Genomic DNA, 54,560 nt, shown 5'->3' with positions numbered 1-54,560 from the left:
GTCGTTTTTATCAGAGCCATCTGGCTAACGCCACGCCCTCGGCCCGATCAGGTTTTCGCTGGCAGGCTCAGGCGAGCAACCACTTCCACCTGCATCGCGCGAGGGGAAGATCCCGAGCGACGATCAGGCCTTGGCAGGCAGGCTCAGGCGAGCAACCGCTTCCACGTGCATGGAGTGCGGGAACATGTCCACCGGCTGCACCTCGTCCAGCACGAAGCCCTGCTTGACCAGCCAGGCGAGATCCCGGGCCAGGGTCTGGGGGTTGCAGGAGACATAGACCAGACGGCGCGGCGCCATGGCCACCAGGGTCTGCAATACCGCCTTGTCACAGCCCTTGCGGGGCGGATCCATCACCACCACATCGGCGCTCACCCCGTCGGCATGCAGGGCAGGCATCAGCTGCTCCGCCTTGCCCACGTGGAACTCGGTCTGCTCGATGCCGTTGAGGGCCGCATTGCGACGGGCGTCGCTGATGGCACTCTCCACCGACTCAATCCCCACCACCTTGGCGGCCTTGCCTGCCAGGAACAGGGAGATGGTGCCGATGCCGCAATAGATGTCGAACACCGTCTCGCTGCCGGTCAGCTCGCAATACTCCAGCGCCTTGGAGTAGAGCACGTCGGTCTGGCTCGGGTTGTTCTGGAAGAAGGAGAGGGGCGAGATCTCGAATTCGAGCTCGTGGATCTTGTCGCGGATCACACCGCTGCCCAGCAGCACCCGGTTCTTGTCACCCAGGATGCGGTTGGTACGCACCTCGTTGATGTTCTGCACCAGGGTGGTGACCGGCAGATCCGCCAGGGCCGCCAGCAGCTCGGCTTCGAACGGCAGCGCTTCGCCCAGGGTCACCAGCACCACCATCAGCTCGCCGCTCTTGAAGCCCTTGCGGGTCATCAGGTTGCGCACGCAACCGGTGTGGGCCACCTCGTCATAGGCCGCGATGTCGTGCTCGCGCATCCAGTTGCGTACCCGGGCATTGAGCTCCACGTGCAGCGAGTCCTGCACCGCGCAATCATCGGCGGTGATGAGGTCATGGGAGTGCTTGCGGTAGAAGCCGATCTCGGCGCCCGCCTCGCTGCCACGCACCGCGTACTGGGCCTTGTTGCGGTAGGCAAACGGCGTCTCCATGCCGAGGATGGGGTTGACCACGGCCTCACCCAGCCCGACCTGCTCCAGTGCGCTCTGCACCAGGCTCTGCTTGAGGGCAAGCTGGGCCGGATAGGCCAGCGGGCGCACCTGGCAGCCACCGCATTCGGTGTTGGGGCAAAAATCCGGCACCCTGTCGGCGGACGGCTGGGTCAACTCGACCAGCTTGCCGTGCAGGTAGTTCGGTTTGACCTCGGTCAACTCGACCAGCGCCTGCTCACCGGGCAGCAGACCCTCGACAAACAGGGGGCGATCGAACAGGCGACCCTTGCCATCCCCCTTGTCGGTCAGTTCCAGAATATCGATCTGATGTTGGTGTCCCACTAACGGCATGAGCGGCTCCGAAGGCATGAAAGAGAGGGTGACGACGGGGCAGACCCGGCGACCCCGAATAAAGGGTGGCAGAGTTTAGCGGAGATCCGCCCAAAATGCAGGCATAAAAGACCCCGCAGACACAAATAGCGACCCCGGCCACTAGCGGCCCGGTCCGGGCAGCCTGGCCAGCCCGCCCCAATAAAAAAACCGCCAGACGGGGCCGGCGGTATGACATTCATGGCAGCAGGATCAATGGCTGTAGGCTTTCTCGCCGTGGCTGGTCACGTCCAGCCCTTCGCGCTCGGCATCTTCCTTCACCCGCAGACCGATCAGCAGGTCCACCAGCTTGTAGGCCACGGCCGAGACCAGGGCGGTCCAGACCACGGTCACCCCCACGCCGATGACCTGTACCTTGACCTGGGCCAGGATGGAGTACCCCTCGGCCACCTGGTTGGTCACATAGTCCCACACCCCGGTGCCGCCCAGATCCGGGCTGGCGAACACCCCGGTCAGCACGGCACCCAGGATCCCGCACACCCCGTGCAGGCCGAACACGTCCAGGCTGTCATCGGCCCCCAGCAGACGCTTGAGACCGTGCACGCCCCACAGACCGGCCACACCGCTGAGCAGGCCGATGATGAGGGCGCCCCCCACACCGACGAAACCGGCGGCAGGGGTGATGGCGACCAGACCCGCCACCGCACCGGAGACAGCGCCAAGCAGGGAGGGACGGCCCTTCATCGCCCACTCGGCGAAGGTCCAGGAGAGGGCGGCAGCGGCCGGTGCGATCCAGGTGTTGGCGAAGGCCAGGGCCGCCGTGCCGTTGGCTTCGAGGGAGGAGCCGGCGTTGAAGCCGAACCAGCCGAACCACAGCAGGGCGGCACCGATCATGGTCATGGTCAGGCTGTGGGGGGTCATGGGGTCACGGCCATAGCCAACCCGTTTGCCCACCATGAAGGCCCCAACCAGACCGGCCACCGCGGCGTTGATGTGCACCACTGTGCCGCCGGCGAAGTCCAGAGCGCCGTGCTGGAACAGATAGCCTGCGGTGGCACCGGCCGCTTCGGCGGCGGCCGCATCCGTGTAGGCATCCGGACCCGCCCAGTACCACACCATGTGCGCCATCGGGATATAGGCGAAGGTGAACCAGATCACCGCGAACAGCAGCACCGCCGAGAACTTCATCCGCTCGGCAAAGCCGCCGACGATGAGCCCGCAGGTGATGGCGGCAAAGGCGCCCTGGAACACCACGTAGATGAACTCGCTGATTCCGATCCCCTTGCTGAAGGTGGCGGCGATGGAATCCGGCGTCACCCCCATCAGCAGCACCTTGTCGAAGGAACCGTAGAAGGCGCCGCCCTCGGTGAAGGCCAGGGAGTAGCCGTAGACCACCCAGAGGACGGTGATGAGGCAGAACAGGGTGAACACCTGCATCAGCACGCTCAGCATGTTCTTGGCGCGCACCAGGCCGCCGTAGAAGAGGGCGAGGCCCGGCACGGACATCAGGATCACCAGGGCCGCCGCCACCATCAGCCAGGTATTGTCCCCCTTGTTGATGGTCACGGTCGCGGCCGCCTGTACCACATCGGCCTGCGCGGCCACCTCTTCGGCCCAGCCCGGGGCGGCCATGGTGGCGGCCAGCGCCAGCAGGCCAGTCATTACGAGTCTCTTGAACATACAGCCCTCTCCTTGTCGTCCCGGCATCCGGGTCCATTTCCTGATATGCATTTCCAACCTGGCCACCTGCCCACCGCACCTGTGTGGCTCACGGAGACATCATGGCGACATGACATGGGGAAAGCATAAAGCAGGCCAAGAAAAATAATCCTTTTATTTCATGGCGTTATGTTTTTATCACATTCAACACGCACCATCTTGGCGCACGATGCCCGGTTACAGGGGGAAAATCGCACTTTGGCTGTGCATTGCCGGGAAAATGCACCAGGATGACCCAACCACCTCACAATGACGGGGCGAACCCCTGGTGATGTCACCCTGGCAGGCTTATCTATCCCGCTAAGGTATTTATGAAATAAATGAAATGGGCCATACCATGGTGAAATCAAATGAGGCTGACGGCCAATATCCCCCCACCCGAGGGGCACAAGCACTTTAAGAGTGCAAACGCGCGCCATTCGTCTAGCCTGCCCCGAAATGCCCGGTCATACTGGCAAGCCATCTTCCCCTGTTCCCAGCGCCGCGAGGAGCCCATGCCCAATCTCAACGTGACCGAAATCAAGGCCTTCGTGCCTGCCCGGGATTTCACGCTGTCAAAGCAGTTCTATCAGGATCTCGGCTTTACCCTGGCCTCCGATGGCGACGGCGTGGCCTATTTTCATCTCGGCAACGCAAGCTTCCTGCTGCAGGATGGCAACCCCCCGGGGCTGGCCGAGCAGCTCATGATGCACCTCCTGGTGGAGGACGTGGCCGCCTGGCGGGCCCAAGTGGAGGCGAGCCAGATCGCCGCCCGCTACGGCGTCCGGGTCACGGAGCTCGTCACCCAGCCGTGGCGCATGAAGGAGTTCTGTCTGTACGACCCCTCAGGCGTGCTGTGGCGCATCGCGCAGAACATCGACTGAGGGGATGGCAGTCCGAGAGGCTGATGGCCTGACAGCCTGTGGGTCTGAAGGTCTGAAGGTCTGAGGGTCTGAGGGTCTGAGGGTCTGAGGGTCTGAGGGTCTGAGGGTCTGAGGGTCTGAGGGTCTGAGGGTCTGAGGGTCTGAGGGTCTGAGGGTCTGTGGGTACACCTCTTCGCACCGCCCGGAAAAACAAAAGGCCATCCGCGAGGATGGCCTTTTGTCATGGAATCTGATGGTGCCCGGGGTCGGACTCGAACCGACACGTATTGCTACGGCGGATTTTGAATCCGCTGCGTCTACCGATTTCGCCACCCGGGCAGCTGCGAGGGATTATACGAATGGCGCTTGGCCATGCAAGGTGTTTTTCTTGCCCCCACCGTTGTTTGCTCATTTATTCAACGCCTTGCCGATGCCAGGCCAGTTACATAGAATGCCCGCATCATATTAATGGAATAATCATCATGGCCAAGCGCAAGACCCCCTCCCCTCTCCAGCCTGCTCCCCGGCATCCGTCCGCCGGTCTGCTGCGCCGTCTCGGCGCCCTGCTCTATGACTATCTGGTGGTGATTGCCCTGCTGATCATCGCCGGCTTCATCGGCATGGGGGTGGCCCACCTGCTGCTGGCCACCGGCATGGCGCACGTTCCCGAGGGCAAGGATGCCGCCTGGCTGCTCACCAGCCCCCTCTATAGCGCCTGGCTGGCCTTCGTCATCTGCGGTTTCTACACCTGGTTCTGGGTCCGCGCCGGCCAGACCATCGGCATGCGGGCCTGGCGCCTGCGCATCCAGAACCTGGACGGCAGCAACATTCGCGTCACCCAGGCCCTGATCCGGCTCGCTACCTCGGCCTTTGGCCTGGGCAACCTGCTGTGTGTGTTCAATCGCGCCCGCCCCCGCGCCTTCCAGGACATCTGGGCCGAGTGCGAGGTGGTGGTGCTTGGCAAGACGGAAAACCTGGAGCAGCTCAATCGCTGATCCCAAGACGGCAACGAAAAAGGGCACCCCGAGGTGCCCTTTTTGTTGACCAGAACTGACTGCTTGCAGCCCAGAACCTTGACGGAAACGGTGCATCGAGAGCAATGGCCGCCTTTTGTCAGCAGCCCGCCGTCCTTCAGGCCGCTACTGCTTGCGGCTCAGGATATAGAAGGAGATGCCGCCAAACAGCAGGCTGGGTGCGATGGCCGCGAGGATGGGCGGGACCGCATAGACCAGGCTGACCGGGCCGAACACCCTGTCGCTCACATAGACCGCGAAGCCGGTCATGATCCCCATCAGCATCCGCGCCCCCATGCTCACCGAGCGCAGCGGACCGAAGATGAAGGAGGAGGCGAGCAGTATCATGGCCACCACTGAGAGCGGTGAGAGCAGCTTACGCCACATCTCCAGCTTGTAGCGTCCGGCATCCTGCTTGTTAGCATCCAGATAACCGATGTAGTCCCGCAGCCCCGAGATGGGCAGGTTCTCGGGATCGATGCTGACCACCCCGAGCTGCTTGGGGGTCAGCTCGGATTGCCAGGCCATCTGGGCATGCTCTTCGTCCTGGATCCGGGTGGGATCGTCAAACCGGGTGATGTGCACCTGTTTCAGCAGCCAGTGGTGATCCTCGAACACCCCCTCCTTCGCCTGCACCACGTCGATCAGGTTGCGGGACGGAGTGAAGCGGTAGAGGGTGATGCCGGTCAGGGCGCCATCGTTGCGCACCCCGTTGATGTTGACGAAGTTGTTGCCATCCCGTGCCCAGACCCCGTAGGCCGAGACCGTAAGCCGCCCTTCCGACATGGCCCCCGCCTTGATGTCATCCGCCATCCGCTTGGCGGCCGGTGCGACGTACTCTCCCATCAGCCCCACCAGCAGCATCAGGGGAATGGCGGTCTTGAGCGCCGCCATGACGATGCTGATCTTGGAGCGTCCCGCCGCCTGCATCACCACCAGCTCGGAGCTGGTCGCGAGCTGGCCCAGACCGATGAGGCCACCGAGCAGGGCAGCCAGGGGGAAGAAGAGCACCGCCTCCTTGGGCATGGAGAGCAGCACGTAGTAGAGGGCGTTGAGCATGTCGTAGTTGCCTTCCCCGACCGCCTTCAACTGCTCCACGTACTTGATGAGCGCGGCGAGCCCGACCAGGGTCAGCTCGCACAGCAGGATCGACATGAAGATGACCCTGCCTATGTATCTATCGAGAATGCCGAACATCAGCAGAGACTCCCAGGTTGCAGCATCACGCTGACTTTCTCTTGAACAATTGCCCTTTGACCCCGTTCCACCAGCTGGTGCCCTGCAGGTTGAGAGGCAACCCTATCAGCAGCAGATAGACCAGGGGCACCAGGAACATCCCGGGCCAGTGGGGCAGACGCCCGCTGTCGATGGCCGACCGGGCGGCACTGAGCAGCAGGAAATAGGAGAGATAGAGCAGGATGGCCGGCAGCAGCTTGGCGTAACGCCCCTGACGGGGATTGACCCGCGCCATCGGCACCACCAGGAAGGTGAGCACCAGGATGGAGAGGGGCAGCGACAGGCGCCACTGCAATTCGGCCATCAGCTGATTGTCCTGGGTGCCGAGCAATGCCAGGGTCGGCTTGGCCGCCGCCTTGCGGTTGGATCGCTCCATCTCCTGCTGGCGGATCACCAGGCTGTATTCACGGAACTCCGAGACCTGGAACTGCTTGCCGGTGAAATGCCCCTCGTAGCGCGAGCCATCGGTCAGGGTCAGCCACTGCAAGCCGTTGCTGTCGGCGGTCACCTGCCCCTCGTTGGCCACCACCACTGACGGGGGTGAGCCACCCTCGGCCCGTTGCAGCACGAAGATTTTCTGCAACTCCGACCCCTTGTCGTTCAGATCCTGGATGTAGGCCACCAGGCGCCCCTTGTCGAGCTCCATGAAGCGGCCGGCCTGCAGGAAAGAGATACCGGGATCGGCCTTGAACTCGTCGATCACCTGGTACTCCCGCTCCTTGGCCTGGGGGGCGACCCAGCCGGTGTTGAACGCCGCGACGGCGGCGGTCAGCAAGGCCAGCACCAGGGCGCTGCCCATGATGAAACGGTGACTGAAACCCACCGCGTGCATCACCGTCATCTCGCTTTCCGCGTACAAACGGCCGTGAGCAAACAGAATGGCTAAAAACAGACTGATAGGCAGCATCAACAACGCCATATTCGGCAGGTTGAGCAGCAGGAGGGTGGATACCAGGCGCGTCGGCACCTCACCATCGGCGGCATCGCCAATGATCTGGATAAATTGCTGGCTGACGAAGATAAGCAGCAGCACGAACAGCACCGCCAGCTGGGTTTTCAGGGTCTCCCTGAACAAATATCGGAAAACGATCACAGTCATTCCCAAGTAAACTTGTGTTTTTAGTCGAATGCCTGAAAAATAGGGCCCTATATTGGATTTTTACCAGTTTGAACTGCGGAGCCTGTGACTGTTCGCTCCGCCTCTGATACCCCAACAAGCACCGCATTATTCAATAAATGGTGCCTTTTGTCTTTAGGATGTAGGAGATTCCATGGAGTTCAGTGTAAAGAGTGGCAGTCCTGAGAAGCAACGCAGTGCCTGCGTCGTGGTCGGCGTTTTTGAGCCCCGCCGCCTCTCTCCGGTTGCCGAACAGCTGGACAAGATCAGCGACGGCTACCTCAGCTCGCTGCTGCGCCGTGGCGACCTGGAAGGGAAACCGGGCCAGATGCTGCTGCTGCATCAAGTACCGGGCGTGCTCAGCGAGCGCGTACTGCTGGTCGGGTGCGGCAAGGAGCGCGAACTCGACGAGCGCCAGTACAAGCAGATCATCAACAAGACCATCACCACCCTGAACGAAACCGGCTCCATGGAGGCGGTCTGCTTCCTGACCGAGCTGCACGTCAAGGGTCGGGATACCTACTGGAAGGTGCGTCAGGCGGTTGAAACCACCAAGGCGGGCCTCTACAGCTTCGATCAGTTCAAGACCAACAAGGCCGAACCGCGCCGTCCGCTGCGCAAGCTGGTCTTCAACGTGCCGACGCGTCGGGAACTGACCATAGGCGAGCGCGCCATCAACCACGGCCTGGCCGTGGCGAAAGGGGTGCGCATCTGCCGCGACGTGGCGAACATGCCGCCCAACGTCTGCAATCCCGCCTACCTCGCCTCCCAGGCCCGCCGTCTGGCGGATGCCTATGACAACATCACCACCAGGGTGGTGGGGGAGCAGGAGATGGCCGAGCTCGGCATGAACTCCTACCTGGCAGTGGCCCGCGGCTCCGAGAACGAAGCCATGATGGCCATCATCGAGTACAAGGGCAACGCCGACGCCAAGCCCATCGTGCTGGTAGGCAAGGGGCTGACCTTCGACTCCGGCGGCATCTCCATCAAGCCGGCAGACGGCATGGACGAGATGAAGTACGACATGGGTGGCGCCGCCTCCGTGCTCGGCACCATGCACGCCCTGGCCCAGTTGCAGCTGCCCATCAACGTCATCGGCGTGCTGGCGGGCTGCGAGAACATGCCGGGGGGCAACGCCTACCGCCCCGGTGACATCCTCACTACCATGTCCGGCCAGACCGTCGAGGTGCTCAATACCGACGCCGAAGGCCGCCTGGTGTTGTGCGATGCCCTCACCTATGTGGACCGCTACGATCCCGAGACCGTGATCGACGTGGCGACCCTGACCGGTGCCTGCATCATCGCCCTTGGCCACCATACCTCTGGCCTCTTGGCGAACCACAACCCCCTGGCCCACGAGCTGCTCAACGCCTCCGAACAGGCCGGCGATCGCGCCTGGCGCCTGCCCCTGTTCGACGAGTATCAGGAGCAGCTGGAAAGCCCGTTCGCGGACATGGCCAACATCGGTGGCCGTCCGGCCGGTACCATCACCGCCGCTGCCTTCCTGTCGCGCTTCACCAAGAAATACAACTGGGCCCACCTGGATATCGCAGGGACCGCCTGGAAGAGCGGCAAGGAGAAGGGCTCCACTGGCCGTCCTGTGCCCCTGCTGACCCAGTTCCTGCTCAACCGGGCCGGCGTGGCGGACGTCGAAGACAAGGAGTGATCCCCTTCCCCATCGACTCGAAGAGCGATGCGAGAAGGCGTTACCCTGTATCACAAGGAAGAGGCCTGCCTCTTCCTTGTTTCATTGAGAGAATCCGGGAAGTCCGTGCCAGACGCGGCTCCCGAAGACGGCCAATCGCTGTCCGTCACAGCCAAACGGGACCGACCTGATGAGCCAAGTGACCTTTTACCTGATGAGCCAGCCCGATGATGCGGATGCCTCCGCCGTCGAGCGCCTCGCCTGCCAGCTTGCGGCCGATGGCTGGAGCGCAGGCCACCTCTATCTGCTGTGCGAGGACGAGGCCCAGGCCCTGCGTCTGGACGAGCTGTTGTGGCAGTTGCCGCCCGATCGCTTCGTGCCGCACCAGTTGCAGGGGGAGAGCGGTCAGGCTCCGGTGGAGATAGGCCATCAGCCGCCACGGCGGCGCTATGCCTGCCTCATCAACCTGGCCCGGCAGACACCTTTGTTTGCAGGACACTTCGCTCAAGTGGTAGATTTTGTCCCCACTGACGAAACGCAAAAGCAGCAAGCCCGCGAGCGCTACAAGCACTATCGCCAGGCGGGCCATACCCTCGAGATGAGGGATCAGCCCGTCCTTGCCGCACCGGATCCGGCGCAGCCCTGACTGTGCCACCCTCGATCCACGACGAATCAACACCAGACTCCATCCATCCAGAATACGGCGAGACCATGGAAAAGACTTTTAATCACAACGCCATCGAACAGGCGCTCTATCAGCACTGGGAAGCCCAGGGTTACTTCAAGCCCCACGGCGACACCAGCAAAGACTCCTTCTGCATCATGATCCCGCCGCCGAACGTCACCGGCAGCCTGCACATGGGTCACGCCTTCCAGCAGACCCTGATGGACACCCTGATCCGCTACAACCGCATGCAGGGCAAGAACACCCTGTGGCAGGCGGGTACCGACCACGCCGGTATCGCCACCCAGATGGTGGTTGAGCGCAAGATCGCCGCAGAAGAGGGCAAGACCCGCCACGATTACGGCCGGGAAGCCTTCATCGACAAGATCTGGCAGTGGAAGGAAGAGTCCGGTGGCACCATCACCCGTCAGATGCGCCGTCTGGGTGACTCCGTGGATTGGGAGCGCGAGCGCTTCACCATGGATGAGGGCCTCTCCGCCGCCGTCCAGGAAGTGTTCGTGCGCCTGTACGAAGACGGCCTGATGTACCGCGGCAAGCGTCTGGTGAACTGGGATCCCAAGCTCAACACCGCCATCTCCGACCTGGAAGTGGAAAACCGCGAGATCAAGGGCCACATGTGGCACCTTCGCTACCCGCTGGCCAACGGCGCCAAGACCGCCGAAGGCCAGGATCACCTGATCGTCGCCACCACCCGTCCGGAAACCATGCTGGGTGATACCGCCGTGGCCGTGAACCCGGAAGACCCCCGCTACAAGGCGCTGATCGGCCAGCACATCCTGCTGCCGCTGGTGAACCGTCTGATCCCCATCGTTGCCGACGAACACGCCGACATGGAGAAAGGCACCGGCTGCGTGAAGATCACCCCGGCCCACGACTTCAACGACAACGAAGTGGGCAAGCGCCACAACCTGCCGATGATCAACATCTTCACCCTGGACGCCCACGTGCGTGCCGAGGCCGAAGTGGTCGATACCAATGGCAACCCCAGCACCGCCTATGACGCCGCCCTGCCGACCGAGTTCGCCGGGATGGAGCGCTTCGCCGCCCGCAAGGCCATCGTCGCCAAGCTGGACGAGCTGGGCCTCCTGGCCGAGATCAAGGATCATGTGCTGCAACAGCCTTACGGCGATCGCGGCGGCGTGCCCATCGAGCCCATGCTGACCGACCAGTGGTACGTGCGCGTGGCCCCCATGGCCAAGACCGCCATCGAGGCGGTGGAAGATGGCCGCATCCAGTTCGTGCCGAAGCAGTACGAAAACATGTACTTCTCCTGGATGCGCGACATTCAGGACTGGTGCGTCTCCCGTCAGCTGTGGTGGGGTCACCGCATCCCGGCATGGTATGACGATGCCGGCAACGTCTACGTGGGCCGCAACGAAGAGGAAGTGCGCGCCAAGCACAGCATCCCGTCCGTGACCGTGCTGCGTCAGGACGAAGACGTGCTCGACACCTGGTTCAGCTCCGCCCTGTGGACCTTCTCCACCCTGGGCTGGCCGAACAACACCGAGGCACTCAAGACCTTCCACCCGACCGACGTGCTGATGAGCGGCTTCGACATCATCTTCTTCTGGATTGCCCGGATGATCATGATGACCATGCACTTCATCAAGGACGAGAACGGCCAGCCGCAAGTCCCGTTCAAGACCGTCTACATCACCGGCCTCATCCGTGACGAAGAAGGCCAGAAGATGTCCAAGTCCAAGGGCAACGTGCTGGACCCCCTCGACATGATCGACGGCATCTCCCTGGAAGACCTGCTGGAGAAGCGCACCGGCAACATGATGCAGCCGCAGATGGCCGAGAAGATCGCCAAGCGCACCGCCAAGCAGTTCCCGGAAGGGATCAATGCCCACGGCACCGACGCCCTGCGCTTCACCCTTGCGGCGCTGGCCTCTACCGGTCGTGACATCAACTGGGACATGAAGCGCCTGGATGGCTACAACAACTTCTGCAACAAGCTGTGGAACGCCTCCCGCTATGTGCTGATGAACACCGAAGATCAGGATTGCGGCTTCTCTTCGCAAGGGAATGGTGGCGAGATGCAGTTCAGCCTGGCGGATCGCTGGATCCAGTCCCAGCTGCAAGTGGCCATCCGGGACTTCCGTACCGCCCTCGATACCTACCGCTTCGACATCGCGGCAGGCGTCTTGTACGAATTTATCTGGAACCAGTTCTGTGACTGGTATCTGGAGCTGACCAAGCCGGTATTGACCAAGGGTTCCGAGGCCGAGCAGCGCGCTGCCCGCCACACCCTCGTTAGCGTCCTCGAGACCCTGCTGCGCCTGGCTCACCCGATCATCCCGTTCATCACCGAGACCATCTGGAAATCGGTCGCCCCGCTGGCCGGCGTACACGCCGACACCATCATGATTCAGGCCTTCCCGGAATTCGACGCCGCCAGGGTGGACGAAGCCGCGATGGCGGATCAGGAGTGGGTGAAGGAGTTCATCGTCAGCATCCGCAACATCCGCGCCGAGATGAACGTGGCCCCGAGCGTCCCCCTCAACGTGCTGCTCCAGTGCGATGCCAAGGATGCCCAGCGCGCCCAGGGCAACGAGGCCTTCCTCAAGTCGCTGGCCCGTCTGGAATCCATCCGCGTACTGGCGGACGGTGAAACCGCCCCGCTGTCGGTCAAAAAATTGATCGGTGCTACCGAGCTGATGATCCCGATGGCTGGTCTCATCGACAAGGATGCCGAGCTGGCCCGTCTGGCCAAAGAGGTTGCCCGTCTGGTGGGCGAGTGCGGCCGCATCGAAGGCAAGCTCGGCAACGAAGCCTTCGTCGCCAAGGCGCCGGAAGCGGTCATCATCAAGGAGCGCGAGAAGCTGGAAGATTACCGTCTCCAGCTGACCAAGCTGGAAGCCCAGCAGGCCGAGATCGCAGCGCTCTAAGCCACAGCGCAACATGACAAGCCCCCGTTTATCGGGGGCTTTTTCATGTCATGGGTTCAGTTCTCTCTCTCCTGCCCCGCAGTTTTATCCCTCCCGCCGGGGCGATATTCAAAAATTCACGAGCCAAATCACCTCCTTTCACAAGCGCAGAGCCCGCAAATTCATTACACTGCCAGCGGTCTTTTCTATCGGGAGTGCTGCTGCAGTATGGAAATATTGATCCTGTTTGGATTGATTTTGCTCAATGGCGTCTTCGCCATGTCGGAAATCGCCATCGTGACGGCACGCAAGGCACGCCTCGCCAAAATGGCGAGCGAAGGGAGCCGCTCCGCCGCCATCGCCCTCAAGCTCGGGGAAGATCCGACCCATTTCCTTTCCGCCGTACAGATCGGCATCACCAGCATCGGCCTGCTCAACGGTATCTATGGCGAGTCCCTGCTGGCCCAGCCCTTCGCCCTCTGGCTGCAGGAGTGGGGGCTCTCCCCCAAGAGCAGCAGCCTGCTCGCCACCGTCATCGTGGTCGTGCTGGTCACCTATCTCTCCATCGTGGTAGGGGAGCTCGTACCCAAACGCCTCGGACAGCTCAGCGCCGAGCGCATTGCCTGTCTGGTAGCCCGCCTCATGCTCTGGCTGGCGACCCTGACCCGTCCCTTCGTCTGGTTGCTCTCCGCCTCCACCAATGCCAGCCTGCGGCTGCTGCGGGTCGATCAGCGCAGCAGCAACAACGTCACTCAGGAGGAGATCCACGCCATGCTGGTGGAGGGCTCCGAAGCGGGGGTGATCGAGGACCATGAGCACACTATGTTGCGCAACGTGTTCCGCCTCGACGAACGCAGCCTGGCCTCCCTGATGGTGCCGCGCAGCGACATCCGCTATCTGGACCTGTCACTGCCGCTGGAAGTGAACCTCCAACGTCTGGTGGAGTATCGCCACAGCTTCTTCCCTGTCTGTGACGGCAGCCTGTCGGATCTCGTCGGCATCCTCAACGTCAGCAAGGTGCTGCACGCCTACATCAAGGGAGAACCCATCGTTCTGGCGGCGCTGACCCAGGACGGCAGCCTGCTGCCGGAGACCCTCAACGGCCTGGAGCTGCTCAACCACTTCCGTACCCACTCCGAGCACATGGTGCTGGTGGTGGACGAGTATGGCGAACTGCAGGGGCTGGTCACCCAGCAGGATCTGCTGGAAACCCTGGCCGGCGACTTCCAGCAGGAAGATGGGGAGGACAACTGGGCCTTCCAGCGCGCCGACGGCAGCTGGCTGCTCGACGGCCTCATTCCACTGCCAGAATTGAAGGACTGTCTGGAGCTGGTTCGTCTGCCGGAAGAAGAAAAACATCACTATCACACCCTTGGAGGGCTTATCATGCTGCTCCTTGGCCGCCTTCCCCAGACCGGAGACCTGGTCACCCTGGAACAGTGGCAACTGGAAATCGTGGATATGGACGGCCTGCGCATCGACAAGGTACTTGCCATGCCCTTGACCGACCAACCCAGCTAACCTGCGGAGTTTGCATGTATGGAGCAGTTTTACCACCTGGCTCACGCCTTTATGCATCAGGATCTGGCGACACTCTCTGATCCCAAGATGGTCTTCATGGTCTATGTCGTCCTGCTGACCTTCCTGGTGCTCGAGAATGGCTTTATCCCCACCGCCTTCCTGCCAGGGGATACCCTGCTGATCCTGACCGGCGTGCTGATCTATCAGGGGGTGTTGCCGATGGCGGTGGTCCCGCTGCTGATCATGGCGACCTTCGTCGGTACCTGGCTTGGCTACATGCAGGGGCGTTTCCTCGGCCACACCCGGATGTATCACAGGCTGATGTCACACCTCGATGACAAGCACAAGGAGAAGGTGCACTACCTGCTCAACAAGTACGGCATCATCACCCTGATCACCGCCCGCTACATCGCCTTCGTGCGTACCGCCTACCCCTACATCGTCGGTGCCAACGAGATCCCCCAGGGGCGCTTCCTGGTGGTCAACCTGATCAGCTCCATCATGTGGATCTGCCCCCTGGTCGGGCTGGGTTACTACCTGAGCCACACCAAGCTGGCCGCGCAGTATGAGTCCCAATTTCTCAGCGTCATTATCTACCTGCCGGTCGTGCTGCTGGTGGGCGGCCTCATCGCTCTGGTCTGGCGCTGGTGGAGCAGACGCAAGCCCGGCGTCTCCAGAGAGTGAGACAAACCACAGGGTCGCCCACAGGCGGCCCTTTTTTATGGAAAATAGTGGCGAATTCCCCCAGCTCGCTCTTGTAAAGCAGGGGCAAAAATGAGTGAATCTAGCGCCTTTTTTCGCTGTGGATGGAGTTGGTTGTATGGGGTGTTGGATTCGCGCAATCGCGCTGGTAGGTGGATTGATGGGACTGCTGGGTTCGCAGACAGCCCTGGCGACCCCCGACCCGGCCAAGCTGCAGCTCAAATCGGGCAGTGCCCTGGTGATGGACGTCAACACCGGCAAGACCCTGTATCAGAAAAACCCCACCCGGGTGCGCCCCATCGCCTCCCTCACCAAGCTGATGACGGCGCTGGTGGTGCTGGATGCCCGCCAGAACCTCAATCAGACCCTGACCATCGATCAGAACGACAGGGACAACATCAAGCACACCTATTCACGGGTGCGCATGGGCACCCAGGTCAGCCGCCGCGACGCCCTGCATCTGGCGCTGATGTCCTCCGAGAACCGCATGGCCTCGGCGCTTGCCCGCCACTACCCGGGGGGTCGCCAGGCCTTCATCCGCGCCATGAACAACAAGGCCAGACAGCTCGGCATGCGCAACACCCGCTACTATGACTCCACCGGTCTCTCCACCCGCAACGTCTCCACCGCCCAGGATCTGGCCAAGCTCCTCTCTGCGGCCTATCGACAGCCGCTGATCCGTGAATTCACCCAGGACACCAGCAGGGAGATGCGCTTTCACAAGCCGGCCTACAGCCTGATGTTCAACAATACCAACCCGCTGGTGAAGAACCCGGACTGGGATGTACGCCTCTCCAAGACAGGCTATACCGACGAAGCGGGCCGCTGCCTGCTGATGCGTGCCAAACCGGATCGTCAGGAGCTCGCCATCGTACTGCTCAACTCGGTGGGCAAACGCACCCCTGTCGGGGATGCCAACCGCATCCGCAAGTGGCTGAAAAGCTGATTCTCTCCACGAAGACATGAAAGGATGCCGCGGCATCCTTTTTATTGCCCGCCAAACGCCTCAGCAAGCCGCCAGAGAGCGCCAGCCCCGCACAGCATAGTGCGTATGGTAAGGGCACCCAGGTCCACAGGCACGGCCACGGGATGCATCAGCAGCCTGCCAGGCAAGACCCGTCGAGAGTGGTGACCCGGGGGCACGTGCAGCAAGGGGGAATAGTCCCCCGTGGGAGCGTCAGGGAGAAGAACACGAGAGAGACAACCCCATGATGGGGAGGAGGATATCGCCCATAAAAAAACAGCCCCGACTGACGTCGAGGCTGTCTGTATGGTGCGCCCGAGAGGATTCGAACCTCTGACCACCTGGTTCGTAGCCAGGTACTCTATCCAGCTGAGCTACGGGCGCTCACAACTTGTTGCACTGCTTGAAATATGGTGCGCCCGAGAGGATTCGAACCTCTGACCACCTGGTTCGTAGCCAGGTACTCTATCCAGCTGAGCTACGGGCGCTCATAAATTGTTGCACTGCTTGAAACATGGTGCGCCCGAGAGGATTCGAACCTCTGACCACCTGGTTCGTAGCCAGGTACTCTATCCAGCTGAGCTACGGGCGCTCATAAATCATTGTATTGCTTGAAATGGTGCGCCCGAGAGGATTCGAACCTCTGACCACCTGGTTCGTAGCCAGGTACTCTATCCAGCTGAGCTACGGGCGCCCTGTTTTCAAACGATAAAAAAAGCTTACTCAACAGTAAGCCTTCTTTAGTGCCGACTTGCTGATGGTCAACACATGACTCCAAGAGTCAAATATGGTGCGCCCGAGAGGATTCGAACCTCTGACCACCTGGTTCGTAGCCAGGTACTCTATCCAGCTGAGCTACGGGCGCAAAATGGCGGAGAAGGGGGGATTCGAACCCCCGATGCGGGTATAAGCCGCATACTCCCTTAGCAGGGGAGCGCCTTCAGCCTCTCGGCCACCTCTCCGTTTGCGGGGCTGATAATACTTCACAGGGATTTTTAGTCAAACACTTTTTTGGAGAAAACAGAGCGTTCGCTCAGCATTTGGCCAAAGAGTGGAATATTCAAGCAATATCGACACTTACCCAGTAGTTTCGCGCTCTGCAGGCCGATTTGCAGGCCCCTGAAAAACAAAAGGCGACATCCGGGATGTCGCCTTCAGGCAGCCATGAAATGGCTTAGAAATTCGGTTGGCCCGGGACTTTCTCGGCCTGTATCCGCATGTAGATCTCTTCGCGGTGTACGGAAACCTCTTTCGGTGCATTCACACCGATACGAACCTGGTTCCCTTTTACGCCCAGTACGGTAACGGTTACTTCGTCACCAATCATCAGGGTTTCCCCTACACGACGAGTCAAAATAAGCATTCGCTTGCTCCTGTATCCTGTTTTGTATTTATATCGATATGCGCCATTATCTTACAAAGATACCGATATGGTAAATGGTTGAAACTAAATCAATCAGGGATTGTTTCCCAAGGGCTGCTCATGAGGCTCTTGATCCAACCCGAACGCCGAGTGCAACGAACGCACGGCCAGCTCCAGGTACTTCTCGTCAATCACCACGGATATCTTGATTTCAGAGGTGGAGATCAGCTGCATGTTGATCCCTTCCTCACCCAATACCTTGAACATGGTGCGCGCTACACCAGGATGATTCCACATGCCGACCCCGACGATGGAGACCTTGGCGATCTCTCCGTTGCCCTGCACGCAGGCGGCCCCCAGCTCGCTGGCGGTCTCCTCCAGCAAGGCGCGGGCCCGGCGATAATCATCGCGATTCACCGTGAAGGTGAAGTCGGCGGTACCATCCCCCATGGTGTTCTGCACTATCATGTCGACATCTATGTTGGCGTCGCTGATCGGATTCAGGATCTGCGCGGCCACGGTCGGCCTGTCCGGCACACCCAGAATGGTCAGGCTGGCCTCGTTGCGATTGAACGCAATGCCGGATACCAGGGGTGCTTCCATCCTCTCACCTCCATATGTGATTAAGGTTCCCTCTCCGTCGACGAAACTCGACAGCACCCTTAGCGGCACGCGGTACTTGCCCGCGAACTCGACCGAACGGATCTGCAACACCTTGGCGCCGAGACTCGCCATCTCGAGCATCTCCTCGAAGGTGATGGTATCGAGGCGACGCGCCTTGGGCTCGATGCGCGGATCCGTGGTATACACCCCGTCCACATCGGTAAAGATCTGGCACTCATCGGCCTTGATGGCCGCAGCCACGGCCACCGCGGTGGTATCCGAACCACCTCGGCCCAGGGTAGTGATGGCATTATGCTCATCGCGCCCCTGGAAACCGGCAATCACTACCACCTTGCCGGCACCGAGTGCGGCTTCCACCTGCTCGGTGTCGATACGGGTGATGCGCGCCTTGCCATAGGCGGAGTCGGTATGGATGCGGACCTGATCACCGGTCATCGAGACTGCGGGGCAACCGCGCTTGTTGAGCGCAATCGCCAGCAGTGCAATGGTGACCTGCTCACCGGTGGAGATCAGCACATCCATCTCGCGCCGGTTGGCATCCTGGTCCAGCTGCTGGGCCATGCCCAGCAACCGGTTGGTTTCGCCCGACATGGCGGAGACCACCACCACCACGTCATGTCCCTGGGCACGGGTCAGTTGAACCCGCTCAGCAACTGCCTCGATCCGCTCCAGCGTGCCGACCGAGGTGCCACCGTACTTCTGTACATAGAGTGCCACAGATCACCTCGCCCGCTTACAGGCGCTCTTCCAACCAGGAGTGAACGGATTGCAGCGCCGCCGGCACCGCCTCAGGCTGGGTACCACCCGCCTGTGCCATGTCGGGACGACCACCGCCCTTGCCACCCACCTGCTGGGCCACCAGATTGACCAGCTCACCAGCCTTGACCTTGCCGGTCAGGTCATTGGTCACGCCCGCGATCAGGTTGACCTTGCCATCACTGCTGGTTGCCAGCAGCACGACACCGGATTTCATCTGGTTCTTCAGCTCGTCCAGCATGCCGCGCAGGGATTTGGGGTCGACCCCTTCCAGGGCGGCAACCAGCACCTTCTGACCATTGATGTCGATGACCTGGCTCAGCAGGTCGTTACCCGCCTGCGCCGCCAGCTTGGCCTTGAGCTGTTCCAGCTCGCGCTCCATCATCTTGGCCTTGTCCAGTACCTGGCGCACCTTGTCGGCGATGGAGAACTGATCGCCCTTCACCAACGCGGCGGCCTCTTCGATCTGTTCACCCAGCTGGTGCATCAGATCGATGGCGCTCTTGCCGGTGACCGCTTCGATACGACGCACGCCAGCCGCGATGCCGCTCTCGGCAATGATCTTGAAGAAGCCGATGTCACCGGTGCGCTTGGCATGGGTACCGCCGCACAGCTCGGTGGAGTAGTCGCCCATGCGCACCACGCGCACGTCGTCTTCGTATTTCTCGCCGAACAGGGCCATGGCGCCGGCCGCCTTGGCGGCATCCAGGTTCATCAGCTCGGTGTTGACGTCGTGGTTGGCACGGATCTGGGCGTTGACGAGCTCCTCGATCCGGCGAATGGTCGCCATGGTCAGCCCTTCGAAGTGGGAGAAGTCGAAGCGCATGCGCTCGGCGCCCACCAGGGATCCTTTCTGGGTCACGTGCTCACCCAGCGCCTGGCGCAAGGCCGCGTGCAGCAGGTGAGTCACGGAGTGGTTAAGGGCGATGGCCTGACGACGGTCGCCATCGACCACGGCCTCGACCTCGGCTCCCTTCTCCAGGGTACCCAGTTCCAGATAGCCCTTGTGGATGATCGCCTTGCCCGCTTTCTGGGTGTCGGTGACGGCGAAGATGCCGTCATCCACCTTGAGGATGCCGCTGTCACCCACCTGACCGCCGGACTCCGCATAGAAGGGGGTCTCCGCCAGCACGATCACGGCCTCTTCACCGGCGATAAGGCCATTGACCTCGACACCATCCTTGTAGATACCGACCACCTGGGTGTTCTGGCTCAGCTGTTTGTAACCGGTAAAGGGGGTCTCGAAATCGAGCTTCAGCACGTCGTTGTAGTTCACGCCGAAACTGGAAGCCTCTTTCGCGCGGGCGCGCTGCTTCTCCATCTCGGCCTTGAAGCCCTCTTCGTCGATGCCGATCTCGCGCTCGCGCACCACATCGGCGGTCAGGTCGGCCGGGAAGCCGTAAGTGTCATAGAGCTTGAACACCACTTCACCCGGGATAACCTTGGCATCACCGAGGTTGGCCAGGACGTCTTCCAGCAGCAGCAGACCTCTGTCCAGGGTGCGGACGAACTGCTCCTCCTCGATGCGCAGCACACGCTCGACCAGCGGCAGCTGGGCGATCAGTTCCGCCGCCACATCCTTCATCTGCACGGCCAGCTCGGCAGCCAGCTTGTAGAAGAAGACGTCGGTAGCACCCAGCTTGCGGCCGTGACGCACGGCGCGGCGGATGATGCGGCGCAGCACGTAGCCGCGACCTTCATTGGAGGGCATGACACCGTCAGCCACCAGGAAGGCGCAGGAACGGATGTGGTCCGCGATGACGCGCAGGGACTGGTTGCTCAGATCCGTGGTGCCGACAATCTCGGCCGCCTTCTTGATCAACGCCTGGAAGATGTCGATCTCATAGTTGGAGTGCACCCCCTGCATGATGGCGGAGATCCGCTCCAGACCCATGCCGGTATCCACGGACGGACGGGGCAGCGGCTCCATGGTGCCGTCAGCCTGACGGTTGAACTGCATGAAGACCACGTTCCAGATCTCGATGAAGCGGTCGCCATCCTCTTCCGGTGAACCGGGAGGGCCACCCCAGATGTGATCGCCGTGGTCGTAGAAGATCTCGGTGCAGGGACCGCATGGGCCGGTATCGCCCATGGCCCAGAAGTTGTCGGATGCATAAGGAGCACCCTTGTTGTCACCGATGCGCACGATGCGATCGGCCGGCACGCCGACCTCTTTTTCCCAGATGTCGAAGGCTTCGTCGTCAGTCGCGTAGACGGTCACCAGCAGGCGCTCTTTGGGCAGCTTGAGGGTACCGGTCAGGAATTCCCATGCAAACCGGATGGCGTCCTGTTTGAAGTAGTCACCGAAGCTGAAGTTGCCCAGCATCTCGAAGAAGGTGTGGTGACGGGCGGTATAGCCGACGTTTTCCAGGTCATTGTGCTTGCCGCCAGCCCGCACGCAACGCTGGGCCGTGGTGGCACGATGATAGGCACGCTTGTCGGCGCCAAGGAACACGTCCTTGAACTGGTTCATCCCTGCGTTGGTGAACAGCAGGGTCGGATCGTTGTGCGGTACCAGCGAGCTGGAAGAGACAACCTGGTGTCCCTGGGTGCGGAAATACTCGAGAAACGCAGCGCGAATCTCTGACGTGGACATGTACATGGAAAATCCTGCTTGATTCGAATACGGACTTTTAACCGCATTAATGTAAGTTTTCTGCAGGGTAAAGTAAAACGTGGGGACCCTTGGCGGGTGAAATAGCCCCCAAGGGGCCAGCGTTTGGCAGCAGCACCCGTAAGCACGTCGCAACAGGGGGGCTTCGGGATGCCTCGCTCGACCACAGGGCCGCCATCGACAGACTCGGCGAAGGGCTGATATTCCCCACCAGCCGCACCGCACACCAGTTGCTATAGGTGTTCAACCTTGGCGCGCCACTATTGCTCACCTTGCATGGCTGAGAGGGCGTAACGGGCTTGTTCCTGGGTAAAACCACGCCCCATCAGATATTTGAGCCACTTCATGCGCAGTTTGAAGTCGGCAAGGTCGGTCGCCTTTGCCCGACGCGACAACAACGCAAGCGCCAGTTCGAACCAGTCGAGCTCGGGTTGATCCAGGGCAGCCTCGATCTGGGTGTCATCCAGCCCCTTGCGGCGCAGATCGAAGCGGATCCTGAGCGGACCATGGCCTTTGGCCGCACCAGCCCGCACCGCCATGGCACCGTAACGATCGTCATTGACCCAGCCATAGCCACGGCAATGGTCGAGTACAACGGCGACCACCTCCTCCTCGAATCCCTTCTGACGCAGGCGTCTGGCCAGCTCCGACTCGGCACTCTCGCGACGGGCCAGACTGCGCATGGCGTAGGCACGGGCGGCCGCCAGCTGCTCTTCAAAGGTCAATTCGACGGGCTCGCCCGTTTCGTTCACTGATTCATCCGCCATAAACAACAAGGCCGGGTATCAACCCGGCCTTTCCTCATTCCTTATTCGAACTCTTGTTCGTTTTCGGCTTCAAACTCGTCGTATTCGGCAGCCGTGGCCTTCTCTTCCACCGGCGCGGCGCCAGAGAGCAGCAGCTCGCGCAGCTTCACTTCCACCTCGGCAGCCAGTGCCTTGTTTTCGGAGAAGAGCTTCATCACGTTGGCTTTGCCCTGGCCGATCTTCTCGCCGTTGTAGCTGTACCAGGCGCCCGCCTTGTCGATCAGCTTGTGCTTGACGCCGAGATCCACCAGCTCGCCCTCCTTGGAGATACCGGCACCATAGAAGATCTGGAACTCAGCCTGCTTGAAGGGTGGCGCCACCTTGTTCTTGACGACCTTGACGCGGGTTTCGTTGCCGACCACCTCGTCCCCTTCCTTGATGGCGCCGGTACGACGGATGTCAAGGCGCACGGAGGCGTAAAACTTCAGAGCGTTACCACCGGTGGTGGTCTCCGGGCTGCCGAACATGACGCCAATCTTCATCCGGATCTGGTTGATGAAGATGCACAGGCAGTTGGCGTTCTTGATGTTGGCGGTCAATTTACGCAGCGCCTGGGACATCAGTCGGGCCTGCAGGCCGACGTGGGAGTCACCCATCTCCCCTTCGATTTCCGCTTTCGGGGTCAGGGCAGCCACGGAGTCGACGATGATGACGTCGACGGCATTGGAGCGCACCAGCATGTCGCAAATCTCCAGTGCCTGTTCACCGGTATCCGGCTGGGAGATGAGCAGGTCGTCGACGTTGACGCCCAGCTTGGCGGCATAGATAGGATCCAGTGCGTGCTCCGCATCGACGAAGGCACAGGTCTTGCCCTTCTTCTGGGCTTCGGCGATCACCTGCAGGGTCAGCGTAGTTTTACCGGAGGATTCCGGACCGTAGATCTCGACGATACGACCGCACGGCAGACCACCGATCCCCAGCGCCACGTCCAGAGAGAGAGAGCCGGTGGAGATGGCTTCAATATCCATGGTCTTGCTGTCGCCCAGACGCATGATGGAGCCTTTGCCAAACTGCTTTTCGATCTGGCCCAGCGCAGCCGCCAGTGCCTTCTGTTTGTTCTGATCCATGCCAATCTCCGCTGGGAATCGTGAATAAGAAGTGAAGTTGGGCTAAGTATACTGTTTATGCATACAGTATCAAGCCCAATTTATTTGAGCAGTGCCAGGAGTCCGGACAAGGCCTGTCTGACCGCCTGCTGGCGCACCTGATGGCGATCCCCATCGAAACGGGCGAGCAGGGAGTGGTGACGACCGGTACGATCTGCCCAGGCAAACCAGACAGTGCCGACCGGTTTCTCCTCGCTGCCACCACCAGGCCCGGCGATACCGCTGATGGCCACGCAGATACCCGCATCGGAGCGAGCCAGGCAGCCCCGGGTCATCTCCAGCACCACGGGTTCGCTGACGGCGCCGTGGCGCAACAGGCTGTCGATGCTGACGCCGAGCATCTGTTGTTTGGCTTCGTTGGTGTAGGTCACGAAACCGCGATCGAACCAGGCAGAACTGCCGGCAGTATCCGTGATGGCAGTGGCAACCCCGCCGCCGGTGCAGGATTCCGCCGTGGCGGCCAGCCAGCCTCTGGCCAGCAGTGCCTCGCCCAGTTCCCGGGATAAGCGGGAGATCTCTGCTTCAAGTCCCATCATCGCCTCCTCTTCCAGCCTCTTCCAGGCGAAATATGGCGCTCATTATGCAGTTGCCCCGCCCCTCGGGCAACCGACCCCGGGGCCACTGCGTCAGCAAGTTGTCGTCGCTTAAGCTCCAGTACATGGCTGCTCATTATCATGTTCCAACACCGCCATGCATGCGGTTTCCATCCCATCAGACCAAGGAGAAAGCCGGATGATGCATCCGTTCAACGTCGCCATGACAGCCCTCGCAATGTGTATCGCCACCCATGCCTTTGCCACCGAGGGCACCGCCGAGCTGCAGAGCGAGACCACCCTGACCCAGGAGCTGAACCTCTCCAGCGCCCAGGCGGAGCAGATCAAGGGGCTGCGCGAGCAGGTCACCAGGGAGCTGGGCTCAATCAAGCTCGACGCAATCGGCCAGGATGTCATCGTCAACATGATCAAGTCCGGCAAGTGGGATGAAGTGGCGGCGAGAAAGCAGTTGCAGACCATCAGCGACGTACAGGCCGAGGCCCGCTACCATCGCGCCCACTACCTCTTCGAGGTGAGCCGGGTGCTGACGCCCGAGCAGAAAGCCAAGCTGCACGAGATGCTGAGCGGCGACGAAGCCATGTACTGAGGGCGACACTCTCCCCGCTCTCCCATCCCCGCATCCGTGCGGGGATGCTATTTCTCCTCCCCCGTGCCTCTTCTTGGCCAGGCTCCATCCCAGGCCACTCTGGCCAGCATCAGCCGGATGCACAGATCCGCGACGGGACGCCAGCTTTGCCCCCAAGACGGAGATTCCTCCTCACCATCTTGCCTCGAGCATGTAGAATGGCCCCCAGATTCAGACCCATGACGGCAGACGTTTGCCCGCAAGAGCACCTTCTGGAATAGCACATGACAGCACAATACCAAGCGCCAGGCGCCAACTTGAGCGCCCACACCCCCATGATGCAGCAGTATCTGACTCTGAAGGCCGAAAACCCGGAGATCCTGCTGTTCTATCGCATGGGCGACTTCTACGAGCTCTTCTACGACGACGCCCGCAAGGCCTCCCAGCTGCTCGACATCTCCCTGACCAAGCGCGGCCAGTCGGCCGGCAGCCCCATCCCGATGGCCGGGGTGCCCTATCACGCCATCGAGGGGTATCTCGCCAAGCTGGTACAGCTCGGCGAATCGGCCGCCATCTGCGAGCAGGTGGGGGATCCCGCCACCAGCAAGGGGCCGGTGGAGCGCAAGGTCATTCGCATCATCACCCCGGGTACCGTCTCCGACGAGGCGCTGCTCAGCGAGCGGCAGGACAACCTGATCGCCGCCGTCTACCACGATGGCCGCCGCTTCGGTTACGGCACCATGGACATCGGCTCCGGCCGCTTCTTCATCAACCAGTTCGAGAAAGAAGAGACCCTGCTCGCCGAGTTGCAACGCACCAATCCGGCGGAGCTGCTCTACCCCGAATCGTTCGCCTTCCTGCACCATATCGAGGGTCGCCGCGGTCTGCGCCGCCGCCCGGAGTGGGAGTTCGAGCTCGGCACCGCCCGCAAGCTCTTGTGCCAGCAGTTCGGCACCCAGGATCTGGTGGGCTTTGGGGTCGAGCAGAGCGAGACCGCCCTGTGCGCCGCCGGCTGCCTGATGCAGTACGTGAAAGACACCCAGCGCACCGCCCTGCCCCACATTCGCAGCGTGCGCCTGGAGCAGCCCGATCATGCGGTCATCATGGATGCCGCCACCCGCCGCAATCTGGAGCTGACCCAGAATCTGGCCGGCGGTCACGACAACACCCTCTCCGCCGTGCTCGATTGCACCGCCACGCCGATGGGCAGCCGCCTGCTCAAGCGCTGGATCCACCAGCCGATCCGCGATCGGGTGATCCTCAAAGGTCGCCAGAGCACCATCAAGGAGCTCATCGAGCAGAACCTCTATGACGAGCTGGGCGGTTTGCTGCGCCAGGTCGGCGATGTGGAGCGGGTGCTGGCGCGCCTCGCCCTGCGCTCGGCCCGCCCGCGCGATCTGACCCGGCTGCGGCAGGCTTTTGCTCAGCTGCCCGAGTTGCAGCGTCTGCTGGCGGAGAGCGAGCACGAGGCGGTGCAGCAGCTGCGCGAGCGGGCGAGCACCTTCCCCGAACTGTTCGACCTGCTGGAGCGTGCCGTGATGGAGGTGCCACCGGTGCTCATCCGCGATGGCGGCGTCATCCGTGAAGGGTTCAATCAGGAGCTGGACGAGCTGCGGGATCTGGCCAATGGCGCCACCGCCAGCCTGGCCCGCATCGAGGAGCGGGAGAAGGCGCTCACCGGCATCAACACCCTCAAGGTGGGCTACAACAAGGTGCACGGCTTCTACATCGAGGTGAGCCGCGCTAACAGCCACCTGGTGCCGGCCCACTACATCCGCCGCCAGACGCTGAAAAACAACGAGCGCTACATCATCGATGAGCTGAAGAAGTACGAGGACAAAGTGCTCACCGCCCAGGCCCAGGCGCTGGCGCTGGAAAAACGTCTCTACGAAGAGCTGCTCGACGCCCTGCTGCCGCACCTCGGCGATCTGCAGGAGTCTGCTGCCGCACTGGCGGAGCTGGACGTGCTGGCCAACCTGGCCGAGCGGGCAGAGACCCTCGACTATCGCTGCCCCACCCTCATCGACGAGGATCAGATCATCATCGAGGCGGGCCGCCATCCCGTGGTGGAGCAGGTGATGACCGACCCCTTTATCGCCAACCCGATACAGCTGGAGCGGGAGCGGCGGATGTTGATAATCACCGGCCCCAACATGGGCGGTAAATCCACCTACATGCGCCAGACTGCGCTCATCGTTCTGCTGGCCCATATCGGCGCATTCGTGCCCGCCGACAGCGCCCGCATCGGCCCCATCGACCGCATCTTCACCCGCATCGGGGCGTCGGATGATCTCGCCTCCGGCCGCTCCACCTTTATGGTGGAGATGACCGAAACCGCCAATATCCTCAACAACGCCACCGCCCGCAGTCTGGTGCTGATGGACGAAATTGGCCGCGGCACCAGCACCTACGACGGCCTCTCGCTGGCCTGGGCCTGCGCCGAGCAGCTGGCAAGCAAGATTGGCGCCTACACCCTGTTCGCCACTCACTACTTCGAGCTGACCCGCCTGCCCGAGCTGATGAGCGGGCTGGCCAACGTCCACCTGGATGCGGTGGAGCACGGCGACACCATCGCCTTTATGCACGCGGTGCAGGAAGGTGCGGCCAGCCGATCCTACGGCCTGCAGGTAGCGGCGCTGGCCGGGGTGCCGAAATCGGTGATCCACCAGGCCCGCCACAAACTGCACGAGCTGGAGAGTGCCACTCCGGTGGCCGCCGGCGAAAGTCGTCCGGCTCCGGTCACTCTCGCCCCGCAACCCCATCCTGTGGTGGAGGAGCTGGCAGCAGTTCGCCCGGACGAGCTGACCCCGCGACAGGCCCTTGACCTGCTCTATCGACTCAAGCAGATGCTGTAGCTACCGACCGCCGAACAGGCATGAAAAAGGGGAACCGCGAGGTTCCCCTTTCGTTTGACCGAACCTGTCATCAGCCCGGACCGATGCGATCCATCAGGCTCAGATTGACCGACCCCGGATGGCGCTTGAGCTTCTGCCTGTATTCGAACTGGTGCTGGCTCTCCTGTTTGAGCCCCTGCATCAGGGAGTAGCACATGGCCAGCATGATGACCGAGAAGGGCAGCGCGGCGATGATGCTGGCGGCCTGCAGGGCGGCAAGCCCGCCGGAGACCAGCAGAATGGCCGCGACCAGCCCCTGCCCCAGCCCCCAGATGGCGCGGTGCAGCACCGGGGGATCCTGATCGCCGATGGAGAGCAGCGTCGTAATCACGAGCGTGCCCGAATCGCTGGAGGTGATGAAGTAGGTGCATATAAGCAGGGTCAGCACCCCCTTGGCAATCCAGCCGAAGGTATCCCAGTGCAGCAGTTCCACCGTCTTGTAGAGCGCCATGGTGACATCCTGATTGACCGCTTCCACTACGCCGCCGCCACCGAACAGCTCCAGGTTCATGGCAGTCCCGCCGAACACGGTGAGCCAGAGCATGCCGAGCAGGGAGGGCACCAGCAGGACACCGAGCACGAATTCACGAATCGTGCGGCCCTTGGAGATGCGGGCGATGAACATGCCGACAAAGGGTGCCCACGCGATCCACCAGCCCCAGTAAAATGCGGTCCAGCTGGACTGCCAGGCCGAGGTACCGTTGGCTTCGGTATTGGTCCAGAAGCTCAGCTTGACGATGTTCTGCAGGTAATCACCGATGTTCTGCACATAGGCGTTGAGGATATAGGTGGTTGGCCCCAGCACCAGGAAGAGGCCCAGCACGAACACGCTCAACCAGATATTGAGTTCGGAGAGGATCTTCACCCCGCGCCCGACGCCGGAGATGGCCGACAGGGTGGCAATCAGGCTGATGCCACCGATGAGCCAGAGCTGGTTCGCTTGTGACACGCCCATGCCGAACATCTGATTGAGGCCGGTGTTCATCTGGGAAACTCCCAGCCCAAGGGAGGTCGCCACCCCGAACACGGTACCGAACACCGCCAGCACGTCGGCGGCATGGCCCCAGAAGCCGTAGATGCGATCGCCAAGAATGGGGTAGAGCACGGAGCGGATGGCCAGCGGCAACTTGCGCCGGTAGCTGAAGAAGGCCAGCGACAGGCCGACGATCACATAGATGGCCCAGGGGTGCAGACCCCAGTGGAAGAAGGTGAGGCGCATGGCGATCTGGGCCGCTTCCGGCGTCATACCTTCGGTGATGAAGGGGTTGCCCTGCAGGTGATACATGGGCTCGGCGATACTCCAGAACACCAGGCCTATGCCCATGCCTGCGCTGAACAGCATGGAAAACCAGGCAAAGTAGCCAAACTCCGGTACCTGGTCGTCGTCGCCCAGCCGGATGCTGCCAAAGCGGCTGAACATCAGGTAGACGGCGAAGAACAGGAACAGGGCGACCACCAGGATGTAATACCACTTGAAGCCAGCAATGATGGTGTCCTTGGCCCCGGTAAACCAGGTGCCTGCGGTATCCGGATCAAAGACGCCGAACAGCAGGAAGAGGGTCACGACGGTCAGGGCCGTCATGGCCATGGTGGGATTGAGGCCTTTCAAAAGCCCTTTGGTTGCTCGCATCGGGCCTCCTTAGTCGTTGTTGAAAAAGTCTTCACCCACGTGATCGCCGGCACCGCCGATGGCGCGATAGGCCAGACGACCTGCCACCTGCTCACGGTGATCCACCAGGGTCACCGACGGCTGGCCGTTCACTGCGTGGCGTTTGCCGAGGAAGATAGCCATGGGCACCCCCAGATTGGAGACACCGCTGGTGATCCAGAGGCGGTTGAAGTCATAGGAGCCACCGATGAACTCCAGCTGTGCCAGCCCATTGTCCAGACCCGCCAGATAAAAGTTCATGGCACTCTCGTCGGGGAAGAGGTGAACCAGCACATAGGCATAGCGCAGCTCATTGACCAACTCCTTTAGACTGAAAGAACCTGTGTTGCTGCAAGAGAGCGGCAGCTCACCATCGTAGTGGTGTACCTTGAGGTTGTTGGGGTCCTCGTCATAGGCAGGTTGATAACGCACAAATGCTGCGGTGTCCGGCAGTTCATAGCGAACTCTGACCACACGCAGGTCGGCAACCAGGGACTTGATATCCAGGTCGTCATGCATGATTTCACTCCTCAAATATCGGGTTGGAATGGGGCAATTGTCCGATAACCTAACACAATATTCATTAGAGCTAAAACCATTACATCAAAAACCATATTGACCTTGTTATGGATTAGGCGGAGAATTTCGCGCCTCTCCACAGCCCTGCGATGACCCAGACCCCATGGAAAAACATGATGAAGTGCTGATCGCCCTGCGCCAGATCATCCGTGCCATCGACATGCACTCCAAGCGCTTGATCAAGGAGGCCGGCCTGACCTCGCCTCAACTCCTGCTGCTCAAGGGCATCGACGAGCTTGGCCAGATCTCCATGCGCCAGTTGGCGGATCACACCAACATGAGCCAGGCCACCGCCACCACCATCATGGACCGGCTGGAGAGCCGCCAGCTGGTACAGCGCATTCGCAGCGAAACCGACAAACGCAAGGTGCATGCAACGCTCACTGACGCGGGACGCGCCCTGCTTGCCCAGGCTCCGACCCCCTTGCAGGAGAGTTTCATTCAACGTTTTCAGGCGCTGGAGAACTGGGAGCAAGGGTTGTTGCTCTCATCCCTGCAACGCATCTCCGCCATGATGAATGCCGACGGCATCGATGCCGCCCCCGTGCTGAGTGTCAGCCCCCTGACCGAAGAGCGGGCCTGAAATCCTGAAGTCCGTTTACATGTTTTCAGTTAACTTCTGGCACTCAGAACCCGATGTACCGCATCGGGGATTCTGCATTGCGAGGCCTAATGCGATCATTCTAGGTTATAACTACCCACCACCTTATGCACCATCTTCCTCGTCTACACCAGGTCCTACGGGCTTTGCTACAGCAACTCTCCTTTCAGTATCCCGTTCACCCGCTCTGCCAGCGCATTCTGATAACAGTCATACCCATCAGTCATCGAGTACTGTACTCCGTACCGTTCATACAGCGTCTGATTCAAGCCTGAGCAATACTGCACCCTGCCGTCCGAGTGATGGATAAACTCCCCGCTGCCACGCCGTTGCTTCAGTGCTCTGCGCCATCACAACCAACTCAGCATGCATCCCTTCGTGCACGTGATGCCCCGCTATCTTACGCGAGAAGGCATCCGTCACCAGGCTCAGGTAGAGTGGCCCGCTCTTTGCCGGCAGGTAAGTGATGTCGGCAACCAAGACCTGCCCTGGCGCCACCGCAGTGATTTTCACCGGGCCGGGTTTGAGCAAGTTGGGATGGCGATAGAAACGCTGAAAACTGTGGAGCGTCTTGTGATAGGCCCGTTTGGGCTGCACCAACAGACGGTGCTCGGCCAATATCCTAAACAGTCTGTCCCACCAGACCGTCAGCCCAGCATCGTCTTGGCCCTGCAGCAGATAATGCTACTTGTGGATGCCCACCCGTAGTGAACTTTGCGCACAAAGCTCACTACCTGCTGCCCTTGTGCATGACGCAGGTCGGCGACCCGATTGCGATTGTAGTCAGCCTAACGGTTTATTCCGAGGAACCAGCAAGCACTGAAGATGGTCAGCTTTTCGACATACCGCTGCGAGAGAGCTTACCAGGTCGTTTTTTACGATTGAGGCGCCTTCAAAGAACTGAGCCTCCAGGCTCATCAGCGCCAGCTACTCGAGCTCCTTGATACGCTGTTCAGACATTTGGTTGCCGGGATCAGGCATGATGTGATCCTGCCAGCTCTAATCGATGCTCCCTGGCTCCAACCCTGCAGACCATGCTTATGCAACCATACCAGAATGGTCGAATTGCCCTGAATGCCATATTGGAATTGTGTCTACTGGTAGGTGAGTTCACCTTTTTCAATCTGCTCGACCAGGGACAATTTAAACCTCAGTGAGTAATCGCGCTGTGTGCGTTTCACACCTTGTCCCATCGAGATCTCCATCTATTCGGGGAAGAAGGTATAAGCCATATTCAGGACGGGGACAATGGGAAAAGAAAAAGCCCAGCATTGCTGCTGGGCTTTTTAATTGGCTCCTCCTGCTGGGCTCGAACCAGCGACCTGCGGATTAACAGTCCGTCGCTCTACCGACTGAGCTAAGGAGGAATTATTCGTGGTGCCCAGAGACGGAATCGAACCGCCGACACGGGGATTTTCAATCCCCTGCTCTACCGACTGAGCTATCTGGGCAAATGGTGCCGGCTACCGGAATCGAACTGGTGACCTACTGATTACAAGTCAGTTGCTCTACCTACTGAGCTAAGCCGGCACACTTCAAACCATTGTGCATGAACACGTTTTTATTTCATGGCACCAAAATATGGTGCCCAGAGACGGAATCGAACCGCCGACACGGGGATTTTCAATCCCCTGCTCTACCGACTGAGCTATCTGGGCGTGGGCGCTATTAAACGGATTTTAGGGCAGGTGGTCAACGGGAAATTTCACTTTTCGTCTCGTTCGTCTCTTTTTTGCGCAGCATCATCCATTTTCATCACTTCTGTTGGCGGGACCGCTCCCCGGCGCCCCCAGAGGCGGGACTCCTCCCCCTTGAGCAGGCGGGTAATGTTCTCGTGATGACGGATCAGGATGAGACAGGAGAGCAGAGAGACCGGCAACGTGTATTCCGGTTTGAGCAGATAGGTAAAGAGCGGGGTCAGCAACACGGTCACGATGGACGCCAGTGACGAATAGCCGCTCACCAGCAGCACCAGCAGCCAGGTGGTGATGACGGCGCCGCCCATGGCAAAGCCGATGGGCAGCATGGTACCGAGGGCGGTGGCGACGCCCTTGCCGCCACGGAAGTGGAAGAAGAGGGGGTACATGTGGCCCAGACAGGCGGCCACCCCGATAAAGCCGAGGTAGACGGGCTTGATCTGCAGATACCAGGCGAGGTAGACGGGGGCCATCCCCTTGAGCACGTCGAGAAGCAGTACGATCAGCGCCGCCATCCGGCCGCCGAGGCGCAACACATTGGTCGCCCCCGGGTTGTGGGAACCATGGTCACGGGGATCCGGCAGACCCGTGATGCGGGAAACCAGCACGGCACTGGACAGCGAGCCGCCCAGATAGGCCAGAATAATCATCAAAATCGTCAGGGCCGTCATCTTGGTCGTTTTTACCACGATATGAATGGGGTATGATGCGGGCCACATTCCCAGGCCCGGGCTTGCCCGAAAGCGTGTCGCCCAAACCGGCCGCCAGCGGCAATCTGCTTGCCGGGCCTGCATCCCTGCGCTGTTTTCACAGCCCATCAAGAGTAAAGAAGAAGTACTGTCATGGACAAGGTGTTTATTCGCGGACTCGAGGTTTTGACCACCATAGGGGTATATGAGTGGGAGAAGGGCATTCGCCAGAAGCTCTGTTTCGACCTCGAGATGGGGTTTGACAATCGCCCAGCCGCCGCAACCGACGATATCAATCTGGCGCTGGATTACGCCACCCTCTCTCGCAAGATCTGTGATCACGCCCAGGGCAAGATAGTGGAGCTGGTCGAGACCATGGCCGAGCAGGTCGCCGCCCTGGTGCTGGAAGACGAGCGGGTACAGTGGGTCAAGGTGACCCTGACCAAACCGGGTGCCGTGCCCAATGCGGCAGGCGTCGGGGTCGAGATCCTGCGCCATCGCACGCCGGCTGCGAGCGCCAACTGATGACCCGCATCTATATCAGTCTGGGATCCAACATCGATCGGGAACGCCATATCCGCGCCGGCCTCGATGCCCTGCACGCCGAATTCGGCGAGTTGCAGGTCTCCCGGGTATTCGAGAGCGAGGCAGTGGGCTTCAACGGCCGCCCCTTCTACAACCTGGTGGTGGGTGCCGATACCGAGCTGCCCCTGTCGACCCTGTGCCAGCGGCTGCGCGCCATGGAGTTCGCTCACGGCCGCGAGCCGGATGCCAAGAAGTTCGCCCCCCGCACCCTGGATCTCGATCTGCTGCTCTACGGCGAGCTGGTCTGCGAGACGCCGCTGGTGCTGCCGCGCGGCGAGATCCTCACCAACGCCTTCGTGCTCTGGCCGCTGGCGGAGCTGGCTCCCACATTCCGCCACCCCATCGATGGTCGCACCATCGGTGAGCTGTGGGCAGGTTACGACAAAGCCTCCCAGCGCCTTGACCCCATTCCCTTCCACTGGAAAGCGGGCGAATTGCAGCATCACTGAACAACAAGGGCACCCTCGGGTGCCCTTGTTGATGACTCCGCTGATGACGGATAAGAAACGGTGATTGGGCCTGCGCCGGTGCAAGTGGCAGGATGACCGCCATCACAGGAGAACCCCATGCCACTCGATGCCATTCACGACTTCAACCGTCAGTTGCTCACCGACCTGCCCCACCAGCGCTTCGAGCACGAACCCATCCTCGATTACGCCACCGACGAGCGGGTCAAGGCTCGCCTCGGCTGGCAGGCCGAGTTCAGCAAGACCCTTTTCCTCAAATTCAAGGATGGTCGCTTCGCCCTGCTGCTGACCCACAGGGACGGCCGGCTCGACAGCAAGGCGGTCAAGGCGGCGCTCGGTGCCAAACCCTCCATCTGCACCGCCGACGAGATGCAGACCGAGATTGGCTGCCTGCCGGGAGCCGTCTGCCCCTTCCTGCCACGCGCCGACATCCCCCTGCTGGTGGATCCCGTGCTCATGAATCACCATGCCTTTACCTGGACGCCGGGCCACCCCGAGCAGACTTTCCTGCTGGAGACCACCCACCTGGCCGGACTGCTGGCCCGATTGCCCTGCGACGTGAGCTACCTGCCCGCCCCCTGAGCCTGGGACTCAGCGCTTTTCCCGCGCCAGCTGGGCGAAGATCAGCGCCGCCAGCATGGACATCAGGCCGATGCACAGATAGGTAAGGTGGAACCCCTCCAGCCAGCGGCCACTCTCCTCGGGCTGGCCGATGGAGAAGAGTCCCAGCAGGCTGGCGGCGATGGCCACCCCCAGGCTCATGGAGAGCTGCATCACCACCGACAGCAGACCGTTGCCGCTGCTGGCGTGCTCGCTGCTGAGATCCTGCAGGGTCAGGGTGTTCATGGCGGAAAATTGCAGGGAGTTGATGGCGCCAAAGACCGCCAGCCACACCAGCAGTACGCCGTGGGGCACCTGGTTGTCGATGAAATAGAAGCTCGCGATCATGGCCCCGAGCGCCAGGGTGTTGCCGATCAGGATGCGGCGATAACCGATGCGCGGAATGAGCTTGTTCACCAGCGTCTTGGTCAGCATGGCGCCGATCACCGTGGGGATCATGGTCATCCCCGCCTTGCTCGGGGAGAAGCCGAGCCCCAGTTGCAGGAAGAGCGGGGTGAGAAACGGCATGGCGCCGCTGCCGAGGCGGGCAAACAGATTGCCCCAGATACCGATGGCGAAGGTGGACGTCTTGAACAGCGCCAGACTGAACAGGGGCTGCTCCGCCGTGGCGGCATAGAGCCAGTAGCTCGCCATGGCGGCCAGACCGAACAATACCGCAAACAGGGCCCAGCCGGTTGAGATGCTGTGCTCCCCCAGGCCTTGCAGACCGACGGATACCAGCACCATGCCGACACTGAACAGCACAAACCCCTGCCAGTCAAACCTGGCGGTGTGCTGGCGAAGGTCGGGCATGAAGTGCCAGCTCGCCACGAAGCCGAGCAAGCCCACCGGCAGGTTGATGAGGAAGACCCAGTGCCAGCTCGCCACCTCCACCAGCCAGCCCCCCAGGGCCGGGCCGATGAGGGGGCCGAGCAGACCGGGGATGGTGACGAACGACATCACCCTCAGCAGCTCATGCTTGCTGTAGACCCGCAGCACCGCCAGACGCCCGATGGGCATCAGCAAGGCCCCCCCGACCCCTTGCAACACCCGGGCGATCACCAGCATGGGCAGGGTGTTGGCGATGGCACAGGCCAGGGAACCCAGGGTAAACAGCAGGATGGCGACCAGATAGACCCGGCGGGTGCCGAATCTGTCCGCCAACCAGCCGGAGGCGGGAATGAGCAGGGCCACCGTCAGCATGTAGGCGATGATGACGGACTGCATCTGCAGCGGACTCTCGCCCAGGGCCTCGGCCATGCTGGGCAGGGCAGTGTTGAGGATGGTGCCATCCAGGGTCTGCATGAAAAAACCGACCGCCGTCAGCCAGGGCAGCCATTTGCGCTGGGCGGGCGTCACCATCGGGGAGCTGTCAGGCATGGTTCTGTCTCTCCTCATCACATAAGAAAAGACCCGCACGAGCGCGGGTCATATCAGCATATCAGGCATCCGGCTGGCCGAGCATGGCCTTGAGGTGCTCTTCCAGGCTGGGTTCGGGAGCCTTGAGGGTCGAGAGGAACAACTGCTCTATGCCTACCCTGTCCTGGCTCTTCACGATGAACACCAGCCGGGACTGGGCCTTGCCTTCGGGCCACTCCCCCAGCGCCTGCAACGGATAGAGCTGGCCGTGCACGCCGTGGATCACCACGGGCTGGCTCTCCCCCTCCAGTTGCAATATCCCCTTGAGACGCAGCAGGGCATCGCCGTATTGCGCCTGCACCGCATCGATGGCGGCCAGCAGGCGGGAAGGCTTGAGCGGCTCGCCGATGCGCAGGGAGAAACTTTCGATATTGCCGTGCTCGAAGCGGGTGGGCGCGGCCGTCCCCACCTTGGCGGCAAACGGCGTCATCTTCGGCTGCATGGGCGAAGCCAGCCCCTGTTTCGGGGATTCGGTACGCAGCCAGGCCAGCAACTGGCGCACGTCGCGCCCCGCCGCCTCGTTGTAGGCGCCGAGCTTCTCCAGCACCGCGGGCGAGAGCACCCCATTGCTGACCCGCTGGATGGGGGCTGCCGGATTGAGGGCCGCCAGTTGGGCTTCCACCCTCGCAAGGGTCTCTTCATCCACCAGATCGCCCTTGCTCACCACCAGCAGATCCGCCAGCGCCACCTGTTTGACCGCCTCATATTGAGCGGCCAGCTGCTGCTCGATATGACCGGCATCCACCACGGTGACGGTGCCGTCGAAGCGGTAGCGCTGGGCGATAAAGCCCTCTTCCCTCAACGTGAACAGCACGGGGGCCGGATCGGCCAGACCAGTGGTTTCGATGATCAGCCGTTTGAAGGGTTTGATTTTGCGCTGGATGGCCTTCATGAAAAGCCCCTGCAGCGCCTCCACCAGAGAGCCCTGCACCGAGCAGCAGATGCAGCCGGAATCGAGCAGCACCACCTGCTCGTCCACCTGCTGTACCAGATGGTGATCCAGCCCCACGGAGCCGAACTCGTTGATGAGCACGGCGCACTCCCCGAGCTCGGGCTGCTTGACCCAGTGGTTGAGCAAGGTGGTCTTGCCGCTGCCGAGAAAACCGGTCAGCAGGGTCACGGGGATGCGGGTGTCTTGCATGTCTGTCATCGGGTTGCCCCCCCTCTGATCGGCAGGAGGATGAGTAAGCGAGTGTCTTGCATATCGGTCATGTCAGATCCTTACCGGTTGGCGAACAGGTCGCCGAGCCAGCGGTTTTCGAAACGGCCATGGGGGTCAAGCTCCCGCTTCAGGGCCAGGAAGTCGTGCCAGCGCGGCAACAGGGCCGGGAAGTCGTAGAGGTCCATCGCCAGGTGCTTGCCGAAATGGGGAATGCCGCCGAGGGGCACCAGCAGTTGCTGCAACTCGCGCATCTGCTCCATGGAGCCCCCGACAAAGGTCCCGTCCGCCGCCAGATAGACCAAAAAACCTATCCAGCACACCGACTTGTCATGGGCGGCACTGAGCCAGGCCACGGAGGGACCGGTGCAGCGCAGGATGAAGGGGTAGTGCAGCACGCCGGGGTTCGCCTCCTGCCATGCCTGCAGGATTGAAAGGGCCTCCCCCATGCGTTCGAGGGGCACGGCCACCTCGCAGTTGATCTGGGGCGCCGGGATCCCCTTGCAGAGGATCTGGTAGACGTTGCCCACCAGATCCGAGGCGTCCTTGAAGCGGCGCACCGTCTCGAAGTGCTCGCCTGCCCTGGCCTCGTCCTTGGTGTCTCTGGCCATCTTCTGCAGGGTCGCGTCTATGGTGGCATTGAGCGCCAGGTTCATGCGCTCGTCCATGTCTCCCTCCAGCACCAGCGGCTCGCTGCCCCCAGCGCGGTAGCGGGCCACCTCGTCATCGGAGGCGGGATCCACCAGCCAGATGTGGCTCTCGCCGGTCCAGGCGAACCACCAGCTCTTCACGAAGGCGTGCTCCCGGTTGAGGCGCTCGTTGTGTTCCAGCAGGAAGGGGTAGTCGGTGGTGAACTTGGTGCAGCGCATGATGCGGTTGGGCACAGTGTTGAGGGTCACATCCAGCAGGATGCCGAGCATCCCCATGCCCATCACGAAGGCGCCGAAACGCGGGTCGGATCGATCAACCCGGATGATCTCGCCATTGGCCAGCATCACCGTCATCGCCTCTACCGCATCGCACAGGGCGGACTGATGCAGCCCCTGACCGTGGGTGCCGGTGCTGAGGGCGCCACCCAGGGTCTGGATGCCGATGACGCCGGGGGACGCCGGCAGCATGCGATCCATGGCGATGAGGTCGGCATAGACGGTATCAAGCGGCGTCCCCGCCAGGTAGGTCACCGTATCGGCAGTCTTGTCCAGCTGGCCGCGCAGGTGGTGCAGGTCCACCAGCAGCGCCTGGCTGCCTTCCGCGTAGACGCTGTGGATGGGTTCGAAAGAGAGGCCGGAGCCGATGAGCCGCAGCTTGCGCTCGGGGTATTCCCGCAGCAGTTGCTGCAGCTCGTCACGGGTCGTCGGGCGCCACACCTGATCAAGGGCGCCGAGGGGGTTGGTTCTGGACCAGTTGAACAGCACCTCCCGATTGCCAATCGCCTTGATGCTGTGAAATGCCTGGAACCTGACCGTCATACCGCGCCTCATCTGACTTCAAAATGAGCGCCAATTCTACCGAAAAGTGGCTGCCAAGGCATGAAAAACAAGACCCTACAGTCGGGGGTGGATAGGGGGAGCGCCCCTCCCCGCCTCAGCGCGTCTGCTGGGTCAATGCCAGCAACATGCCGAATCCCACCAGCAGGCCCCCGAACACCCGATCGATCCAGTGGCGTACCGCCAGCAGTCGGTCCCGCACCGCAGGAGTGGAGAAGAAGAGCGCCACCGCACCAAACCAGAGGGCGTGCGCCAGCGCGATGAAGGCGCCATAGCCGATCTGGACCGCCAGCGGCGTCTGCGGCTGCACCACCTGCATGAAGAGGCTGACGATGAAGATGGTGGTCTTGGGATTGAGCACATTGGTCAGAAATCCGGTGCGCAGCGCACCCAGACTGGAGAGGGCAGGCTGACAGATGCTCTCTTCATCGGCAGCCGGTTTGGCCCGCAGCATCTTGATGCCGAGGAAGATGAGATAGGCGGCCCCCGCCAGCTTGATGAGGTTGAACAGCCAGAGGGATTGCTGGATCAGCAGGCCCACCCCCAGCAGGGTGTAGGCCACGTGCACGCAGACCCCGGCCGCGATGCCGATCGCCGTCAGCACGCCGGTGCGGCGCGAGAGCAGCAGGCTGTTGCGCGACACCATGGCAAAGTCGGGCCCGGGGCTGATGACGGCAAAGAGGGTAATGGCGACAACGGCTAACAGTTCGGTCATGAAAAGAGTCCTGATTAGAGAGGATATCGGCTATTTTATTTGCCAATAACACCAATAACGAACGATGATTTCTGACATGAATGGTGAAAAAAACTCACAAAAAGCCCTCTCGCTTCCCTCCCTCACCGCCCTGCGCTGTTTCGAGGTGGCGGCCCGCACCGAGCATTTCGGCCGCGCCGCCGATGAACTGCATCTCACCCATGGCGCCATCAGCCGGGCGGTACGACTGCTCGAGGAGGATCTGGGGGTCATGCTGTTCGAGCGGCGCCAGCGCCGGGTCTTTCTGACCGACGCGGGTGAACGGTTCTATCAGGCGGTCAGAGAGGGGCTGGGCAGCATCCGCCAGACGGCGCAGGCCCTGCGCCAGCAGAGCCGTCCCCAGTCGCTGGTACTCTCCTGCGAACCCACCCTCCTGATGCGCTGGCTGATCCCGCGCTGGCCCGCCTTCCAGGCCCTGCACCCGGAGCTGGACGTACACCTGATGGCGGGCGGCGGCGCCCTCAGCTTTGGCAGCGGCATCGATCTCGCCATCCGGCGCAACGACTTTCACTGGCCTGCCGAGCTCTACAGCCAGTTGCTGTTCGAAGAGCGGACCGGCCCTGTCTGCCCGCCGGGCAAGGTGGCGCACTTTTTTGAACCCAGGGGGGATGTGCAGGCCCTCAGGCCAACGGCCCCCCGCCTGCACACCAAGACCCGTCCGGGCGCCTGGTTGGAGTGGCAGCAGCACGCAGGCATGCCCGCCGACGAGGAGGTGCCGGGTCAGACCTTCGAGCACTTCTATTTCAGCCTGCAGGCGGCAGTCGCCGGGCTGGGAGTCGCCATCGGCCCTTACCGGCAGGTGTGCGACGATATCGAGGCCGGTCTGCTGGTGGCACCGCTCGGCTTCGTCCCCGACGGCACCGGCTATCACCTGCTCGCCCCCGCCCCTCCCGAACCCGGCAGCCCCCACGACATCCTGGTGAACTGGCTGCACAGCCTTGTGGGCCCGGCCTAGCCCTGGGCGGTGCGCCCGGCGGCGACCTGTATCTCTCCCGCCGTCAGCTCCCGGCAGAACTGGCGTATCGGCATGGGGCGGGCAAACAGGTATCCCTGCAGATACTGGACCCCCTTGCCTCTCAGATAGGCGGCCTGCTGCTCCGTCTCCACCCCTTCGGCCACCAGGGACAAACCCAGCCGTCCCCCAAGGTCGATGACGTTGTCCACGATGTGCTCGGAGAGGGACTCCGTCCCGATACGGCCGATGAAGGAGCGGTCGATCTTGAGATAGTCCACGTGGAATTGCTGCAGATAGATGAGGCTGGAGTGGCCGGTGCCAAAGTCATCGATGGCGAGCTGCACCCCCATCTCGTCGAGCTGGCGAAACAGGGAGAGGGTCTGCGGGCTGGTCACCAGCAGCTCCCGCTCCGTGAGCTCCAGCACCAGCACCACCCGTCCCGGCACGAAATGGCCGAGGAAGTCGCGGCACTCCGCCACCAGGGAGAGGTCCCGGCAGTGGATGGCACTGATGTTGAAGCTGATGTGAAATGCCTCGGGCAGCTGCTCCTGTACCGGGTGGAGTGTCTTGGCCACCGTCTTCATCAGGTTGACCGTCATGGGCACGATCAGGCCAGACTCTTCCGCCTGGGGGATGAAGAGATCGGGGCGGATCAGCCCCTCGGTGGCATGTTGCCAGCGCATCAGTACCTCGGCTCCCACCATCTTGCCGCCCTTGCTGGCGATCAGCGGTTGCAGATAGGGGACAAATTCCCTGGCTCGCAGCCCGCGCCTCAGCTCGTCCGTCAGGGCCCCAGGCCGCCCAAGCAGCCACCACACCAGCAGTGAGAGCACCAGCGAACTGGCTCCCAGCCAGATCAGTTGCAGATGGCGAGCCTCCCACAGGGCACGCCAGTAGATCGGCATCGCATAACCGGCGTGGATGGTGAAGGGGTAACGCTGGGAGGCGAGTATCAGGGCAAACTTGCTGTGCAGTTTCGGCGGATCGCTTTGGAAGTGGCCGGACTCATCGAGCCAGGCGGACCCCACCTGCAAGAAGAGCTCGCTGGGATCGCTGCTCAGGGTGAGCATGAAACTGAGCTGGCTGCTGTCAATGGCGCTCAGTGCCGCATCACGCCCCCGCTCCTGACGCACCACCAGCAAGGGGTGATTCTTGCGCACCAGGTTGCCGCTCATCAGCAGCAACTTGCGATCCGTGTAGCGGGAGCCGTCATCCACTTCCCTGGCAGGCCCGAACAGCGAGGTGCAGTTGATGATCCCCTGTCGCACCAGATTGATGGAGCGCAGGAAAGGCTCCAGCGCCACCCGCTTGCGCAGCAGCAACAGGTTGTCGCTGCAAGGTCGACCGGCCAGCGGCAATACCTCGAGGTTGGCCCGCTCGGCCTGATCCAGCATGCGCTCCAGCAAGGTTCTGGCCTTGCTGGCTGACGCACTGGCATCGTTTTTCAGCTCCTGCTCGTAGCTGTCGTGCACCATCCACCCTCCCACCACCAGGGGCAGGGCCAACACCAGCAGGGCACAACCAAGGCGCCACTTCATGCGGGCCAGATCAATCCGGAACAGAAACATAGCAACCACGCCGCAATGCGCGGGCCCGCTTCGCAGGTACCGCGGTATAAAAGTGCCCACCAGGAAACGGTGGGGCCATCATGGCCAGACAACGAAAGCGCAACGCGCGTACCAGGCAAATCGACGACGCCGTTGCTGGGCATGGCGGGTCATTATCGCGCAGCCCCCTGAAATGGAAAATGCCGCGTCGAGACGCGGCATTGTTATTTTCAGTGGTCAGACCGGCGAGTCTCAGACCGCTTGCTGCAGGATCACCGCATCGGCCTTCTTGGTGTAGGAGGCGATCTCGTTGAAGTTCAGGTAGCGGTAGGTGTCGGCCGCAGTGGCGTCCAGCGCCTTGGCATACTGCAGATACTCTTCCACGGTCGGGATCTTGCCGATGATGGCGGCAACCGCGGCCAGCTCGGCAGAAGCCAGATAGACGTTGGCCCCCTTGCCCAGACGGTTCGGGAAGTTGCGGGTGGAGGTGGAGACCACGGAGGCCCCTTCCGCCACCCGCGCCTGGTTGCCCATGCAGAGGGAGCAGCCCGGGATTTCGATGCGAGCACCGACGCGACCAAAGATGCCGTAGTAGCCCTCTTCGGTCAGCTGATCCTTGTCCATCTTGGTGGGGGGGGCGATCCACATGCGGGTCGGCAGCTCGCCCTGATACTTCTCGAGCAGCTTGCCGGCGGCGCGGAAGTGGCCGATGTTGGTCATGCAGGAACCGATGAACACCTCGTCGATCTTGTCGCCAGCCACGTCGCTCAGCAGACGGGCATCGTCCGGATCGTTCGGCGCGCACAGGATCGGCTCCTTGATGGTGGCCAGATCGATCTCGATGATTTCGGCGTACTCGGCATCCTTGTCCGCTTCCATCAGCACCGGGTTGGCCAGCCACTCTTCCATCCCCTTGATGCGGCGGGTGATGGTGCGCACGTCGCCGTAGCCTTCGGAGAGCATCCACTTCAGCATCACGATGTTGGACTTCAGATACTCGATGATCGGCTCTTTATCCAGCTTGATGGTGCAACCGGCGGCGGAACGCTCGGCGCTGGCGTCCGCCAGCTCGAATGCCTGCTCCACCTTCAGGGTCGGCAGACCTTCGATCTCGAGGATACGGCCGGAGAAGATGTTCTTCTTGCCCGCTTTCTCGACGGTCAGCAGCCCCTTCTGGATGGCGGCGTAGGGGATGGCATGGACCAGATCACGCAGGGTGATGCCCGGCTGCAGCTCGCCCTTGAAGCGCACCAGCACGGATTCCGGCATGTCCAGCGGCATCACGCCGGTGGCGGCGGCGAAGGCCACGAGGCCAGAGCCCGCCGGGAAGGAGATACCGATGGGGAAACGGGTGTGGGAGTCACCACCGGTACCCACGGTATCCGGCAGCAGCATGCGGTTCAGCCAGGAGTGGATGACACCGTCACCCGGACGCAAGCTCACACCGCCGCGGTTCATGATGAAGTCCGGCAGGGTGTGGTGGGTCTGCACATCGATGGGCTTGGGATAGGCCGCGGTGTGGCAGAAGGACTGCATGGTCAGATCGGCGGAGAAGCCGAGGCAGGCCAGGTCTTTCAGCTCGTCGCGGGTCATGGGGCCCGTGGTGTCCTGGGAGCCGACCGTGGTCATCTTGGGTTCGCAGTAGGTGCCCGGGCGAATGCCCTTCACGCCACATGCCTTGCCCACCATCTTCTGGGCCAGGGTGAAGCCCTTGCCGGTGTCGGCGACAGGCTGCGGACGACGGAACACGGTGGAGAACGGCAGACCCAGCGCTTCGCGGGCCTTGTCGGTCAGGCCGCGGCCGATGATCAGCGGAATGCGGCCACCGGCGCGCACTTCGTCGATCAGCACCTCGGTCTTCAGTTCGAACCGGGCCAGCACCTCGTCGGTGCCGTGGCGGGTGATCTTGCCCTCATAGGGGAAGATGTCGATGACATCGCCCATCTCCAGTTTGGAGACGTCCACTTCGATGGGCAGGGCGCCGGCATCTTCCATGGTGTTGAAGAAGATGGGGGCAATCTTGCCGCCGAGGCAAACGCCGCCGGCACGCTTGTTCGGCACGAACGGAATGTCATCGCCCATGAACCAGAGCACGGAGTTGGTGGCGGATTTACGGGAAGAGCCGGTACCGACCACGTCACCCACGTAAGCCAGCGGGAAACCTTTCTCTTTCAGGGCATCGATGGTCTTGATGGGGCCGATGACGCCATCCTTGTCCGGGGTGATGCCGGGACGGGCGTTCTTCAGCATCGCCAGGGCGTGCAGCGGAATGTCCGGGCGGGACCAGGCGTCCGGCGCCGGCGACAGATCGTCGGTATTGGTTTCGCCGGTCACCTTGAAGACGGTGACGGTGATCTTCTCGGCCAGGGCCGGGCGGTTCAGGAACCACTCGGCGTCAGCCCAGGATTGCAGTACCTGCTTGGCGTGGGCATTGCCCGCCTTGGCCTTCTCTTCCACGTCGTGGAAGGAGTCGAACATCAGCAGGGTATGGGAGAGACCCTTGGCGGCAAGAGGAGCCAGGGTCGCATCGTCCAGCAGGTCGATCAGCGGCTGGATGTTGTAACCACCCTGCATGGTACCGAGCAGCTCGACGGCTTCGGCGGCAGTCAGGATGGGGGAATGGGCCTCGCCCTTGGCGACGGCGGTGAGGAAGCTGGCTTTCACATAGGCCGCTTCATCAACACCCGGGGGAATGCGGGAGGACAACAGTTCTTTCAGAAAGTCCTGTTCGCCGGCGGGCGGATTCTTGATCAGCTCAACCAGGGCGGCAACCTGCTCTGCGTCCAGAGGTTTGGCAACCACGCCTTCGGCGGCACGTTCTGCGACGTGTTTACGGTATGTTTCAAGCACGACTAATTCCTCTTTGGTCTTTTTTTTGGGGTTCGCCCAAGCTCGCGGCGATCGTCCTTGCGGGACACCCGTAGGGTGCCCCCCACTATATAAGTTTTAACGACTAATTAAAATCCAAACCCTGTGCAGTTATTCATCAAACCAGCATAACCATATAAACCCATTAGGTTTTTTTAGAGTGACAAGCCGCCCACCCAAGGTGAGTTAACAAAAAGGCAGCATTTCGCCCTTATTGGAACGTAGTGCCCAATTGCAGATAGAACATGTCGTGTCCCCCCTCCGCCACGCCATAGCCGAGGAAGATGGGGCCGAGGAAACTCTCCACCCCCATATAGAGGGAACCCGAGGTATAGGAGGATTCGATGCTGATGTCCTCTCCCTTGTCCCAGACCCCCCCTTGCTCGAGGGAGCCCCCGAGGAACAGGGGCGCCTTGAAGGCACCGAAGTCGTTGTCCGCCACCCGGTAGATGTAGCGCAATCCGCCGAACAGGCTGTAGCGACCGCTCAACTGGTAATGCTGGAAGCCGGACATGCGGAACAGCCCCCCCAGATCCTGCACGAACAGCGGTACCGTCTCCTGGGAGCTTGAGCCGCCCCCTTCCAGCATCAGGTTGAGGCTGTGCCTGTCCCAGGACCAGGGCTTGATCATCACCAGCCGGTAATTCACCCCCTCGGCCTGCTCGGAGGGGCCGTCCGAGGGGTCGAGATCGACGTAGGAGTAGCCCCCCTTGATGTCCCAGTAGACCCCCTGATAGGGGAAGTAGCGGCTGTCGAGGGTATCGTGCTCGAAGCGGATGTAGGGTCCCCAGGCGGAGGCATCGGCATCCGCATTGGTGAGGTTCTGGATCTCCACGCTGCCGATCTTGCCCTCCAGCCCAAGGGAGAAGCGACTCCAGGGCTGGCGATTCCAGCCGACGGCCAGATCCACGCTGGTGAAGCTGTATTCGGAGTCCAGATAGCTGACCCCTGACGACGACCTGCTCTCTTCCGGGAAGAAGACCCGTCGCTGGGTCTTGTCGTAGGCCAGGCTCGTCTCGCCGAAGTAGGTCTGGGAGGGCTCCAGCGGGGTGTAGAAGTCAGTCTTGAGGTGCTTGGCGGTCCCGAGGGACGCCTCGGTCAGCCACTCGCCTCCCCAGTCGTTGACGTTGGTCAGGGTGTAGGACATGCCAACGTTGTAGTTGGAGCTGCTCTCGAAGTCATCGGAGAAACCGAGCTGGAAGTTGAGATAACCCGGCCCCCAGTTCTTCTCGCTGGCGTCCACCACCAGCACGTTCTCCCCGTCCCGCTCCTCCACCTCGTAGGTGATGCGATCGAACGACTCCAGGGCGTAGAGGCGACGGATCCCCGCCTCCAGGCTCTCGTAGGTCTGCACCTTGTCCGGACGCACGTTCAGCATGGCCCGCACCGTGTCGTCGGAGAGGCGCGACTTGTTGATGATCTCCACCTTGTCGATGTAGTAGGCGGGCTGGCCGCTGCGCTCGGCGCGCCGGCTCAGCTTGCCGTTGCGATAGTCTGCGTAGGCGGCGGGCGAGAGAGAGAGTGCATCGAGCCGGGCCGCTGCACTGTTGGCGACCGCCTCCCCGATCTTGATCCCCTCCGGCATCAGGGCGAAGTCGGCGATCCCCATGTTGCCGAACTCGGGGGTCAGCAGGATGTCCCTGGGGCCCAGCAGCGCCTTCTGCTTTTCGGTCCCCACCTGGGTCATGTAGGTGGTGAGCTGATCGATCATGGCCAATCCCGACTTGAGGGACTCTCGGGTACGCAGCTTAGCGCTGATGTCCACCGCGATCACCACGTCGGCCCCCATGGCCTTGGCCACGTCCACCGGCATGTTGTTGACCGTGCCACCATCGGCCAGGATGCGGCCGTCCCACTCCACCGGCTTGAGGGCACCGGGAATGGACATGGAGGCCTGCATCGCCTTGGCGAGGCTGCCGTGATCCAGCACGAAGGGGGTCACCGTCTCCATGTCGGTCGCCACCGCACGATAGGGGATAGGCAGGTTGTCGAAGCTCTTTTGCGCCGGCAGGTTGGAGGTGGCGTGGCGCAGCAGGCTGGCCATGGACTGCCCCTGGAAGAAGCCGTCCGGTAGCTGGGTCTGGTCACCGTTGACCCCGATGTCGGTGCGCAGCTGGTACTTCTCGGTCTGCTGCTTCTTGCGCAGGGAGAGCTCGTCGCGCCCCACCTTGTCCTGATAGCCCTTGTTCCAGTCGATGGCCAGCGTCGTGCGCTCCACCTCCTCGGCGCTGAGCCCCATGGCATACATGCCCGCCACATAGGAGCCCATGCTGGTCCCGACGATGATGTCCACCGGGATGTGCTTTGCCTCCAGCACCTTGAGCACCCCGATATGGGCCGACCCCTTGGCCCCGCCGCCGCTCAGTACCAGGGCGATCTTCGGACGATCCATCTTGGTTGCCCCCGGGTTTCTGGCCGAAGGCGCGGGATCATTGGCTCCGGCCGCCGCCATGAACGGCAGGGTCGCCAGCAGGAGCACAAGCAGGTGGGTCCATCCCCGATGAAAGATGCGCATATGAGAGTCCATAAATCCGGTGCGAGTCGAGCGGGCAGGCCGCCAGTCAGGTGCAGCCTACTATAAGTGCAAGCACTTTAACCGCAAGCCGGGGTGCTGGCGAGGGGTCGCCCCGCTTGCGACGATGTCTTGGCAAAATCGGGCGCCAATCCAGTCCAATCCGGGTGTGAGCGCAAACGTTAATCGACAATAAAGGCCCCCGCCGCCTCAAGAGCGCGCCAAATCAGCCGCTATTATGAGTTCAACCCTGGTTCACACTTCCGAGTCACCCCTATGTTCGCAAGCCTGACACTGAAACAGAAAATTCTGGCCACCGTCATCCTCGCCGTGGCCCTCTCCTGCCTGCTGGTGGGCTATTTCAGCCAGCGTTCTGCCCAGCAGCTGATCGAGAACCGCATGTTCGAGCAGGAGCTGCCCAACCTGACCCAGCGCATCGGCAAGGAGATCGAAAAGGATCTCACCTCGGTCGCCAATGCCGCCAGACAGCTTGCCAACGACCGCTTCGTGCTGGACTGGGTCGAGCGCGGCATGCCAAAAGAGCAGGAGTCCATCCTTATCAACCAGCTCAAGGACATGACGAGCCAGTATGGCCTGGTCACCGCCTCCTTCGCCGATCGCCAGAGTGCCGCCTACTACAACCAGGACGGTTTTCTGCGCATCCTGAACCACGAGCAGGACAACTGGTTCTATGACTACACCAAGAGCCGCCAGGATCTGATGCTCAGCATCTTTCGGGAGAGCAACGGCGAGGTGAAACTGTTCGTCAACTTCCAGCAACTCGACGGACGCGGCCTCGCCGGCCTCGCCAAATCCCTCGACAGCATGGTCAGCATGCTCGCCAACTTCCGTATCGGCGACAGCGGCTTCGTCTTCATGACAGACGGCAGCGGCAAGGTGAAGCTGCACCCAGACGCCGCCCGCATCGATCGGGACAACCTGACCCAGCTGGCCAGCGGCAGCAGCACCAACCTGCTCAACAAGCAGCCCTTTGCCGCCACCCGTGCCGAGGTCGACGGCCAGCCAGTGATCCTGGCCAGCAGCTACATCCCCCTGCTCGACTGGTATCTGGTGGCCCAGGTGCCGGAGGCCGAGATTTATGCCGAACTGGACAGAGCACGCCTGCACATGGTGCTGGTCAGCCTGGCCATCGCCGTCGGCATGGGGTTGCTCGGCGTTCTCCTGGCGGGCTCCGTGAGCCGCCCCCTCAACGAACTGGCCCGCCTGTTCCGCGAACTCGGCAGCGGTGATGGCGACCTCACCCATCGCCTCAAGGTCGATGGCCGTGACGAACTGGCCCAGGTGGCGACCGGCTTCAACAACTTTGTCGCCAAGATCCACGGCTCCATCGAACAGGTGGCGAGCAACTCCCGCCAGCTCGCCGCCACCGCCAACGAGGTGGCCGCCAAGGCCCAGCTCACCCAGCACAACTGCACCGCCCAGCGGGATCGCACCGTCCAGGTCGCCACCGCCATCCACGAGATGGGAGCCACCGTCAGCGAGATCGCCGGCAATGCATCCCTGGCAGCCGACGTCGCCAAGCAGGCCAACGAGCAGGCTGATGCGGGGGCCCAGGTCGTCGCCCAGGCCCGTCACGGCATCGTCGGCCTCTCCGGTGAAATCGAACAGGTCGCCGGGGTCATCGAGTCCCTGGCGAGCCAGACCGACTCCATCGGCAGCATCCTCGACACCATCCGCAGCATCTCGGAGCAGACCAACCTGCTGGCCCTCAACGCCGCCATCGAGGCCGCCCGTGCCGGCGAGCAGGGCCGTGGCTTCGCCGTGGTGGCCGACGAGGTGCGCAATCTCGCCAGCCGCTCCGCCGCCTCCACCGCCGAGATCCAGGGCATGATCAACAGCCTCCAGGAGCAGAGCGCCCGCGCCGTCAGTGCCATGGCCCAGGGCCGCAACCAGAGCCTGCGGGTGGTGACCCAGGCCGACGAGGCCAACGGCGCCCTCGACCAGATCACCGGGCACATCACCCAGATCAGCGACATGAACATCCAGGTCGCCACCGCCACCGAAGAGCAGTCCAGCGTGGTCGGGGAGATCAACCGCAACGTGGAGGACATCAACCAGCTCACCATGGAGACCGCTGATATCGCCCACCAGTTGACCGAGTCCAGCCGCAGCCTGCAACAGCTCTCCGGCGAGCTCGACAAGCTGGTCGGCAACTTCCGGTTATAAGATGAAAGGGCGCTGCGGCGCCCTTTTTTCACCGGGTCGACAGGGAATACCGACCCCCATGACGGCGAACCGTCATGACAAGCCGCTACAGTAGCGACACAGCAACACACCAAGGAGTCAACATGCTGGCAGGCAACCTCACCATCAAAACCCAACTGATCCTGGCCGTCACCGTGCCCTGTCTCGCCCTGCTGCTGGTTGGCGCCGCCAGTCTGCGCAGCATGGACAACATCAGGCAGCAGGCCGAAGAGCTGTTCCAGAATACCGCCACCCCCATGCGGGCCATGGCGGAAGTGGCCTCCCGCATCCCGCGCATGCGCGTCGGCATCGACATGATGCTATTGCAGGACACCTCCCTGCGCGACGAAAAGGGAGTGCTGACCCGGGTCAAGGAGACCCGCGAGGAAGACATTCCCGAGATGCGCCAGGCCATGGAGCAGGCCGTCAAGGCCCAGGTCGATCCCGACGCCCGGGCCAGGGCCCAGACCCTGCTCGATCAATTCACCCGGGTGGAGCGGGAGGAGCTGACCCCCATGTTGCAGGCGCTCTCTGACAACAAGATGGACGAGGCACGCGCCATCTACCGGGATCGCTACAGCCAGAGCTACGGGGTCATGCGCAAGGGCGCCAATGAGCTGCTCGACGGGTTGATAGGTCAGGCCCAGCATCGCAACGACCTGAGCGAAAACAGCTATGACAGCGGTCGTACCCAGATGATCGCCATCATCGCCATCGCCATCGCCATCTCGCTGCTCGTCTCGACCCTCATCCTCATCGGGCTGCGCCGCCGGGTCTCCTTCCTGCAATCCCATATTGGCGAGGTGGCCCGCCACCTCGCCCTCGACAGCCGCGCCAGTCTCACCGGCAAGGACGAGCTGGCCGAGATTGCCCACAGCTTCAACCAGTTCGTGACCCGGATCCACGGGGCCATCGTGCAGGTGGCGAGCAACTCGCGCCAGGTGGCAGCCACCGCCAGCGAGGTGGCCGCCAAGGCCCAGCTCACCCAGCACAACTGCACCGCCCAGCGGGATCGCACCGTCCAGGTCGCCACCGCCATCCACGAGATGGGGGCCACCGTCACCGAGATCGCCGGCAATGCGTCTCTCGCCGCCGACGTCGCCAAGCAGGCCAACGAGCAGGCCGATGCGGGGGCCCAGGTGGTCGCCCAGGCCCGTCACGGCATCGTCGGCCTCTCCGGTGAAATCGAGCAGGTCGCCGGGGTCATCGAGTCCCTGGCGAGCCAGACCGACTCCATCGGCAGCATCCTCGACACCATCCGCAGCATCTCGGAGCAGACCAACCTGCTGGCCCTCAACGCCGCCATCGAGGCCGCCCGCGCCGGCGAGCAGGGCCGTGGCTTCGCCGTGGTGGCCGACGAGGTGCGCAACCTCGCCAGCCGCTCCGCCGCCTCCACCGCCGAGATCCAGGGCATGATCAACAGCCTCCAGGAGCAGAGCGCCCGCGCCGTCAGCGCCATGGCCCAGGGGCGCAACCAGAGCCTGCGGGTGGTGACCCAGGCCGACGAGGCCAACGGCGCCCTCGACCAGATCACCGGACACATCACCCAGATCAGCGACATGAACATCCAGGTCGCCACCGCCACCGAAGAGCAGTCGAGCGTGGTGGGCGAACTCAACCGCAACGTGGAGGACATCAACCAGCTCACCATGGAGACCGCCGACATCGCCCATCACCTGACCGAGTCGAGCCGCAACCTGCAGCACCTCTCCGGCGAGCTCGACAAGCTGGTCGGCAACTTCCGGCTGTAACTTTTGGTGCCAACTTCATCACCCGACAGAAGGCGCTGCGGCGCCCGCTGTCGCCACCACGGCAAGCCGTGACGCAGGCGCTTTTGCACCGCCTCCACCGGCTTCTGAAAATGCCCCATAATCAGGAAAATGAGAGGAGGAGTTATGGGCAAGCTGGTAGTGATGATAGTGCTGGGGGGGCTGCTCAGTGCCTGCAGCAGCGGGCCCGTGCGGGTGCACGGGGCCGATGTGAGCGTGGACGATACCCGGATCCGGGTCAGTGATGGGGATCGCGGAGGCTACGGTACCTTCTGCCCACCGGGGCAGGCCAAGAAGGGGCGCTGCTGACCGCAGGGTGCCGAAAGACAGACAACAAAAAGCCGCTCCATGGAGCGGCTTTTCTTATGAAACGGGCAGAAGATTATTTTTTCTTCTTGGCCTTGGCGTTCGGCAGGTCGGTGATGGAGCCTTCGAACACTTCGGCAGCCAGACCCACGGACTCGTGCAGAGTCGGGTGAGCATGGATGGTCAGCGCGATGTCTTCGGCGTCGGCACCCATCTCGATGGCCAGACCGATTTCACCCAGCAGTTCACCGCCGTTGGTACCCACGATGGCACCACCGATGACGCGGCCGCTCTCCTTGTCGAAGATCAGCTTGGTCATGCCGTCGGAGCAGTCGGACGCGATGGCGCGACCGGAAGCAGCCCACGGGAAGGTGGCGACTTCGAAGTTCAGACCCTGTTGCTTGGCTTCCTTCTCGGTCAGACCCACCCAGGCCATCTCAGGCTCGGTATAGGCGATGGACGGGATCACTTTCGGGTCGAAGTAGTGCTTCTTGCCGGCGATGACTTCGGCCGCCACGTGGCCTTCGTGTACACCCTTGTGGGCCAGCATGGGCTGACCGACGATGTCGCCGATGGCGTGGATGTGGGCCACGTTGGTACGCAGCTGCTTGTCCACCTCGATGAAACCGCGCTCGTTGACGGCAACACCGGCTTTCTCGGCATCCAGCATCTTGCCGTTCGGCACACGGCCTACGGCAACCAGCACGTTGTCGTAGCGAACCGGCTCGGCCGGGGCGTGCTTGCCTTCGTAGGAGACGTACAGGCCGTCTTCACGGGCTTCAACGGCGGTGACCTTGGTCTCCAGCATGATGTTGAATTTCTTGGCCACGCGCTTGGTGTAGATCTTGACGATGTCTTTGTCGGCAGCCGGTACCAGCTGGTCGGCAAATTCCACCACGTCGATCTCGGAACCCAGGGAGGAGTACACGGTACCCATCTCCAGACCGATGATGCCGCCACCGATGACCAGCAGCTTGCCAGGAACGGTCGTCAGTTCCAGCGCATCGGTAGAGTCCCATACGCGGGGGTCGTCATGGGGGATGAACGGCAGCTTCACCGGACGGGAACCGGCAGCGATGATGGCGTTGTCGAAGGTGACGGTGGTCTTGCCGTCGGCACCTTCCACTTCCAGCGTGTTCGGGCCGGTGAACTTGCCGAAACCGTTCACGACCTGAACTTTACGCATCTTGGCCATGCCAGCCAGACCGCCGGTCAGCTGGTTGATGACCTTCTCTTTCCACAGACGCACCTTGTCGATGTCGGTCTGCGGGGCACCGAAGACGATGCCGTGCTCGGCCAGCGCCTTGGCTTCTTCAATGACTTTGGCGACGTGCAGCAGTGCCTTGGACGGGATGCAACCCACGTTCAGGCAGACGCCACCCAGGGTGGAGTAACGCTCGACGATAATGGTATCCAGACCCAAGTCAGCCGCACGGAAGGCAGCGGAATAACCGGCAGGGCCAGCACCCAGTACTACGACCTGGGTTTTGATTTCTTTACTCATCATGACCTCTTTGTCGTTCTTATATCCCCGGACAGCACAGTCTTATGCCAAACAAGGCCGCTGCAGCCGTGAAAAAAACGGGGCAAGTTTACAATCCTGTTAACGAAATGAGAAGCAAAAAGGGCGGGCTCTGGGCCCGCCCTCTCACTTACAGGACCAGTCGACGAATGTCGGACAACACACCACTCAGGGTGGTGATGAAGCGGGCACCGTCGGCGCCATCGATGACGCGGTGGTCGTAGCTCAGAGCCAGCGGCAGCATCAGGCGCGGCACGAACTCTTTACCGTTCCACTTCGGCTTCATCTCGGACTTGGAGACGCCCAGGATGGCCACTTCCGGCGCGTTGACGATCGGGGTAAAGCTGGTACCGCCGATGCCACCCAGGCTGGAGATGGTGAAGCAACCGCCCTGCATGTCGGCAGCGGTCAGCTTGCCGGCACGGGCCTTCTTGGAGATCTCGGCCAGATCGCGGGACAGCTCGTGGATGCCCTTCTTGTTGACGTCGCGAACCACCGGAACCACCAGACCGTTGGGGGTATCCACCGCCACACCGATGTGGATGTACTTCTTCATGATCAGCTTGCTGCCGTCTTCGGACAGGGCGCTGCAGAAGCGCGGATGGGCTTCCAGGGCCTTGGCGGCCGCCTTCAGGATGAACACCAGCGGGGTGATCTTCACGTCCAGCTTCTGCTTCTCGGCCAGGATGTTCTGCTCTTTGCGGAACGCTTCCAGATCCGTGGTATCGGCTTCGTCGAACTGGGTGACGTGGGGGATCATGGCCCAGTTGCGGTGCAGGGCAGGACCGGAGATCTTCTGGATACGGGTCAGTTCCAGCTCTTCGACAGGGCCGAACTTGCTGAAATCAACCTTCGGCCAGGCCACGACGCTCATGCCGTTGCCAGTGCCGGTACCGGCAGCCGGAGCGGACTCGGCGCGCTTGACCGCATCCTTCACGTAAGCCTGCACGTCTTCTTTGACGATGCGACCCTTGCGACCGGAGGCTTTCACCTTGGCCAGGTTGACACCGAACTCGCGCGCCAGACGGCGTACAGCCGGGGAGGCGTGGACGTAGGCGTCGTTGGCGACGAAATCGGAGGCGGCAGCAGCCTGGGCAACCGGTGCAGGAGCGGCGGCAGCCGGAGCGGCAGCAACGGGCGCTGCGGCAGGAGCCGGAGCAGCCACGGCAGCCGGAGCGGCACCCGCCACTTCGAATACCATGATCAGGGAACCGGTGGAGACCTTGTCACCCGCCTTCACCTTGATCTCCTTGACCACACCGGCGAACGGCGCAGGCACTTCCATGGAGGCCTTGTCGCCTTCCACGGTGATCAGGGACTGGTCGGCTTCAACCTTGTCACCCACGGCGACCATGATTTCGGTCACTTCCACTTCGTCACCGCCGATGTCCGGCACGTTGACGTCCTTGGCACCGGCGGCAACCGGAGCAGCGGCAGCCACGGGGGCAGCAGCAGGAGCCGGCGCGGCAACAGCGGCCGGGGCAGCGCCCGCCACTTCAAAGACCATCACCAGGGAGCCGGTAGAAACCTTGGCACCGGCGGCAACCTTGATCTCGACCACGCGACCGGCGAACGGTGCCGGCACTTCCATGGAGGCCTTGTCACCTTCCACGGCAATGATGGACTGGTCGGCTTCAACCATGTCGCCCACGGCAACCATGATCTCAGTCACTTCGACTTCGTCACCACCGATGTCCGGCACGTTGACGTCCTGGCGAGCGGCAGCAGCAGGAGCGGCGGCCGGCGCGGCAGCAACCGGGGCAGCAGCCTGGACCGGAGCCGGTGCGGCAGCACCCTCGGCTTCGAAGACCATGATCTGGGAACCGGTGGCAACCTTGTCGCCCACCTTGATCAGGATCTCTTTGACGATACCGGCGGCGGGGGCCGGGACTTCCATGGAGGCCTTGTCACCTTCCACGGCGATCAGGGACTGGTCCAGCTCGACCTTGTCACCCACGGCCACCATGATCTCGGTGACTTCAACTTCATCGGCACCGATATCCGGCACCATAATCTGTTTGGACATTGCGCTTTATCCTCTTGCGCTCAGCCAGGTGGAGTTGTACTCGATGCGGGTCTTGGCCGGGTCGAGGATCTTGAACGCCTGCTCGGCATAGGTGAGGGCGTTGTGCTTGATGGC

41 protein-coding genes, 11 tRNA genes and 1 pseudogene are annotated in these 54,560 nt (G+C 62.0%); 18 read left to right on the top strand and 35 right to left on the bottom strand.

Features of this window, described 5'->3' with window-relative positions:
* Positions 1–123: 123 nt before the first annotated feature.
* Together rlmD and amt are read right to left on the bottom strand one after the other, a co-directional pair.
* Positions 124–1,476, bottom strand: a complete 1,353-nt coding sequence (gene rlmD, locus AB5Y54_RS14870; RefSeq protein WP_201888029.1) for a 23S rRNA (uracil(1939)-C(5))-methyltransferase RlmD — start codon at positions 1,474–1,476, stop codon at positions 124–126.
* 231 nt (positions 1,477–1,707) lie between these two features.
* Positions 1,708–3,135 (bottom strand): ammonium transporter, encoded by a 1,428-nt coding sequence (gene amt, locus AB5Y54_RS14865; RefSeq protein WP_257709928.1) that lies wholly within the window; start codon positions 3,133–3,135, stop codon positions 1,708–1,710.
* Between the two features lie 533 nt (positions 3,136–3,668).
* Here amt and AB5Y54_RS14860 point away from each other — a divergent pair.
* The gene (locus AB5Y54_RS14860) at positions 3,669–4,037 is read left to right on the top strand and encodes a VOC family protein (protein ID WP_043154157.1); all 369 of its coding nucleotides are present in this window, start codon (positions 3,669–3,671) and stop codon (positions 4,035–4,037) included.
* Positions 4,038–4,270: 233 nt separating this feature from the next.
* On the opposite strand, the gene AB5Y54_RS14855 is transcribed toward AB5Y54_RS14860, so the two are convergent.
* Positions 4,271–4,355, bottom strand: a tRNA-Leu gene (locus AB5Y54_RS14855).
* A gap of 143 nt (positions 4,356–4,498) precedes the next feature.
* On the opposite strand from AB5Y54_RS14855, the gene AB5Y54_RS14850 reads away from it, so the two are divergent.
* Positions 4,499–5,011 (top strand): RDD family protein, encoded by a 513-nt coding sequence (locus AB5Y54_RS14850; RefSeq protein WP_010672963.1) that lies wholly within the window; start codon positions 4,499–4,501, stop codon positions 5,009–5,011.
* Between the two features lie 144 nt (positions 5,012–5,155).
* Here the strand turns inward: AB5Y54_RS14850 and lptG are convergent, their stop codons facing one another.
* Together lptG and lptF are read right to left on the bottom strand one after the other, a co-directional pair.
* Positions 5,156–6,226 (bottom strand): LPS export ABC transporter permease LptG, encoded by a 1,071-nt coding sequence (gene lptG, locus AB5Y54_RS14845; RefSeq protein ID WP_010672962.1) that lies wholly within the window; start codon positions 6,224–6,226, stop codon positions 5,156–5,158.
* 25 nt (positions 6,227–6,251) lie between these two features.
* Positions 6,252–7,364 (bottom strand): LPS export ABC transporter permease LptF, encoded by a 1,113-nt coding sequence (gene lptF / locus AB5Y54_RS14840; RefSeq protein WP_162540537.1) that lies wholly within the window; start codon positions 7,362–7,364, stop codon positions 6,252–6,254.
* Positions 7,365–7,536: 172 nt separating this feature from the next.
* Between lptF and pepA the strand changes: the two genes are divergently transcribed.
* The 6 genes from pepA to pbpG all read left to right on the top strand — a co-directional run bounded on the left by pepA (position 7,537) and on the right by pbpG (position 15,751).
* Positions 7,537–9,048 (top strand): leucyl aminopeptidase, encoded by a 1,512-nt coding sequence (gene pepA, locus AB5Y54_RS14835; protein WP_010672960.1) that lies wholly within the window; start codon positions 7,537–7,539, stop codon positions 9,046–9,048.
* 169 nt (positions 9,049–9,217) lie between these two features.
* Positions 9,218–9,673 carry a DNA polymerase III subunit chi gene (locus AB5Y54_RS14830; protein WP_010672959.1) on the top strand — a complete coding sequence of 152 codons (456 nt, stop codon included), beginning with the start codon at positions 9,218–9,220 and terminating at the stop codon, positions 9,671–9,673.
* Positions 9,674–9,738: 65 nt separating this feature from the next.
* A complete protein-coding gene (locus AB5Y54_RS14825) occupies positions 9,739–12,603 on the top strand; it encodes a valine--tRNA ligase (protein ID WP_164882025.1) in 2,865 nt (954 codons plus the stop codon).
* A gap of 207 nt (positions 12,604–12,810) precedes the next feature.
* Positions 12,811–14,103 carry a hemolysin family protein gene (locus tag AB5Y54_RS14820; protein ID WP_368153952.1) on the top strand — a complete coding sequence of 431 codons (1,293 nt, stop codon included), beginning with the start codon at positions 12,811–12,813 and terminating at the stop codon, positions 14,101–14,103.
* Positions 14,104–14,121: 18 nt separating this feature from the next.
* Positions 14,122–14,787 (top strand): DedA family protein, encoded by a 666-nt coding sequence (locus AB5Y54_RS14815; RefSeq protein WP_039040923.1) that lies wholly within the window; start codon positions 14,122–14,124, stop codon positions 14,785–14,787.
* A gap of 136 nt (positions 14,788–14,923) precedes the next feature.
* Positions 14,924–15,751 (top strand): D-alanyl-D-alanine endopeptidase, encoded by an 828-nt coding sequence (gene pbpG, locus AB5Y54_RS14810; RefSeq protein ID WP_029313722.1) that lies wholly within the window; start codon positions 14,924–14,926, stop codon positions 15,749–15,751.
* 325 nt (positions 15,752–16,076) lie between these two features.
* On the opposite strand, the gene AB5Y54_RS14805 is transcribed toward pbpG, so the two are convergent.
* From AB5Y54_RS14805 to pncC, 12 genes are all read right to left on the bottom strand, one after another.
* Positions 16,077–16,153 (bottom strand) — tRNA-Arg (locus AB5Y54_RS14805).
* Positions 16,154–16,180: 27 nt separating this feature from the next.
* Positions 16,181–16,257 (bottom strand) — tRNA-Arg (locus AB5Y54_RS14800).
* 27 nt (positions 16,258–16,284) lie between these two features.
* Positions 16,285–16,361, bottom strand: a tRNA-Arg gene (locus tag AB5Y54_RS14795).
* Positions 16,362–16,386: 25 nt separating this feature from the next.
* A tRNA-Arg gene (locus AB5Y54_RS14790) sits at positions 16,387–16,463 on the bottom strand.
* Positions 16,464–16,557: 94 nt separating this feature from the next.
* Positions 16,558–16,634: transfer RNA gene (locus tag AB5Y54_RS14785), tRNA-Arg, on the bottom strand.
* A 4-nt stretch (positions 16,635–16,638) separates the two neighbouring features.
* Positions 16,639–16,731, bottom strand: a tRNA-Ser gene (locus AB5Y54_RS14780).
* A 212-nt stretch (positions 16,732–16,943) separates the two neighbouring features.
* Entirely contained in the window at positions 16,944–17,132 is a 189-nt protein-coding gene (csrA, locus tag AB5Y54_RS14775; RefSeq protein ID WP_005315760.1) for a carbon storage regulator CsrA, read from the bottom strand.
* Positions 17,133–17,225: 93 nt separating this feature from the next.
* Positions 17,226–18,473: an aspartate kinase gene (locus AB5Y54_RS14770; protein ID WP_010672822.1), complete on the bottom strand. Its 1,248-nt coding sequence runs from the start codon at positions 18,471–18,473 to the stop codon at positions 17,226–17,228.
* A gap of 16 nt (positions 18,474–18,489) precedes the next feature.
* Positions 18,490–21,114, bottom strand: coding sequence for an alanine--tRNA ligase (gene alaS / locus AB5Y54_RS14765; protein WP_119197023.1), 2,625 nt, complete (start codon positions 21,112–21,114; stop codon positions 18,490–18,492).
* Positions 21,115–21,386: 272 nt separating this feature from the next.
* Positions 21,387–21,893 carry a regulatory protein RecX gene (locus AB5Y54_RS14760; protein WP_113978665.1) on the bottom strand — a complete coding sequence of 169 codons (507 nt, stop codon included), beginning with the start codon at positions 21,891–21,893 and terminating at the stop codon, positions 21,387–21,389.
* Between the two features lie 41 nt (positions 21,894–21,934).
* Positions 21,935–22,999, bottom strand: a complete 1,065-nt coding sequence (gene recA / locus AB5Y54_RS14755; RefSeq protein ID WP_010672819.1) for a recombinase RecA — start codon at positions 22,997–22,999, stop codon at positions 21,935–21,937.
* 80 nt (positions 23,000–23,079) lie between these two features.
* Positions 23,080–23,571 (bottom strand): nicotinamide-nucleotide amidase, encoded by a 492-nt coding sequence (gene pncC, locus AB5Y54_RS14750; RefSeq protein WP_029313644.1) that lies wholly within the window; start codon positions 23,569–23,571, stop codon positions 23,080–23,082.
* A gap of 199 nt (positions 23,572–23,770) precedes the next feature.
* On the opposite strand from pncC, the gene AB5Y54_RS14745 reads away from it, so the two are divergent.
* Both AB5Y54_RS14745 and mutS read left to right on the top strand, forming a co-directional pair.
* Positions 23,771–24,178, top strand: coding sequence for a Spy/CpxP family protein refolding chaperone (locus AB5Y54_RS14745; RefSeq protein ID WP_160837311.1), 408 nt, complete (start codon positions 23,771–23,773; stop codon positions 24,176–24,178).
* A 263-nt stretch (positions 24,179–24,441) separates the two neighbouring features.
* Positions 24,442–27,012: a DNA mismatch repair protein MutS gene (mutS, locus tag AB5Y54_RS14740; RefSeq protein WP_109112148.1), complete on the top strand. Its 2,571-nt coding sequence runs from the start codon at positions 24,442–24,444 to the stop codon at positions 27,010–27,012.
* Between the two features lie 70 nt (positions 27,013–27,082).
* On the opposite strand, the gene AB5Y54_RS14735 is transcribed toward mutS, so the two are convergent.
* Positions 27,083–28,681: a BCCT family transporter gene (locus AB5Y54_RS14735; RefSeq protein ID WP_042879412.1), complete on the bottom strand. Its 1,599-nt coding sequence runs from the start codon at positions 28,679–28,681 to the stop codon at positions 27,083–27,085.
* 9 nt (positions 28,682–28,690) lie between these two features.
* Positions 28,691–29,218 carry a hypothetical protein gene (locus tag AB5Y54_RS14730; protein WP_010672814.1) on the bottom strand — a complete coding sequence of 176 codons (528 nt, stop codon included), beginning with the start codon at positions 29,216–29,218 and terminating at the stop codon, positions 28,691–28,693.
* Between the two features lie 163 nt (positions 29,219–29,381).
* On the opposite strand from AB5Y54_RS14730, the gene AB5Y54_RS14725 reads away from it, so the two are divergent.
* Positions 29,382–29,861, top strand: coding sequence for a MarR family winged helix-turn-helix transcriptional regulator (locus AB5Y54_RS14725; RefSeq protein ID WP_010672813.1), 480 nt, complete (start codon positions 29,382–29,384; stop codon positions 29,859–29,861).
* A 267-nt stretch (positions 29,862–30,128) separates the two neighbouring features.
* On the opposite strand, the gene AB5Y54_RS14720 is transcribed toward AB5Y54_RS14725, so the two are convergent.
* From AB5Y54_RS14720 to plsY, 7 genes and pseudogenes are all read right to left on the bottom strand, one after another.
* Positions 30,129–30,497: a hypothetical protein gene (locus AB5Y54_RS14720; protein ID WP_223937767.1), complete on the bottom strand. Its 369-nt coding sequence runs from the start codon at positions 30,495–30,497 to the stop codon at positions 30,129–30,131.
* A 395-nt stretch (positions 30,498–30,892) separates the two neighbouring features.
* A pseudogene (locus AB5Y54_RS14715) lies at positions 30,893–31,072 on the bottom strand (IS3 family transposase); the annotation flags it as partial.
* 98 nt (positions 31,073–31,170) lie between these two features.
* Positions 31,171–31,246 (bottom strand) — tRNA-Asn (locus AB5Y54_RS14710).
* A gap of 8 nt (positions 31,247–31,254) precedes the next feature.
* Positions 31,255–31,330: transfer RNA gene (locus AB5Y54_RS14705), tRNA-Phe, on the bottom strand.
* A 3-nt stretch (positions 31,331–31,333) separates the two neighbouring features.
* A tRNA-Thr gene (locus tag AB5Y54_RS14700) sits at positions 31,334–31,409 on the bottom strand.
* A gap of 52 nt (positions 31,410–31,461) precedes the next feature.
* Positions 31,462–31,537, bottom strand: a tRNA-Phe gene (locus tag AB5Y54_RS14695).
* A 47-nt stretch (positions 31,538–31,584) separates the two neighbouring features.
* The gene (plsY, locus tag AB5Y54_RS14690) at positions 31,585–32,247 is read right to left on the bottom strand and encodes a glycerol-3-phosphate 1-O-acyltransferase PlsY (protein WP_053288103.1); all 663 of its coding nucleotides are present in this window, start codon (positions 32,245–32,247) and stop codon (positions 31,585–31,587) included.
* Between the two features lie 171 nt (positions 32,248–32,418).
* Between plsY and folB the strand changes: the two genes are divergently transcribed.
* The 3 genes from folB to AB5Y54_RS14675 all read left to right on the top strand — a co-directional run bounded on the left by folB (position 32,419) and on the right by AB5Y54_RS14675 (position 33,899).
* The gene (folB, locus tag AB5Y54_RS14685; RefSeq protein ID WP_010675798.1) at positions 32,419–32,790 is read left to right on the top strand and encodes a dihydroneopterin aldolase; all 372 of its coding nucleotides are present in this window, start codon (positions 32,419–32,421) and stop codon (positions 32,788–32,790) included.
* The gene (gene folK, locus AB5Y54_RS14680; protein ID WP_053288102.1) at positions 32,790–33,299 is read left to right on the top strand and encodes a 2-amino-4-hydroxy-6-hydroxymethyldihydropteridine diphosphokinase; all 510 of its coding nucleotides are present in this window, start codon (positions 32,790–32,792) and stop codon (positions 33,297–33,299) included. Before folB ends, folK begins: the two co-directional genes overlap by 1 nt.
* Positions 33,300–33,416: 117 nt before the next feature.
* Positions 33,417–33,899, top strand: a complete 483-nt coding sequence (locus AB5Y54_RS14675; RefSeq protein ID WP_042864868.1) for a YbaK/EbsC family protein — start codon at positions 33,417–33,419, stop codon at positions 33,897–33,899.
* A 9-nt stretch (positions 33,900–33,908) separates the two neighbouring features.
* On the opposite strand, the gene mdtD is transcribed toward AB5Y54_RS14675, so the two are convergent.
* The 4 genes from mdtD to AB5Y54_RS14655 form a co-directional block, all read right to left on the bottom strand.
* Positions 33,909–35,336 (bottom strand): multidrug transporter subunit MdtD, encoded by a 1,428-nt coding sequence (mdtD, locus tag AB5Y54_RS14670; RefSeq protein WP_223919390.1) that lies wholly within the window; start codon positions 35,334–35,336, stop codon positions 33,909–33,911.
* Positions 35,337–35,358: 22 nt separating this feature from the next.
* Complete coding sequence (locus AB5Y54_RS14665; protein ID WP_029314837.1) at positions 35,359–36,486, bottom strand: GTP-binding protein; 1,128 nt, start codon at positions 36,484–36,486, stop codon at positions 35,359–35,361.
* Positions 36,487–36,557: 71 nt separating this feature from the next.
* Positions 36,558–37,964 carry a D-arabinono-1,4-lactone oxidase gene (locus tag AB5Y54_RS14660; protein ID WP_368153948.1) on the bottom strand — a complete coding sequence of 469 codons (1,407 nt, stop codon included), beginning with the start codon at positions 37,962–37,964 and terminating at the stop codon, positions 36,558–36,560.
* Positions 37,965–38,079: 115 nt separating this feature from the next.
* On the bottom strand, positions 38,080–38,697 hold the full coding sequence (locus tag AB5Y54_RS14655) for a LysE family transporter (RefSeq protein WP_010675804.1): 618 nt from the start codon (positions 38,695–38,697) through the stop codon (positions 38,080–38,082).
* 76 nt (positions 38,698–38,773) lie between these two features.
* Here AB5Y54_RS14655 and AB5Y54_RS14650 point away from each other — a divergent pair, with 76 nt between their 5' ends.
* Positions 38,774–39,691: a LysR family transcriptional regulator gene (locus tag AB5Y54_RS14650; protein ID WP_279474302.1), complete on the top strand. Its 918-nt coding sequence runs from the start codon at positions 38,774–38,776 to the stop codon at positions 39,689–39,691.
* Here the strand turns inward: AB5Y54_RS14650 and AB5Y54_RS14645 are convergent.
* The 3 genes from AB5Y54_RS14645 to AB5Y54_RS14635 form a co-directional block, all read right to left on the bottom strand.
* Positions 39,688–41,259 (bottom strand): cyclic diguanylate phosphodiesterase, encoded by a 1,572-nt coding sequence (locus AB5Y54_RS14645; RefSeq protein WP_041213989.1) that lies wholly within the window; start codon positions 41,257–41,259, stop codon positions 39,688–39,690. The genes AB5Y54_RS14650 and AB5Y54_RS14645 overlap by 4 nt on opposite strands.
* Positions 41,260–41,490: 231 nt before the next feature.
* Positions 41,491–44,088, bottom strand: coding sequence for a bifunctional aconitate hydratase 2/2-methylisocitrate dehydratase (gene acnB, locus AB5Y54_RS14640; RefSeq protein ID WP_368153947.1), 2,598 nt, complete (start codon positions 44,086–44,088; stop codon positions 41,491–41,493).
* A 229-nt stretch (positions 44,089–44,317) separates the two neighbouring features.
* Complete coding sequence (locus AB5Y54_RS14635) at positions 44,318–46,621, bottom strand: patatin-like phospholipase family protein (RefSeq protein ID WP_180898714.1); 2,304 nt, start codon at positions 46,619–46,621, stop codon at positions 44,318–44,320.
* Between the two features lie 273 nt (positions 46,622–46,894).
* On the opposite strand from AB5Y54_RS14635, the gene AB5Y54_RS14630 reads away from it, so the two are divergent.
* From AB5Y54_RS14630 to AB5Y54_RS14620, 3 genes are all read left to right on the top strand, one after another.
* Positions 46,895–48,805 carry a methyl-accepting chemotaxis protein gene (locus AB5Y54_RS14630; RefSeq protein WP_048208552.1) on the top strand — a complete coding sequence of 637 codons (1,911 nt, stop codon included), beginning with the start codon at positions 46,895–46,897 and terminating at the stop codon, positions 48,803–48,805.
* Positions 48,806–48,927: 122 nt separating this feature from the next.
* Positions 48,928–50,574: a methyl-accepting chemotaxis protein gene (locus tag AB5Y54_RS14625; protein ID WP_119197033.1), complete on the top strand. Its 1,647-nt coding sequence runs from the start codon at positions 48,928–48,930 to the stop codon at positions 50,572–50,574.
* A gap of 144 nt (positions 50,575–50,718) precedes the next feature.
* Complete coding sequence (locus AB5Y54_RS14620) at positions 50,719–50,901, top strand: hypothetical protein (protein WP_017779057.1); 183 nt, start codon at positions 50,719–50,721, stop codon at positions 50,899–50,901.
* Between the two features lie 73 nt (positions 50,902–50,974).
* Here the strand turns inward: AB5Y54_RS14620 and lpdA are convergent, their stop codons facing one another.
* Positions 50,975–52,402 carry a dihydrolipoyl dehydrogenase gene (gene lpdA, locus AB5Y54_RS14615; RefSeq protein ID WP_010675812.1) on the bottom strand — a complete coding sequence of 476 codons (1,428 nt, stop codon included), beginning with the start codon at positions 52,400–52,402 and terminating at the stop codon, positions 50,975–50,977.
* A 148-nt stretch (positions 52,403–52,550) separates the two neighbouring features.
* A complete protein-coding gene (aceF, locus tag AB5Y54_RS14610; RefSeq protein ID WP_042015108.1) occupies positions 52,551–54,446 on the bottom strand; it encodes a pyruvate dehydrogenase complex dihydrolipoyllysine-residue acetyltransferase in 1,896 nt (631 codons plus the stop codon).
* Positions 54,447–54,560 lie beyond the last annotated feature (114 nt).

It is taken from the genome of Aeromonas sp. s9 (genome assembly GCF_040907765.1).
GTDB classification, from domain to species: Bacteria; Pseudomonadota; Gammaproteobacteria; order Enterobacterales; family Aeromonadaceae; genus Aeromonas; species Aeromonas caviae.
This window is presented reverse-complemented; position numbering and strand designations above follow the sequence as displayed.

Coding starts and splice junctions, on each gene's coding strand:
- amt (WP_257709928.1), bottom strand. CDS start 3,135: ATGTTCAAGAGACTCGTAATGACTGGCCTGCTGGCGCTGGCCGCCACC.
- alaS (WP_119197023.1), bottom strand. CDS start 21,114: ATGTACATGTCCACGTCAGAGATTCGCGCTGCGTTTCTCGAGTATTTC.
- AB5Y54_RS14630 (WP_048208552.1), top strand. CDS start 46,895: ATGTTCGCAAGCCTGACACTGAAACAGAAAATTCTGGCCACCGTCATC.
- AB5Y54_RS14730 (WP_010672814.1), bottom strand. CDS start 29,218: ATGCATGACGACCTGGATATCAAGTCCCTGGTTGCCGACCTGCGTGTG.
- AB5Y54_RS14660 (WP_368153948.1), bottom strand. CDS start 37,964: ATGACGGTCAGGTTCCAGGCATTTCACAGCATCAAGGCGATTGGCAAT.
- AB5Y54_RS14760 (WP_113978665.1), bottom strand. CDS start 21,893: ATGGCGGATGAATCAGTGAACGAAACGGGCGAGCCCGTCGAATTGACC.
- AB5Y54_RS14825 (WP_164882025.1), top strand. CDS start 9,739: ATGGAAAAGACTTTTAATCACAACGCCATCGAACAGGCGCTCTATCAG.
- pbpG (WP_029313722.1), top strand. CDS start 14,924: ATGGGGTGTTGGATTCGCGCAATCGCGCTGGTAGGTGGATTGATGGGA.
- lptG (WP_010672962.1), bottom strand. CDS start 6,226: ATGTTCGGCATTCTCGATAGATACATAGGCAGGGTCATCTTCATGTCG.
- AB5Y54_RS14655 (WP_010675804.1), bottom strand. CDS start 38,697: ATGACCGAACTGTTAGCCGTTGTCGCCATTACCCTCTTTGCCGTCATC.
- AB5Y54_RS14745 (WP_160837311.1), top strand. CDS start 23,771: ATGATGCATCCGTTCAACGTCGCCATGACAGCCCTCGCAATGTGTATC.
- AB5Y54_RS14620 (WP_017779057.1), top strand. CDS start 50,719: ATGGGCAAGCTGGTAGTGATGATAGTGCTGGGGGGGCTGCTCAGTGCC.
- lpdA (WP_010675812.1), bottom strand. CDS start 52,402: ATGAGTAAAGAAATCAAAACCCAGGTCGTAGTACTGGGTGCTGGCCCT.
- folK (WP_053288102.1), top strand. CDS start 32,790: ATGACCCGCATCTATATCAGTCTGGGATCCAACATCGATCGGGAACGC.
- AB5Y54_RS14850 (WP_010672963.1), top strand. CDS start 4,499: ATGGCCAAGCGCAAGACCCCCTCCCCTCTCCAGCCTGCTCCCCGGCAT.
- plsY (WP_053288103.1), bottom strand. CDS start 32,247: ATGACGGCCCTGACGATTTTGATGATTATTCTGGCCTATCTGGGCGGC.
- csrA (WP_005315760.1), bottom strand. CDS start 17,132: ATGCTTATTTTGACTCGTCGTGTAGGGGAAACCCTGATGATTGGTGAC.
- pepA (WP_010672960.1), top strand. CDS start 7,537: ATGGAGTTCAGTGTAAAGAGTGGCAGTCCTGAGAAGCAACGCAGTGCC.
- AB5Y54_RS14675 (WP_042864868.1), top strand. CDS start 33,417: ATGCCACTCGATGCCATTCACGACTTCAACCGTCAGTTGCTCACCGAC.
- pncC (WP_029313644.1), bottom strand. CDS start 23,571: ATGGGACTTGAAGCAGAGATCTCCCGCTTATCCCGGGAACTGGGCGAG.
- AB5Y54_RS14645 (WP_041213989.1), bottom strand. CDS start 41,259: ATGTTTCTGTTCCGGATTGATCTGGCCCGCATGAAGTGGCGCCTTGGT.
- AB5Y54_RS14665 (WP_029314837.1), bottom strand. CDS start 36,486: ATGACAGACATGCAAGACACCCGCATCCCCGTGACCCTGCTGACCGGT.
- rlmD (WP_201888029.1), bottom strand. CDS start 1,476: ATGCCGTTAGTGGGACACCAACATCAGATCGATATTCTGGAACTGACC.
- AB5Y54_RS14650 (WP_279474302.1), top strand. CDS start 38,774: ATGAATGGTGAAAAAAACTCACAAAAAGCCCTCTCGCTTCCCTCCCTC.
- recA (WP_010672819.1), bottom strand. CDS start 22,999: ATGGATCAGAACAAACAGAAGGCACTGGCGGCTGCGCTGGGCCAGATC.
- lptF (WP_162540537.1), bottom strand. CDS start 7,364: ATGACTGTGATCGTTTTCCGATATTTGTTCAGGGAGACCCTGAAAACC.
- aceF (WP_042015108.1), bottom strand. CDS start 54,446: ATGTCCAAACAGATTATGGTGCCGGATATCGGTGCCGATGAAGTTGAA.
- AB5Y54_RS14820 (WP_368153952.1), top strand. CDS start 12,811: ATGGAAATATTGATCCTGTTTGGATTGATTTTGCTCAATGGCGTCTTC.
- folB (WP_010675798.1), top strand. CDS start 32,419: ATGGACAAGGTGTTTATTCGCGGACTCGAGGTTTTGACCACCATAGGG.
- AB5Y54_RS14830 (WP_010672959.1), top strand. CDS start 9,218: ATGAGCCAAGTGACCTTTTACCTGATGAGCCAGCCCGATGATGCGGAT.
- AB5Y54_RS14735 (WP_042879412.1), bottom strand. CDS start 28,681: ATGCGAGCAACCAAAGGGCTTTTGAAAGGCCTCAATCCCACCATGGCC.
- mutS (WP_109112148.1), top strand. CDS start 24,442: ATGACAGCACAATACCAAGCGCCAGGCGCCAACTTGAGCGCCCACACC.
- AB5Y54_RS14815 (WP_039040923.1), top strand. CDS start 14,122: ATGGAGCAGTTTTACCACCTGGCTCACGCCTTTATGCATCAGGATCTG.
- AB5Y54_RS14725 (WP_010672813.1), top strand. CDS start 29,382: ATGGAAAAACATGATGAAGTGCTGATCGCCCTGCGCCAGATCATCCGT.
- AB5Y54_RS14635 (WP_180898714.1), bottom strand. CDS start 46,621: ATGCGCATCTTTCATCGGGGATGGACCCACCTGCTTGTGCTCCTGCTG.
- AB5Y54_RS14625 (WP_119197033.1), top strand. CDS start 48,928: ATGCTGGCAGGCAACCTCACCATCAAAACCCAACTGATCCTGGCCGTC.
- AB5Y54_RS14860 (WP_043154157.1), top strand. CDS start 3,669: ATGCCCAATCTCAACGTGACCGAAATCAAGGCCTTCGTGCCTGCCCGG.